At 63.9% G+C, this 42107-nt stretch carries 40 protein-coding genes, 2 tRNA genes and 1 pseudogene (1 of these 43 only partly in view); 9 read left to right on the top strand and 34 right to left on the bottom strand.

Features of this window, described 5'->3' with window-relative positions; all coding sequences use genetic code 11:
• From BLV04_RS18265 to phnD, 13 genes are all read right to left on the bottom strand, one after another.
• On the bottom strand, window positions 1-72 hold the 5' portion of the coding sequence (locus tag BLV04_RS18265) for a cyclic nucleotide-binding domain-containing protein (protein WP_093035602.1). 1860 nt of this gene lie to the left of the window's left edge; only the first 72 of its 1932 coding nucleotides appear in the window; it begins with the start codon at window positions 70-72; its stop codon lies beyond the left edge, outside the window.
• 113 nt (window positions 73-185) lie between these two features.
• On the bottom strand, window positions 186-848 hold the full coding sequence (locus BLV04_RS18270; protein WP_245731942.1) for a hypothetical protein: 663 nt from the start codon (window positions 846-848) through the stop codon (window positions 186-188).
• Window positions 849-982: 134 nt separating this feature from the next.
• Window positions 983-2050 carry a phosphate ABC transporter substrate-binding protein PstS gene (pstS, locus tag BLV04_RS18275; protein ID WP_093035605.1) on the bottom strand — a complete coding sequence of 356 codons (1068 nt, stop codon included), beginning with the start codon at window positions 2048-2050 and terminating at the stop codon, window positions 983-985.
• Window positions 2051-2121: 71 nt separating this feature from the next.
• Window positions 2122-2949: a phosphate ABC transporter ATP-binding protein PstB gene (gene pstB, locus BLV04_RS18280; protein WP_093035608.1), complete on the bottom strand. Its 828-nt coding sequence runs from the start codon at window positions 2947-2949 to the stop codon at window positions 2122-2124.
• Window positions 2950-2969: 20 nt separating this feature from the next.
• Window positions 2970-3860, bottom strand: a complete 891-nt coding sequence (pstA, locus tag BLV04_RS18285) for a phosphate ABC transporter permease PstA (RefSeq protein WP_093035610.1) — start codon at window positions 3858-3860, stop codon at window positions 2970-2972.
• Complete coding sequence (pstC, locus tag BLV04_RS18290) at window positions 3857-4834, bottom strand: phosphate ABC transporter permease subunit PstC (protein ID WP_093035613.1); 978 nt, start codon at window positions 4832-4834, stop codon at window positions 3857-3859. Before pstC ends, pstA begins: the two co-directional genes overlap by 4 nt.
• A 225-nt stretch (window positions 4835-5059) precedes the next feature.
• Window positions 5060-6115 (bottom strand): phosphate ABC transporter substrate-binding protein PstS, encoded by a 1056-nt coding sequence (gene pstS / locus BLV04_RS18295; RefSeq protein WP_093035616.1) that lies wholly within the window; start codon window positions 6113-6115, stop codon window positions 5060-5062.
• 183 nt (window positions 6116-6298) lie between these two features.
• Entirely contained in the window at window positions 6299-7219 is a 921-nt protein-coding gene (ppk2, locus tag BLV04_RS18300; RefSeq protein ID WP_093035619.1) for a polyphosphate kinase 2, read from the bottom strand.
• Window positions 7220-7559: 340 nt separating this feature from the next.
• Window positions 7560-8993 (bottom strand): penicillin acylase family protein, encoded by a 1434-nt coding sequence (locus BLV04_RS18305; protein WP_175534690.1) that lies wholly within the window; start codon window positions 8991-8993, stop codon window positions 7560-7562.
• A gap of 144 nt (window positions 8994-9137) precedes the next feature.
• Window positions 9138-9953 (bottom strand): phosphonate ABC transporter, permease protein PhnE, encoded by an 816-nt coding sequence (gene phnE / locus BLV04_RS18310; RefSeq protein ID WP_093035625.1) that lies wholly within the window; start codon window positions 9951-9953, stop codon window positions 9138-9140.
• Entirely contained in the window at window positions 9953-10777 is an 825-nt protein-coding gene (gene phnE, locus BLV04_RS18315; protein WP_093035628.1) for a phosphonate ABC transporter, permease protein PhnE, read from the bottom strand. Before phnE (BLV04_RS18315) ends, phnE (BLV04_RS18310) begins: the two co-directional genes overlap by 1 nt.
• Before the next feature lie 11 nt (window positions 10778-10788).
• The gene (gene phnC, locus BLV04_RS18320) at window positions 10789-11613 is read right to left on the bottom strand and encodes a phosphonate ABC transporter ATP-binding protein (protein ID WP_093035631.1); all 825 of its coding nucleotides are present in this window, start codon (window positions 11611-11613) and stop codon (window positions 10789-10791) included.
• Between the two features lie 55 nt (window positions 11614-11668).
• Window positions 11669-12628: a phosphate/phosphite/phosphonate ABC transporter substrate-binding protein gene (gene phnD, locus BLV04_RS18325; RefSeq protein ID WP_093035728.1), complete on the bottom strand. Its 960-nt coding sequence runs from the start codon at window positions 12626-12628 to the stop codon at window positions 11669-11671.
• A gap of 197 nt (window positions 12629-12825) precedes the next feature.
• Between phnD and BLV04_RS25925 the strand changes: the two genes are divergently transcribed.
• Window positions 12826-12957, top strand: a complete 132-nt coding sequence (locus BLV04_RS25925; RefSeq protein ID WP_281241869.1) for a hypothetical protein — start codon at window positions 12826-12828, stop codon at window positions 12955-12957.
• A gap of 461 nt (window positions 12958-13418) precedes the next feature.
• Complete coding sequence (locus BLV04_RS18335) at window positions 13419-13853, top strand: CBS domain-containing protein (protein WP_093035637.1); 435 nt, start codon at window positions 13419-13421, stop codon at window positions 13851-13853.
• A 222-nt stretch (window positions 13854-14075) separates the two neighbouring features.
• Here BLV04_RS18335 and BLV04_RS24505 read toward each other — a convergent pair whose 3' ends face one another.
• Window positions 14076-14390: a hypothetical protein gene (locus tag BLV04_RS24505; protein ID WP_139191962.1), complete on the bottom strand. Its 315-nt coding sequence runs from the start codon at window positions 14388-14390 to the stop codon at window positions 14076-14078.
• A 109-nt stretch (window positions 14391-14499) separates the two neighbouring features.
• On the opposite strand from BLV04_RS24505, the gene BLV04_RS18345 reads away from it, so the two are divergent.
• Window positions 14500-15201, top strand: a complete 702-nt coding sequence (locus tag BLV04_RS18345) for a site-specific integrase (protein WP_093035644.1) — start codon at window positions 14500-14502, stop codon at window positions 15199-15201.
• Between the two features lie 19 nt (window positions 15202-15220).
• On the opposite strand, the gene BLV04_RS18350 is transcribed toward BLV04_RS18345, so the two are convergent.
• The 5 genes from BLV04_RS18350 to soxX form a co-directional block, all read right to left on the bottom strand.
• Window positions 15221-15305: transfer RNA gene (locus tag BLV04_RS18350), tRNA-Leu, on the bottom strand.
• Window positions 15306-15429: 124 nt separating this feature from the next.
• The gene (locus BLV04_RS18355; RefSeq protein ID WP_093035647.1) at window positions 15430-16104 is read right to left on the bottom strand and encodes a rhodanese-like domain-containing protein; all 675 of its coding nucleotides are present in this window, start codon (window positions 16102-16104) and stop codon (window positions 15430-15432) included.
• A gap of 70 nt (window positions 16105-16174) precedes the next feature.
• Window positions 16175-16726, bottom strand: coding sequence for a hypothetical protein (locus BLV04_RS18360; protein ID WP_093035650.1), 552 nt, complete (start codon window positions 16724-16726; stop codon window positions 16175-16177).
• 81 nt (window positions 16727-16807) lie between these two features.
• Window positions 16808-17647, bottom strand: a complete 840-nt coding sequence (soxA, locus tag BLV04_RS18365; protein ID WP_093035653.1) for a sulfur oxidation c-type cytochrome SoxA — start codon at window positions 17645-17647, stop codon at window positions 16808-16810.
• Window positions 17648-17673: 26 nt separating this feature from the next.
• Window positions 17674-18054 (bottom strand): sulfur oxidation c-type cytochrome SoxX, encoded by a 381-nt coding sequence (gene soxX, locus BLV04_RS18370; protein WP_093035656.1) that lies wholly within the window; start codon window positions 18052-18054, stop codon window positions 17674-17676.
• A 337-nt stretch (window positions 18055-18391) separates the two neighbouring features.
• Here soxX and soxB point away from each other — a divergent pair, with 337 nt between their 5' ends.
• The 3 genes from soxB to BLV04_RS18385 all read left to right on the top strand — a co-directional run bounded on the left by soxB (window position 18392) and on the right by BLV04_RS18385 (window position 22593).
• Window positions 18392-20170: a thiosulfohydrolase SoxB gene (gene soxB, locus BLV04_RS18375; RefSeq protein ID WP_093035659.1), complete on the top strand. Its 1779-nt coding sequence runs from the start codon at window positions 18392-18394 to the stop codon at window positions 20168-20170.
• A 393-nt stretch (window positions 20171-20563) separates the two neighbouring features.
• Entirely contained in the window at window positions 20564-20875 is a 312-nt protein-coding gene (locus tag BLV04_RS18380) for a DUF485 domain-containing protein (RefSeq protein WP_093035662.1), read from the top strand.
• Window positions 20872-22593 carry a cation acetate symporter gene (locus BLV04_RS18385; RefSeq protein ID WP_093035665.1) on the top strand — a complete coding sequence of 574 codons (1722 nt, stop codon included), beginning with the start codon at window positions 20872-20874 and terminating at the stop codon, window positions 22591-22593. Before BLV04_RS18380 ends, BLV04_RS18385 begins: the two co-directional genes overlap by 4 nt.
• 389 nt (window positions 22594-22982) lie before the next feature.
• Here BLV04_RS18385 and BLV04_RS25030 read toward each other — a convergent pair whose 3' ends face one another.
• Complete coding sequence (locus BLV04_RS25030; protein WP_175534691.1) at window positions 22983-23546, bottom strand: glycosyltransferase family 4 protein; 564 nt, start codon at window positions 23544-23546, stop codon at window positions 22983-22985.
• Window positions 23547-23600: 54 nt separating this feature from the next.
• Between BLV04_RS25030 and BLV04_RS25035 the strand changes: the two genes are divergently transcribed.
• The 3 genes from BLV04_RS25035 to BLV04_RS18400 all read left to right on the top strand — a co-directional run bounded on the left by BLV04_RS25035 (window position 23601) and on the right by BLV04_RS18400 (window position 26991).
• Window positions 23601-24179 (top strand): hypothetical protein, encoded by a 579-nt coding sequence (locus tag BLV04_RS25035; RefSeq protein WP_175534692.1) that lies wholly within the window; start codon window positions 23601-23603, stop codon window positions 24177-24179.
• A gap of 214 nt (window positions 24180-24393) precedes the next feature.
• Window positions 24394-26040, top strand: a complete 1647-nt coding sequence (locus BLV04_RS18395) for a hypothetical protein (protein ID WP_093035671.1) — start codon at window positions 24394-24396, stop codon at window positions 26038-26040.
• A 3-nt stretch (window positions 26041-26043) separates the two neighbouring features.
• The gene (locus BLV04_RS18400; protein ID WP_093035674.1) at window positions 26044-26991 is read left to right on the top strand and encodes a glycosyltransferase family 2 protein; all 948 of its coding nucleotides are present in this window, start codon (window positions 26044-26046) and stop codon (window positions 26989-26991) included.
• Window positions 26992-27321: 330 nt separating this feature from the next.
• Here the strand turns inward: BLV04_RS18400 and BLV04_RS18405 are convergent.
• The 14 genes and pseudogenes from BLV04_RS18405 to BLV04_RS18465 form a co-directional block, all read right to left on the bottom strand.
• A tRNA-Sec gene (locus BLV04_RS18405) sits at window positions 27322-27417 on the bottom strand.
• Between the two features lie 17 nt (window positions 27418-27434).
• Entirely contained in the window at window positions 27435-29348 is a 1914-nt protein-coding gene (selB, locus tag BLV04_RS18410) for a selenocysteine-specific translation elongation factor (RefSeq protein WP_093035677.1), read from the bottom strand.
• A complete protein-coding gene (gene selA / locus BLV04_RS18415) occupies window positions 29345-30865 on the bottom strand; it encodes an L-seryl-tRNA(Sec) selenium transferase (RefSeq protein WP_093035680.1) in 1521 nt (506 codons plus the stop codon). The genes selB and selA overlap by 4 nt, the downstream gene beginning before the upstream one ends.
• The gene (fdhE, locus tag BLV04_RS18420) at window positions 30862-31776 is read right to left on the bottom strand and encodes a formate dehydrogenase accessory protein FdhE (RefSeq protein ID WP_093035683.1); all 915 of its coding nucleotides are present in this window, start codon (window positions 31774-31776) and stop codon (window positions 30862-30864) included. Before fdhE ends, selA begins: the two co-directional genes overlap by 4 nt.
• A 160-nt stretch (window positions 31777-31936) precedes the next feature.
• Window positions 31937-33007, bottom strand: a complete 1071-nt coding sequence (gene rsgA / locus BLV04_RS18425; protein WP_093035686.1) for a ribosome small subunit-dependent GTPase A — start codon at window positions 33005-33007, stop codon at window positions 31937-31939.
• A gap of 216 nt (window positions 33008-33223) precedes the next feature.
• Window positions 33224-33757 (bottom strand): REP-associated tyrosine transposase, encoded by a 534-nt coding sequence (locus BLV04_RS18430; RefSeq protein WP_093035689.1) that lies wholly within the window; start codon window positions 33755-33757, stop codon window positions 33224-33226.
• A gap of 217 nt (window positions 33758-33974) precedes the next feature.
• The gene (locus tag BLV04_RS18435) at window positions 33975-34775 is read right to left on the bottom strand and encodes a hypothetical protein (protein ID WP_093035692.1); all 801 of its coding nucleotides are present in this window, start codon (window positions 34773-34775) and stop codon (window positions 33975-33977) included.
• 234 nt (window positions 34776-35009) lie between these two features.
• Window positions 35010-35630, bottom strand: coding sequence for a formate dehydrogenase subunit gamma (locus BLV04_RS18440; RefSeq protein ID WP_093035695.1), 621 nt, complete (start codon window positions 35628-35630; stop codon window positions 35010-35012).
• Entirely contained in the window at window positions 35627-36520 is an 894-nt protein-coding gene (gene fdxH, locus BLV04_RS18445) for a formate dehydrogenase subunit beta (RefSeq protein ID WP_093035698.1), read from the bottom strand. Before fdxH ends, BLV04_RS18440 begins: the two co-directional genes overlap by 4 nt.
• A 9-nt stretch (window positions 36521-36529) precedes the next feature.
• A complete protein-coding gene (locus BLV04_RS26185) occupies window positions 36530-38089 on the bottom strand; it encodes a molybdopterin dinucleotide binding domain-containing protein (protein WP_217633729.1) in 1560 nt (519 codons plus the stop codon).
• Window positions 38090-38104: 15 nt separating this feature from the next.
• Window positions 38105-38977, bottom strand: a complete 873-nt coding sequence (locus tag BLV04_RS26190; RefSeq protein ID WP_217633730.1) for a molybdopterin-dependent oxidoreductase — start codon at window positions 38975-38977, stop codon at window positions 38105-38107.
• A 48-nt stretch (window positions 38978-39025) separates the two neighbouring features.
• Complete coding sequence (locus BLV04_RS26195) at window positions 39026-39613, bottom strand: molybdopterin-dependent oxidoreductase (RefSeq protein ID WP_093035701.1); 588 nt, start codon at window positions 39611-39613, stop codon at window positions 39026-39028.
• A 225-nt stretch (window positions 39614-39838) separates the two neighbouring features.
• The gene (selD, locus tag BLV04_RS18460) at window positions 39839-40906 is read right to left on the bottom strand and encodes a selenide, water dikinase SelD (protein ID WP_371828653.1); all 1068 of its coding nucleotides are present in this window, start codon (window positions 40904-40906) and stop codon (window positions 39839-39841) included.
• A 194-nt stretch (window positions 40907-41100) separates the two neighbouring features.
• Window positions 41101-42107, bottom strand: a pseudogene (locus tag BLV04_RS18465) (hypothetical protein); the annotation flags it as partial.

The raw sequence follows: 42107 nt of genomic DNA on the forward strand, positions 1-42107 counted from the left end.
GGCACCCAACGGAAGCGAGCAGGCGCTGATGATGCCCATCCAAAAGGCAGTCCAAGCGATGGAGTCGAGCATGGTCCTCGGCCTCGGATAAGCGCTTTTCGACGCCGGCAGGTTGTTCCCGGCGCAGCGACCTGTGCGGGTTGCGGCCGTTCCCGGGGGCCGAGCGCGACCTCCGGCCGGGGTCGTTAGGCGGCAGGGACAAGATGGTCGGGTGCGCCGTTGCCTTTCAGGAGGCGTGCGAGGCGCTTTTTGAGCTTCGGCATCGTGAACAGCATGCCGAGGCTGTGTTTGCGTGCGTCCTTGACCAGCGTGGAGGGGTCGAAATAGGCCTTTGCGTTCTCGACGGACAGCACGAAGGGCGGTTGGCCTTCACGCGCCAGGACATAGCTCATGATCAGGGAGCCGGTGCGGTGGTTGCCTTCGATAAAGAGCTGTGGACGACTCAGGATGTAGACGTAGACACCGGCCGCGCGAAACCAGACCTTGTCCTCCCGGTGATGCGCAAGCCATTCCATCAAGCCGCCGATGCCGGCACCCTCCTGCTCGTAGAAGTGCTGCTCGGTCGAGGCGATGTGGTTGGAAAACTCTCGGCGCTTTTCGACATCCTGACCACACAGCACGCAGGTATTGAGCTCCAGTAGCCATTGCGACTGTCCGACCTTGAAGGGGTCAAGCCCGCTCGCCAAGGCGTCGTCGACCATTCGGTAGCCAGCCATCATGTTCCGGAGCACCAGGTCCGTCAACGGATCCCTGGGTGTGCTCAGGGTCAGGTTGATCCGGTCGAAATCGGCCTGTACGGCGCGCAGAGACGCCTCGATCGCGGTCAGGTTCAGACGCAAGGGTTCCATGGCGCGATCTCCGGAGTGGGAACGGCCGGCCGCGCCGGCGCTGGAGCCGGGGGTTGCGCGAGACGGCTGATGTGCGGCGCGGGGCGCGCGCCTCGGGTCGTCGACGGATCCATCCCTGGATCGACCTGCTCCGCCTAGCGGATCGTTTCGAGGGCGCGCGTCGCTGCAGCGACGATGTTGGGCGGAAGCGGAATGTAGCCCAGCGCCTCGGCGACCGGCTGTCCATCGTTCAGGGCCCAAGTCAGGGCCGCCTTGAGCGCCGTCGCCTTCTCCGATTCCGGGTACTCCCCATAGAGCAACAGCCAAGACAGACTCACGATGGGGTAGGCATCCGGTGCCTCGGGATCCGGAACGAAGAGTCGCAGATCCTCGGGCATGTCGGCCGTCGCTGCCGCTTCGAGTGTGCGCCGACCGCTCGCGGCATCCGGCTGGACGAAGTTGCCGGCTTGATTCTGCAAGGTCGCCATCGGCAGTCCCAAGCGCTTTGCAAAGAAGTATTCGACGTAGCCGATCGAGCCGTGGCTGATCTTGATCTTGTGCGCGACCCCTTCGTTGCCGGTCCCTGTCATGGCGCCGCCCGGCCAATCGAGTAGGGTTCCGACTCCGGGGCCCTCGTTGCGCCAAGCCGGCTTGATGGTGCCGAGATGATTGGTGAAGACGAAGGTGGTGCCGGAGCTGTCGCGGCGTACCACCGTCTGGATCAGCTTCGAGGGAATCTCGAGGTGCGGATTGGCCGCGACGATCCGGGGGTCATCCCACTTCCAAATCTTGCCCTTGAAGATGTCGACGTAGACGTCTCGGGGTAGACGCAGCTCCCCGTCGATCCCAGGCAGGTTGTAGGCGAGCACCACCATGCCGGCGGTGACCGGGATCAGCGTGGCGCCGCGGTCCACTTGGGCGATCTGCTCGTCCGTCATCGCCGAGTCGCTGGCGCCGAAGTCGACCGTCTCGGCGATGAAGCGTTCGACGCCCTCGCCGCTGCCCACGCCTTCGTAGCTGAAGCGCGCCGCGGATTGCTCCGTGTTGTAACGACGAAGCCACTCTTGGTAGAGCGGCTCGGGGAAGGTCGCACCCGCCCCCGTGATCTGTAGCCCGGTCGGGGACTCCGTCGTCGTGTCGGTCGATTCTCCACCGCACGCCGCCAACAGCATGGAGATCAAGACCGCCGAAGCAGCGCGCGCGACCCCAATAAACCTCGTCATGGCCCGTCCTCGTGAACTGAAGGTGATGTGCCGGTCGCGGCGCCCGCACGGGCTGGGCCCCGGCGGCCGGATCAGCTGAACTCGCCCGAGACGTATTGCTTGGTGAGCTCCTCTTGGGGGTCCTGGAAGATTTGGCGGGTCTCGCCCATCTCCACCAGATAGCCGGTCCGGCCACCCCCGGAGATGTCCACGCCGAAGAAGGCCGTGGTATCGGCCACGCGGGTTGCCTGCTGCATGTTGTGCGTCACCAGGGCGACCGTGTAACGTTCCTTGAGCTCGAGCATGAGCTGCTCGACCTGGCGGGTCGCGATGGGGTCGAGAGCGGAGCAGGGCTCGTCCATCAAGAGGACATCCGGCTCCGTGGCGATCGCCCGGGCGATGCACAGGCGCTGCTGTTGACCGCCGGACAGGGACAGGCCGCTCTTGTTGAGCTTGTCCTTGACCTCTTTCCAGAGTGCGGCGCGCTCCAGGGCCTTCTGCACACGTTCCTCCACGTCGCCTTTGTAGCGGTTCAGGCGCAGCCCGAAGGCGACGTTGTCGTAGATGCTCATCGAGAAGGGATTCGGCTGCTGGAAGACCATGCCGATGTATCGACGGACCACCACCGGGTCGACCGTTTTGCCGTAGACGTCCTGCCCGTGATACTTGACGTGTCCCTCGAACCGGAAGCTCGGGATGAGATCGTTCATCCGATTCAGGCTGCGCAGCACCGTACTCTTGCCGCAGCCGGACGGGCCGATAAAGCCGGTGATCTTGCCCTTCTCGATCGGGACATGGCTGTTGCGCACGGCGAGAAAATCGCCGTAGAAGACCTTCTGCAGTTGGCAGTCGATCACCGCGTCGCCGATCGGGGAGAAGGCCGCCGCCCTAGGCGCCATTGCTTCTGCCGTTGCGCTCATCACTGATACCTCGGAATGGGTTACACCTTGGACTGCCCGATGAGGCGCGCCAGGATATTGAAGACAAGGACGATGAGAACCAGCACCAAGGAGGCGGCCCAGGCCAACTCGATCTGGTTGTCGAAGGGCATGGAGGAGAAGTTGTAGATGAGGATGGACAACGAGGCGGTCGGCTCCATCAGCTCCGACATGAAGTAGTTGCTGAAGAGTGCGGTGAAGAGCAGCGGCGCGGACTCGCCCGCCGCGCCGGCCACCGCCAACATGACGCCGGTCAGGATGCCGGGCAGGCCGGTCGGCAGCACCACCTTCCAGATCACCTGACTGCGGGTGCAGCCCATGCCGTAGGCGGCATCCGTCATCTTTTTGGGCACCTGCTTCATGGACTCCTCGGCGGCCAGTACCACCGTCGGCAGCATGAGCACCGCCAAGGCGACGCCGCCGGCAACCGCCGAGTAGCCGAAGTTGATGACCAGCACGGCGTAGGTGAAGACACCCGCCAGGATCGAGGGGAAGCCGGTGAGGGTCTTGGCCACGAAGCGCGAGGTCCCGGCCAACGGGCTGTGGGGGTCGAGGATCGCCAGGTAGATGGCCGCGAGTAGACCGATCGGGACACTGATGGCGGTTGCGATGGCGACCATCACCAACGTGCCGATGATGGCGTTGGCAAAGCCGCCGCCCATCTCGAAGCCGGCCGGCGGCAGCGCGGTCAGGGCCTCGATGTCCAAACGGGCGCCGCCTTCGGCCACCAACATGATGATGACCGAGAAGAGCGGGATGCTGCCGAGGATGGCGATCCCCCAGGTCAAGCCCGTCAGGACTCCGCTGGTGAGTGCCCGCAGCTCGAAGGGTCGGCGCTCCAGGCTCAGGCGCTGCGACTCTTGTGGCCGCGATGTCAGGTCGATGTCGCTCATGTCTTGCCCTCGAACTTGCGGACCGTGTATTGCTGGATGCCCAACCCGACGATGTTGACGATCAGCGTGATCAAGAGGAGCACCACGGCGGCATACATGAGCGCCTGGACCTCGATCTGGCCGGCCTCCGGGAAGCTCGAGGCCAGGAGCGAGGCCAGGGTGTTGGCCGGTGCGAACAACGACAGATTGATCTGGTTGCTGTTGCCGATGAGCATCGCCAGCGCCATGGTCTCGCCGAGCGCGCGTCCGAAGCCCAGCACCAGTGCAGCCAAGATCCCGGAGGAGGCGGTCGGCAGCATCACCTTGAGGATGGCTTCCCAGCGTGTCGTGCCCATCCCGTAGGCGGCTTCCTTGACCTTGTAGGGGATGCGCCGGAAGGCATCGACCGTGATGGCGGCGACCGTCGGCAGGATCATGATGGCAAGCACCAAGGCCGCGGGCGCCATGCCCGGACCGCTCAGCTCGGTGCCGAAGATCGGGATAAAGCCGAGCTCGCTATGCAGCCATTCGGCCACGGGGCGCAGCATCGGGATGACGACATAGATGCCCCAGAGGCCGTAGACCACGGATGGGATCGCGGCGAGCAGCTCGACGATGGTCCGGAAGACCGCGGCGAGCCGGGCATGGATGAAGTCTTGCGTGAGAAAGATGGCGATGGCGACCCCGAAGGTCCCGCCGAGGATCAAGGCCAGGAAGGAGCTGTAGAGGGTTCCCCAGATCTCGGGCAGGACGCCGAATTCCTGTGTGCCGACGTTCCAGGTCGTGCCCGAGACGAAGCTCAGGCCATGCTGAGCCATGGCCGGCAATGCCAGTCCGCCGATCTCCCAGAGGATGTAGAGGATCAGGACGACAATCAGGGCCGCGCAGGAGAGCGCGATGATGCGAAAGATCGAATCGGCAAGATAGTCGCCTCCGGAGGGGGGTCCGGAGACACTGCTTGCCGAGTCGGCATGCTGGAATGGATTCACGGCCATGGGTTTGACTCTGCCTGGATGTGCGTCGATCGGAAGGAAGGACCGGCGGTCTGCTCAGCCTTGCCGGGCGGATCGGATGCGGTGGCTCCATCCGTCCGGATCGCCTGTGACGGCGAACCGGACGGAGGATCCGCACGGGCGCTCATGCCGGTTCACCCCATGTCGACCGGCGCGCCCCATCCCCCCGAAATGCTCCGAAGCCCCGGGTCCAGTCGTGCTGACGGACTACTGGATCAGCGCAGAGACCTCACGGACCTTCTCGACCACATTCGCGGGCAGCGGGATGTAGCCCATCGAATCGGCACTCTTCTGACCCTCGGTCAGGACGTACTCGACCAGGTCACGCGCCACCTTGGCCTTCTCGGCGTCCTGGGTCTCCGGGAAGAGCAGCCAGGTGTAGCTGACGATGGGGTAGGCGTCATCGCCCGCCGGGTCCATGATCCAGGCGCGCAGATCCGGGACGTTCGAGCCCGGTAGATTGCCGGCGGGGAACTCGGCGGTCGCCAATGCGGCCGCGCCTGTCTCGGCGCCGGCTGCCACGAAGGTGCCGGATTGGTTCTCGAGCACCGCCGACGGGGCCTTGGTCAACTTCGCGAAACCGTACTCGATATAGCCGATCGAGCCCGGGGTCTGCTTGACGGTGGCCGTGACGCCGTCGTTCTTGGGCGCCTTCACGAACTTGGTGCTCTTCGGCCATTGCGGGGACTTTTCCTGGCCGATGCTCGTCTTGAACGACTCGCTGATCTCGGCCAGATGGCCGGTGAAGACGTAGGTCGTGCCGGACGAGTCGGAACGGACCACCACCGTGATCTCTTGATCCGGCAGCTCGACGCCCGGGTTGGCTGCGGCGATCTGCGGATCGTTCCACTTGGTGATCTCGCCCGAGAAGATGGCCGGATAGACGTCGCGCGGCAGCTTGAGCTCGTCGACGCCCTTGAGGTTGTAGGTCAGGACGATCTCGCCCGCGGTTACGGGGAGCAACACGACGCCGTTCTTGACCTGCGCGATCTCCTCGTCGCTCATGGCGGCGTCGCTGCCCGCGAAGTCCACGACCTGGTTGACGAAGTCCTGAATCCCGGCGCCGCTGCCCTTGGATTGGTAGTCGACCCGCACGCCTTTGTTCGCGGCGCTGAAGTCCTTGAACCACTTGGCGTAGATTGGCGCGGGGAAGCTCGCGCCGGAGCCCATGAGCTTGACGTCTGCGAACGCAGCGGGCGAGAAGGCGACTGCCGACAGGCAACCGGCCGCGATTGCGGTTTTCAAGAGCGACGAGAGTGACATGAGGGCGGTTCTCCAGGAGCGATCGGGATCGGAGGTGGCGGTTTATCCGTCTTAATTCTCTCGGAGATTGCTGCCGAACGCGTGACCGTGGCATGAATGTTTGATGACAAGCCGTTCGTGTCGGTTCATGCGTTCGGCGATGCCGGTGTTGCCGCGGACGGGGAGACGAGCGTTGCGACCGACTCAATAGTGATTCGGAACGAAGAGCTGCTCCGGCAGGGGCTCGCGATCGTAATCCGGATTGAAGACGCGGTCGGGGAGCGAGATCTGCTCGTGCGGCACCTCCTCGTAGGGTATCTGGCCGAGCAGATGTCGAATGCAGTTCAGACGCGCGCGTTTCTTGTCGTTGCCCTCGACGACGAACCAGGGCGCCTCGGGTATATTGGTACGTGCAAAGGTTTCCTCCTTGGCCTTCGTATAGTCTTCCCAACGGACCCGGGACTGGAGATCCATCGGGCTGAGCTTCCATTGCTTGAGCGGATCATGGATCCGCATCAGAAAGCGAAGCTGCTGCTCCTCGTCGGTGATCGAGAACCAATACTTGATCAAGCGGATGCCCGAGCGCACCAGCATCCGCTCGAACTCGGGCACGTCCTGAAAAAACTGCTCCACTTGCTCCGCGCTGGCGAAGCCCATGACGCGCTCGACGCCGGAGCGGTTGTACCAAGAGCGATCGAACAGCACGATCTCCCCGCCGGACGGCAGATGCGGGACGTAGCGCTGGAAGTACCACTGGGTCTTCTCCTGCTCGGTCGGCTTCTGCAGGGCGACCACCCGGACAACGCGCGGATTGAGCCGCTGCGTGATCCGTTTGATGACACCGCCCTTGCCTGCGGAATCTCGGCCCTCGAAGATCACGACGACCTTTTCGCCGGTGTGCTCGACCCAGTTGTGGAGCTTGATGAGCTCGGCCTGCAGCTCCAGAAGAGAGCGAAAATAGGTGGCTCGATCAAGGGCATCTGGGTGCTTACGCTTGTAGATCCTACGGATCTCATCTGAGAGTGCCGGCTCGGAAATTTCAAGCTCGTAGTCTTCGTCGAGCGTGTCCGCGAGCTCGGCCGCCAACCAGTCCATGGCTTCGGGATTACTTTCGTTGATGGGCATGTTGTCTCTTCGTATGTGGCAAGGGTTGATGGGGTTGGTCGATCGGAATCAGTCCGCGGTCGCTTTGCTCGAACCACTAGCTCGACGGCCGTACGTCACCGATCCAACCCGGTAAGAGCGCGCGGGGCGAGCTTCCCTGGAAGCGGACTCCAACGGTTTGCGACGCGGAAGTGCGACAAGTAAATCAGATGGATATGACCCCGTGATGAAGCCGCCGACGGCTCATCGGCAATGCGCGGTCAGGCGCGCGGCTCCGCTTGGTCGATGCCGGCCGGTAGAGGGATCGGCAAGCGCGAGGAGCCTGAGCACAGTAGCAGTTGACCAGCAGCACGGGGCAGTATTAGAGCCTCGCGGCAGGTTTCAACGTGAGTCGGTGGCGCGTTGGCCCCGGCAGGAATGGGCTTGGCGCACCGGAAACCCAGTCTTCATGGCCGCGTCGGTAGAACGGCGACATCGGATGACCGCTTTGGCCGGTAGGCATGTGCATCAGACCGTTGGCCTCGTCGCCGGGTGAAACGGAGAACCGTTGCGAGGCACCGAAATCCGGACTCTGCGCGAGCGGCAGGTTCGCATCGCCCGGCAGTGCCTCGCGCGGCATGTCCAGCCATCCGGACAGCCACGGAACGGCCCCACTGATCGGGTGGTCGATGTGCGCGGTATTCAACTCACCCCAGGTCCGTTCAGACAGAGCACCCTCGAATCGCGTTTCGAGACTGCCGATGTTTTCGCGTACCGCGGCGAGCATCAGCGCGTCCCAGCTCTCGAAATTCGCGGGCAACAGATGCCGTGGCTTCTCCGTGAGAACGGACCACAAAGGCGCCTCGAACTGGTGACTGATCAGCAGATCCGCGTCTTCGCCGTGGACATCCCGCACCGGAGTCGTCAGCGCGGCAAACACGTTCTGTCGCACCTGCATCCGGAATGCACGCACCAGCCGATAGCCGACGGAATCGGCCGACGCCGCCGGAATCCAGTTCTCCACCAGTGACCGATACTCCTCCATCTCGCGTCCGCCGGAGGCAAGCACCTCGAGCAGCAATGTTCTCCAACGGCCGAGCTCGACGTGCCGGATCGCATAGTCACCGGCGTCCGGCATTGGAACGGTCTCGATCGCTCCGCCGACAAGCGGGGCATCCCAGCTCGTGCCGTTAGGATAGAGCCAGGCATAGACGTTGGCCGGCAGCACCGATTTCGCAAGCCCGCGTTGTACGTCGCCCCGCGCCCTGTCGTCATTGAGCTGCATAAACATGGCGTAGACGACGAGCATCGTGTCCTCCGTCCTCCAGGGCTTCGGTTGTTCACGCAACAACAGGTATTCGAATGGACGGACCGACAGACTCCCAAGACCCGCATTCACGCCGGAGGCATAGGCGTCGAGGATGGCCCGCTCGGTCGCCGTCAGTGTCTGCATGACGGCCTGTGCGCGAGCGCGGAATCGATGAAAGCGGTGATGCTTGTCGAGCGGCAAAGCCGCCGCGCCGAAAATCTCCGAGAGCTCCCCGGCAGCCTTGCGGCGAATCATGTCCATCTGGAAGAAACGATCCTGCCCGTGCGCGAAGCCCGTCGCAAAAGCCAGGTCGCGTCGCGTCGATCCACGAATCGTCGGGATGCCCTGCTCATCGCGTTCGATGCGTGCCGCGTGATCCAGACCCGCAACCACAAGCTCGCCGTCGAGCATCGGCAGACTGCCGCGAATCATCCACCAGGCAGCGAAGGCTGCCACCAGAGCGACTGAACCGACGCCGAACAGAATGCGAAGGATCCAGATCTTCATGCTCATCGGAGTCGGTAACCTTACGGAAAGTCATCGCATTGGTGTAGCCGGAAATTCCGACGGAGAGGACATCCAAACCCACCGCGAGTCCAGCGTGGCAGATACATGAGGTTAGTGAGGGCTGGGAGGGGAGCCGGGCACCGCTCAGATCAAAGCCGCACGCACGCGCGCGGAGACCCACTCGCTGAGGATGACGGTCGTTAGGATGACGATGAAGATAAGGGTGACCTGCGGCCAGGCGAGACCGTCGACCGACGCCTTGAGCTGCAACCCGATCCCGCCGGCGCCGACCAGACCCAAGACGGTCGACTCGCGGATATTGATGTCCCAGCGGAAGAGCGTGATCCCGGCAAACGCCGGCATGATCTGGGGCACGATCCCGTAGTCCAGCACTTGGGCGGGACCGGCCCCGGTCGCCCGGACGGCCTCCACCTGGCGAAGGTCGATCTCCTCGATCGCTTCGTAGAGCAGCTTGCCGATGAAGCCGATCGAGCGCAGCGCAATGGCGATGATCCCGGCCAGCAAGCCCGGGCCCAGGATGGCCACCAGCAGGAGCGCCCAAATGAGCGCGTTGACCGAGCGCGAGGCGACGATGATGAAGATGGCGATCGGGCGCACGAGCAGAGGACTCGGGGTCGTATTGCGCGCAGCGAGGAAGGCGACCGGGACGGCGAGGACGATCGCAAGCAGGGTCCCCAGCGTGGCGATATTGATGGTGTCCCACAGCGGCACCCAGAGCTGGTCCATATAGGACCAGCGCGGCGGCACCATCCGGCCGAAGAGATCCGCGGCCTGCTCCGGGGCGTCCCACACGAAGGCCCAGATCTGGTTGCGGGTCATTGCCTCCCAGGCCAGGACGAACAGCAGGACCAGCAGCAGCCAGCCGAACCATAGCGCAATGGACTGCGGCGTCGTGCGCTTGCGCCAGATCGGGCCATGGGGCGCCTGCCGGATCGCCATCACTGTACCCGCCCGCGCACCCAACCCGAGACATACTCGGTCACCAGCACGATGACGATGATGAGGATGAGGATGGCCGCGGCCGAGTCGTACTCATAGCGATCGAGCGCCGTATTCAGGGTCGCGCCGACCCCGCCGGCGCCGACGATCCCGATCACCGCCGATTCACGAAAATTGATGTCGAGCCGGTAGAGCGAGAGTCCGATCAGACGCGGCGTCACCTGCGAGCGGATGCCGTAGTCGAGCACCTGCCACCAGCCGGCGCCCGTCGCGCGGATCGCCTCCACCTGTGCGGCGTCGATATCCTCGATGTCTTCGGCCAGGAGCTTGGCGAGAAATCCGATCGTCGCGAAGGCCAGCGTCAGAAAGCCCGCCAGCGGCCCGAACCCGACCATGGCGACAAAGAGGATGGCGACAATGATCTCCTGGAGCGAGCGCGAAAGCGCGATTAAGGCACGGCAGGCGAGATAGACGGGGGACGGTGCAATGTTGCGCGCCGCACCGATCCCGACCGGGATGGAGATCAAGACCCCGACCACCGTCGCGGTCAGGGTCATGGCGAGGCTCTCGATCAACCCCGCGCGGATGTCGTCCCAGCGCGAGATGAAGTCCGGCTCGACGAAGCCGCCGAGGAAACGCAGACCGCGCTCCCAGCCCTCGCTCAAGCGGCCCCAATTGACCTCGACGGCACCGATGCCGACGACCAGATAGACGAGGACACCGGCGTAGATCGCCCAGCGCAGTCGACCATCGGAAATGAGCGGTGGACGCCGCCAGTGCCTCGGGTAGCGCGTGGCGCCCTCGCTCACCGGATCAGGCCTCACGGCCGGTGGGCTCACAAGGCGCCGACCAGCTCGTCGGTATCCGGCACGCCCGGGCGCGGGGACGGCCCGGTATCGGACAGATCGCTCGACGCCGCCCAATCCTCTTCGCCGTAGATCTCGGTCAGGACCGCCGGTGTCAGTCCATCCGGGCCGCCGTCGTAGACGATCGCCCCGGCGCGCAGACCGACGATGCGCATCATGAACTCGCGAGCCAGCAACACGTCGTGGATATTCACGATCGCCGCCAGACCCCGCTCCGCGCACACCTCGCGCAGCAACCGCATGATCTGCCGCGAGGTCTTGGGATCCAGACTCGCGGTCGGTTCGTCCACCAGGAGGATCTCCGGCTCTTGGGCCAACGCGCGAGCGATCCCGACGCGCTGGCGCTGACCGCCCGAGAGCGCATCGGCACGCTTGTCCGCATGCTCCATCAGACCGACGCGATCCAAGAGCCGAAAGGCATTCTCGATATCCGCAGGCGGAAACCGGCGGATCAGACTGCTCCAGAAGGACACGTATCCGAGCCGCCCCGAGAGCAGGTTCTCCATTACCGTCAGCCGCTCGACCAGAGCATATTCCTGGAAGATCATCCCCATACGACGGCGCGCATGCCTGAGCCCGCGGCGGCCGAGCCGCGTCAACTCGAGATCATCCAACCAGATCCGACCCGAGGTCGGCTCGACCAGGCGATTCACGCAACGGATCAGCGTCGACTTCCCCGCCCCGGACGGTCCGATCAACCCGACCACCTGCCCAGCCGGGATCGCCAGCGAGATCTCCGACAAGGCCAGATCGCCGGTGCGATAGCGCTTGGTCAGGGATTCGAGCCGGAGCATGGGGTCATCGGAGGAAATCGGGAGACGATAGGGGCATCGCCGCCGGCCGACACCTCTACCGACAGTCGTAGCTCACCCCCATCGCGGTATCGACCTGCCGAACCACCTCCCAATGGGTCTTGTAATCGATCGGGATGAACTGCGCCTCGCCCGACTTCTCGAACTCCGCAGCTAGGGCCGAGCCCTCCCAGGGGAAGCTGAAGAAGGCATCCCGGATCGACTCGGCCAGCTCGGGCTTGAGGTTGTAGACCAGGCCATAACCCGTGGTCGGGAAGGTCTGAGACTTGTACAGGCTTACGATCTGCTCCGGCTGGACGACATCGCGGGCCAGCATCCGCTGCAGCACCGAGTTGGCGATCGCCGCGGCCGGATAGTCTTTGTTGGCGACACCGATGATGGAGTTGTCGTGCTTGCCGGAGAAGACCGGCTCGAAGTCCTTCTCGGCCTCCAGGCCGTATTCGGCCTTCAGCATCGCCGAGGGCGCCTTGTAGCCCGAGTTGGAGGTCGGCGCGGTGAAGGCGAGCTTCTTGCCCTTGATGTCCTCGACCTTTTCGATGCCGCTGCCGGGGTAGGTGATGATCTCCATCTCGTAGCCGTAGCTGCCGTCGGCCGCGGCCATCATGGCGAAAGGCACGAAGCCGGCGCAGTTGACCGCGAGCGGGTTGGATCCGGTATTGAATCCGGCGACATGGAGCCGACCGGCCCGCATCGCCTCGATCTGCGCCGCGTTCGACTGCACCGGGAAGAACTGAACCTGCTTGCCGGTCTTCTCCTCCATGTGCTTCAGAAAGCCCTCCCAGACCTTTGCATAAACGGCCGGATCCTCGACCGGCGTGTAGGCGAAGATGAGCACATCCGGGTCGAGCCAGTCCTTGGGATCCGCAGGCGGATCGGCGGTGAGGTCACCGTCCGCGTCCGTATAGCGCGGATCCATGGCGCCCGCAGGCACGGCCAACATCGCGGCCAGCATGGCCGCACCACCCAAGAACCCACGGCGCGATCTCTCGAAACCCATCACGGCACCCTCTTTCCCGATCACGGAAAATCGTGATTGTAGAGAACGGATGTGACCGTTCTTTGACGGTGCGGGCGATCGCTCGGACGACCGACAAGCGGCGAGTGTCGTGCCGCGGCGGGCGGTCACGCGTAGGTGATCGGGCGGATCGTCTCCGGGAGAACCCGCTTCAAAGCCTCGGACTCGTGATCCGTGTCATGGTCGGCTTGACGGCGGCCACGATCGGTCTCGCCCTTTACACGGATCGGGTCGGAAAGGCGCATGGCTCGCCCGGTCGGCAGGCCGACGCCCGTTATGCGTGGCTCGATGCCGGGGCCAACGCGGCATAGCGCTGGGCATCGGCCTTCAATGGGCCGGCTTGCCTTATATGGATAGTGTCGCCGCCGTCGTTGTGGTCGCCTTCATGGTATGGAGCAGGGCCGAGTTGATCCGCGACGGTCTGCGCGTTCTGCTCGACACCTTGCTGGAGGAGAAGGTCCTGCAAACCATGCGTGATATGGCTCAGGCCCAGCCGGAGGGCGGTGCCTGGCTGCGGTCAAGGGGCGCAACTCGGGCAGTTATCGGTTCTTGGCGCCGAGCGTCGTCCCGGATATTACCTCCCGAGCCTCAGACAACTTGTTAACGTTCGATGACCACCTATACTCCAGCATGACGCTCGGTTAGAGGCACGTGTGCCGGTCGGTAGGTCGGGTCTGCGTCAACCGCACGTCGCCAACCGGAAAGGTCGGCAGGCCGCATCGCTCCGGGCCGACAAACAGCAACAAAACAACAAAAGATCAGGAGATCGATCATGCGTTATCTGAATGTCGGAGAACTCGTAAAGGCTCAGGAGACGATCAGCCTCGGTCCCCAGTCTTCGGTGCAGGAAGCCGCCGAGCTGATGGCTGCGCATCGCGTCGGCGCGATCCCCGTTGTCGACGCGGGGAAACTGGTCGGACTCTTCACCGAACGCGATCTGCTCAACCGCGTGGTAGCCAAGGGTCTTCAGCCCGTCGACGTCGCGCTGTCGGCCGTGATGACCGGGCAGCCGATTACCGTCGAGCCGAGGACGTCGCTGGTCGAGGGTCTCAGCATCATGTCCGAGAATGGGTTTCGCCATTTGCCCGTGCTGGCCGAGGATCGCGTCCTGGGGATACTCTCCTGTCGGGATATTCCGCCGGACTACTGGATCATGCGGGATAATTGGATGGCCGCGCGAGAGAAACCGAGTCTCGCCATACGGTGAATCTCGCGACCATTCGACGAGCGCCCTTGTGGCGGAGACACCGAATCGTGCTGCATATCGCCCTGGACTCGATCGGCGCCATCGAGATGGCGCGGGCGTTCTAATGCAAGGAGAGCAGGTGGTGGTGCTTCCGGACAACCTCTACAGCCCGACGGAGGCCCTTGATCATCGTTTGGTCTACCTACGGGATAGTCGGGCAGCATCCGGTAACTTCTCAAAAACTCAGGGCATCGCCGAAGCGGCCAGCGCCCGCTCGCGGATGATGTCGGGCAACAGCAGAACCGTCCCGAGCTGTTTAATGCGGTCGCCGAGATAGTCCCAAAACGAGATTCCCAGCTTGCGGCAGGTCTTCTTCAAGCTGGCGAAGCCGACGCACTCCTTGCGAAATGGAAGCTCGAAACTCACCGCCAGCGACAATGGGGCGAATAACCCAAGCGCAGCTTCGAAGAGTTGATGGTCGTCTATCTGAACGCAACGGCCAGGCACAAGCGCAGCGCCGAGACGGACAAGTATCGCGTGATCGCGTTGCGCGGGCACTTCAGCGGCAGAATCATGCAGGAGCTCGGACCGGCGACCGGCGGATGTGCGCGGGTATGTGGAGCGCAGACGGGGGCAGGGAGTCAGCGACACGACGATCAATCGGGACTTGGCACTACTCTCGGCGGCGATCGGGTACGCCAACGTCGAGCTTGAGTGGATGCTGCCGAATCCCGTGGCGGGTCGCAAGCTGGCCGAACCGGAGGGGCGGGTGCGCTGGATTACCCGCGAGGAGTCGGATGCCTTGATCGCGGCTGCAGGGAGAGCCCCGCGAGCCCCGTTCATGGCGGATCTCATCACGGTTGCTCTTTATACGGGATGTCGGCGAGGGGAATTGCTCGGTCTCGATTGGGCCCGCGTGGATCTCAAGCAGAATCTGATCCACCTTGAAGGACGCCATACCAAGTCGGGTAAGCGACGCAGCGTCCCGCTGTGCGAAACCGCACGCACGGCGATTCTGCGCCGTGCTCGGTTTCGCGCCGAGCATTGCCCCGACAGTCAGTGGGTGTTTTCGTATCGTGACGGCCATCAGGCGAAGGATATTCGCGGTGCTTTCTACTCCGCATGCCGGGCGGCAAACCTTGCCGATTTTACCTTCCATGACCTACGCCACACTTGCGTAGCTTGGCTGGTGACCGGTGGTGCACCGCTCGCCGAGATCCGGGATCTGTTGGGCCAAAGCACGATCATGATGACCGAACGTTACGCCCACCTCGCCCCGGAAAATCTGAGGACGACCGTCGGCAGGCTCGATATGTCACGTTTTAGTCACGCTCCGGACGAGGCTACCGAATTGGCGCGGATCGGATGACCCAAGCCTTTGAAAGTATTGGTGCGCGAGGGGGGGCTCGAACCCCCACGGATTGCTCCGCTGGAACCTAAATCCAGTGCGTCTACCAGTTCCGCCACCCGCGCGCGCCGCTATTCTACTGCGGATCCGACAAGAGGGTTAACTTTGGACAAAACGACGAAAGGCGCCCGAAGGCGCCTTTTCGCGTAATGGTGCCGTCTCCCCCCGAGGGCAGAACGGCGCTTCCGTTCAGGGTTTGACGGTCGTCAGGCCGACGCTGACCCAGTCCTGCATTCCGCCGCGATACCACTTGAGCTTATGCACCGGGTAGCCGAGATCGACGAGTGTCTTGATGTTCTCTGTGGATTGACCACACCAGATGCCGTTGCAGAAGAGGACGAGGGTCTTGGCGTCGGTGAAGTCCCAGGCGTTCTTCTCGGCGTCGAAGCGGCCGTCGAACTCGTCTCCAAGGATCTGCCGGAAGGCGTCGGCCTGCTCGGGTGTCTCGAAGGTTCCGGCGGCATCCGAGCTGATCTTGTTCCAGGGGATATTGATCGCGCCCGGGATGGTCCCGCGCATGACCCAGTCGGGCGTGCGCGAGTCGACGACGAGGATGCTGTCGTCGCCCTTGGACTTGCGGTTGAGGTAGTCAAGCACCTCGAGCTCGCCGATCGTGCCGACGCCGGGGAGGGCGACGATCGGTTGCACGCAGAAGGGCGGGCAGCCGCGATCGGTCTTTTGGAACATTGCGGGAAGGATCGCATCACGGTCGTGGCCGCGTTGAATGGTCACCGTCTGGCCGTTGTGGATGACATCCATGCTCTCGATGGTCGCCGAGATCCGGTTGTCGGCAGCGAGCAGGGTGCCGGGCAGGGTGCTCGCGAGGACGATCAAAAGCGTTGCAGTGGTGGTCTGTTTCAGCATTGTGGTCTCCTTAATCCGATTGAGAAGGGCGGCCGGTACGGGGCGCGGCTCATGCGACCCGGTTATTCCGTCACTGCTGTTTCTTGACGTATGAGGGGAAGGTTGCCCCCTTCTCGCGCATGGCTTGCTCGTAGCCCATCTCACCCTGACGCCGTGCCTTCTCGGCCAGAGCGATTGCACTGGCGAAATCACCGGAATTGGCCAGGTCCTGCGCCTCCTTGATGAGTTTCCCGGTATCGCGCCACTCGCCCCGGACCGAGCTTGCCTTCTTGCGCGCGGCCTCGGCTGCTGCGATGGCCTCTTCGGCTTGCTTCGCCGCGCCGGCATCGACGGTGCCGCCTTGCGCCTGCTCGACGGCGAAGGTGTCTTGCTTCATCGCCTTGAGGGACAGCTCGCGGGCCTTGGTGAATTGGCGATCGGGCATGATCGCCTCCGCCTCTTTGATCATCGAAGCGGTTTCCTCGGATGCGACGCCGGCTGTCTGCGCAGCTGCGTGGGCCGCCTTGGCCTCTTCGATCGCCTGCTCGGCTTCGGATCTGTGGGTCGCCCATGCGCTGGTCATGGGCAGGGCGACCAACAGGCCGCCGATGAATATCGTTCTGATTACACTGCGAATCGACATCGTGTTGGACTCCTCTCGTGCGCTCTCCAAGAGGGCGCGCCGCGTGTGCGCGCCCGGTGCCTCTGGCGGCGTTGGCGTGCGTTACTTGCGTGCGCCGGGCCCATTAAGCTCCAGGCCGTTGTTCAGGTAGGTCATGAAGAACTCGAGGTTGCGATACTCCTCGCCCTGAAGCGGGAAGGGTGCCGCGCGCACCTGCTCGTTGCAGCCTTTATAGCGGCGATGCAGCGTGCCCATCTCGCCCCATTTGGAGCGATAGACCGGCCAGTGCGTGGTGTGACCGAAGGCGGGGCTCAGCACCTCCGTACGCAGGGTTGTTCCGGAGTTGCCGAAGTGGCAATGACTGCACGAGAAGTTGAACTGACCGCGCCGTGCGAAGTAGAACTCCTTGCCCGCTTCGAAGGCCGCGACCGCGCGGGGATCATCCGCGGGAATCTCCACGTTCGTTACCTGGCCGCGTGATTCGAAGGCCATATAGGCGGTGATGTCCGCCATTGGACCCTTTGCGTAATCGAGCGGCTTCTCGCCGTTGGCCTCGAGGCACTCGTTGATGGCGAGCGGCAGGGTGATGACCATCCCGCGGTCTTTGTCCCAGTAGGGATACTTGCCGACGATCGCCGGGCCATCCGGGAAGCAGTCCGCATAGGTCTTGCCGTTGGCGAACGGCGTGTTCCACATTTCCTCGCCGGCAGTGAGTGCGTTCTCGTAGGGCGGGAATTCCTCGATCGCCTCCCAGTTTTCGCGTCCGACCGGGTCCACCGCATAGACGCCGTTGGCGAAATCCTGAAAGGGTACGGTCGGGAAGCGCTCGGTAAAATAGGCTTGGAAGGTCGCCTTGTCTTCCTCGGGTGTCGAGGCGAGCGCCGGGATGGAGAGCGAGCAGGCGAGACCGACAGTGGTTAACGACAGCAATAACTTAGACATTATTTGTTTGCCTCCGAAGGTCGCTCTTAGAGTGTCCAGATATACTCGACGACGTCCACGAATTCCTTGTTGGTCAGGATCTCATGCTTGCCGAACGGCGGCATGGCGGCCTCGGGCGCCTTGACAGTCGCGTCCCAGATCTGGCGGGCGAGGGCTTCCTTGCTCGGATAGCGGGTCTGCATGGCGATCAAGGCCGGGCCGATGGCTCCGGGGCTCTCGGCGCCGACGATCATGTGACAGGCAACACAGTTGCCCTTGCCGTTGTCTTCGGCAAGGGCCTTGCCGGCCGCGGCATCTCCGTTGAGGTCCAGTTCAGGCATATCGACCGCCGCGGCGACGACGGCAAGTGTGGATAATCCAAGGCCAAGAGCGATCGCGCTCGCTCGGATCGGGCGTAGGGACAGCATGCGTGTAGCCTCCTGAGGTCTCTGCTGTAACGACATGGTCTCGGAGTTGCTCCGGACCCTGATTTCTTGTCTGATCTCCGCGTCGTCGCGCGGTCTTCCCGTGGTCGTTCGTTGACGCCGCGATGTTCTGTCGGAGGAATCCTAACACGTCGAATTGAAAATGTCCGACTCCCAAGGTGCGACGCGGAACGACTTGTACGGAAGCGACAATCTGACCCGCGGTGGGCTCGGCGATGGCGTTCGCGACCCATGACCGGGCATACTAGTCGGGATTCACCACGCCGTCGGCCCCAGTGGCAGGGGGCGCACTTGCAGCCAAACGGAGGACTAAGAACCAATGTCACTATCAAGACGTGAATTCATGCGACTCATGGGAATTGCCGGTGCTGCCGGGATGTTCCCCTCGTCGGTTTTCGCAGCAAAGCGGATGCCGGCCGATCTCTACGAGGTGCCGAAGTTCGGCAACGTTACCCTCCTGCATATCACCGACACACACGCGCAGTTGAACCCGGTCTATTTCCGCGAGCCGAACGTCAACATCGGCATCGGGCCGGCCCTCGGACAGGCACCGCACGTCGTGGGCGAGGCGTTTCTGAAGCACTTCGGCGTGGATCCTGGCGGCATCGAGGCACACGCATTCACCTTCCTCGATTTCGACGCCGGTGCCGAGAAATACGGCGCGGTCGGGGGCTTCGCACATCTCAAGACGCTGGTGGATCGAGTCCGCACCGAGCGCGGCGACGGCAACAGCCTGCTGCTGGACGGCGGCGATACCTGGCAGGGCTCCGGGACAGCCTATTGGACCCGCGGGATGGACATGGTCGGTGCCTGCAATCTGCTCGGCGTCGACGTCATGACCGGCCACTGGGAATTCACCTACCTCGACGAGGAGGTCATCAAGAACGTCGGCGAATTCAAAGGCGAGTTCGTCGCTCAAAACGTCAAAGTGCGCGAAGAGGCGCTGTTCGACTACCGTTTCGCCGACTTCCCCGGTTTCGACGAGGATCTCGGGCGCGCATTCAAGCCCTACACCATCAAGGAGGTCGGCGGCGTGAAGGTCGCGGTCGTCGGGCAGGCATTTCCTTACACGCCGATCGCCAACCCGCAGCGCTTCATGCCGGACTGGACCTTCGGTATCGACGATGGCTCGATGCAGGAGGTCGTCGACCGGGTGCGCGAAGAGGAGAAACCGGACCTCGTCGTCGTGCTGTCTCACAACGGCATGGACGTGGATCTGAAGATGGCCTCGCGCGTGACCGGCATCGACGTCATCTTCGGCGGTCATACGCACGACGGGATGCCGGCGCCGACCATCGTCGAGAACGCGTCCGGCAAGACACTCGTTACCAACGCCGGTTCCAACGGTAAGTTCCTCGGCGTGATGGACATGGAGGTGAAGGACGGCAAGCTGCAGGATTTCCGCTATCGCCTGCTGCCGGTTTTCTCCAACCTGCTAGAGCCGAACGCGGCGATGGTCGAGTACATCACGGGCGTGCGGGCACCCTACAAGGCCCAACTGGAAGAAGAGCTGGCGACCGCCGAGGAAATCCTGTTCCGCCGCGGCAACTTCAACGGCACCTTCGATCAGGTCATCTGCGACGCGCTGCGCAAGGTCAACGACGCACAGATCAGCCTCTCGCCGGGCTTCCGATGGGGGACGACCGTGCTGCCGGGCCAGAAGATCACCATGGACAACGTCATGGATCAGACCTGCATCACCTACCCGGAGACCTACCGGCGCGAGATGACCGGAGCGGACATCAAGCTGATCCTCGAGGACGTCTGCGACAACCTCTTCAACCCGGATCCCTATGTCCAGCAGGGCGGGGACATGGTGCGGGTCGGCGGTCTTGACTACGTCTGTGATCCGACCGCATCGATGGGCGAGCGCATCCTGGACATGGCGCTCGACGACGGTACCAAGATCGAGGCCGACAAGACCTACGTGGTTGCCGGTTGGGCGACGGTCGGCAGCCAATCGCCGGGCGAGCCGATCTGGGAGACGGTCGCGACCTATCTGCGCGACATCAAGACGGTCAAGATCGAGAAGCTCAACACGCCGAAGCTCAAGAACGTGGCGGGTAATCCGGGGATTGCCGATTATCCGTTCATGTAGCGGCAGAGCCGGATCGCTCTTGCGGGCGTCCGGCTCGGCTCGCGTCTCGGAACGACCCGAGACGCGGGCCGCGTCCATCCGGTCGAAGCCCCTGCGAGGTATCCGAGACACGCCCAAAGCCTTTATGTGGTTTTTACAATTCTTTGTATAGATAGAAAGGCTGAGGCAGTCGTTGACGCGACCGACACCAGCCCAACACAATCGCGCGCTCCCCGGGACCTGGGGACCGCTTGATCGAAACCCTCCATCGGGACACCGCGCCGCTGTCGGCCCAGACCTCTTGGGTGCCGTAGGTCCGGACCTCGCGCGCCGTTTTTGCCGATGCCTGTCGTTGGCGTCGGATCCGGCGGGCACCTGATGACTTCAAAAACAACCGCCTCCAAAGGTACCCCTATGAAACAGACGACGGTCGATGCCATCAAGGATCATCCGCGCTATCAGGAGCTTGTGTGTTCCCGCAAGTGTTTCGCCTGGAACCTCACGGTCATCATGTTGGCCATTTACTACGGCTTTATCCTCGTAATCGCCTTCGCGCCCAAGCTTCTGGGCACCCCGATCTCGCCCGGTGCCGTGACCACGGTCGGCATCCCGGTCGGCATCATCATTATCCTCAGTGCCTTCATTCTGACCGGGATCTATGTCTCCAAGGCCAACGGCAAATTCGATGAGCTGACCAAGGCCATCCGCGAGGATCTTCAAGCATGAAACGCTTCGCGACTTGGGGCGTCCTCTTCGCCCTGCTGACTCCCTTCATGATCGTTGCCGCGCCGGCCCTCTCAGGTGCCGTCGAGCAGCAGTCGATGAACATGACTGCCATCTACATGTTTATCGCGTTCGTCGCGGGAACACTCGGCATCACCTACTGGGCGGCCAAGCGGACCCGATCCGCCAGCGACTTCTACACCGCGGGCGGCGGCATCACCGGTTTCCAGAACGGTCTGGCCATCGCCGGCGACTACATGTCGGCCGCGTCCTTCCTGGGTATTTCGGGTCTGGTCTTCGCCTCCGGCTACGATGGTTTGATCTACTCCATCGGCTTCCTGGTCGGTTGGCCGATCATCATGTTCCTGATCGCCGAGCAGATCCGCAACCTGGGTAAGTTCACCTTCGCGGACGTGAGCTCCTACCGGTTCGGACAGACGCAGGTTCGCACCATGGCCGCGGTGTCCTCGCTGGTCGTCGTCGCCTTCTACCTGATTGCGCAGATGGTCGGCGCCGGCAAGCTGATTCAGCTCCTGTTCGGCCTGGATTACTGGATCGCCGTGGTCATCGTCGGCGTCCTGATGATGGTCTACGTCATCTTCGGCGGCATGACCGCGACCACCTGGGTGCAGATCATCAAGGCAGTGCTGTTGCTCTGCGGCGCAACCTTCATGGCGGTCGCGGCGCTGAACCACTTCAACTTCTCTCCCGAGGAGATGTTCCGTCAGGCGGTCGAGATCAGTCCGAAGGGAGACGCCATCATGGCGCCAGGCTCGCTGGTGACGGATCCGATCAACGCCATTTCGCTGGGTCTGGCTCTGATGTTCGGAACCGCCGGTCTGCCGCACATCCTGATGCGCTTCTTCACAGTTCCGGATGCCAAGGAGGCGCGTAAATCGGTCTTCTACGCCACCGGGTTCATCGGGTACTTCTACATCCTGACCTTCATCATCGGCTTTGCGGCCATCGTGCTATTGGCCCAGCACCCCGAGTTCTTTAAGCCCGAAGCCCTGGCGGCGGACGGCACGGTCATCAAGGCTCAACTGGTCAGCGGCATCAACGGCGGGACCAACATGGTCGCCATCCATCTGGCCGAAGCGGTCGGCGGCAATCTCTTCCTCGGCTTCATCTCGGCCGTGGCCTTCGCCACCATCCTGGCCGTCGTCTCGGGTCTGACCCTGGCCGGCGCCTCCGCCATCTCGCATGACCTCTACGCCAGCGTGATCGCACGCGGTCGCAGCAACGAGACGACGGAGATCCGTGTCTCCAAGTTCGCCACCTTCGGCTTGGGCCTGGTTGCCATCGGACTGGGCATCGCCTTCGAGAGTCAGAACGTCGCCTTCATGGTCGGTCTGGCATTCGCAATCGCGGCGAGTGCGAACTTCCCGGTTCTGGTCGCGTCGATCTTTTGGAGCAAGATGACCACCCGCGGCGCATTGATCGGCGGTTTCGCCGGCCTCATCAGCGCGGTGGTGTTGACCATCATGTCCAAGGCGGTATGGGGTGACGTGCTCGGTAATGTCGGCGCCGACGGCAAACCCGTCGGCCTGATCTTCCTGAACAACCCGGCGATCATCTCTATCCCGATCTCCTTCGTCTGCATCTGGCTGTTCTCGATCCTCGACAGCTCGGATCGCGCGAAGATCGACCGTGCTGCCTTCGATGCCCAGCGGATTCGCTGCGAAACCGGCATCGGTGCAGAGGGTGCTTCGGGTCACTGACGTCCGACGCCATCCCAATCCCCCGTTCTGCGGGGGATTGGGATCTCTCGGCGCATGGAATCTCTAGCGGAGACGCGGAGTGCATGAAGAACAGATCCCTGTTCCTTCGTGTACTCCGCGTCTCCGCTTTGGCGTTCCGCGCTGGAACGGGGGCACCGACCTAACCGGTTGGTTGACGCGCTTCCGGGGAGACATCCTTGGCTCATTGGTCGAAGCTGCGTCCGACTAGGCTGCCCTGAACCGCGACCGGCCGATGTCGACACCCAACACGCCATAAGCCATGCCGCCGCAACCACTGCGGTTGATGCGGGTTATTTTTGCCGGGCACCTCGTGTCCGTGGGTGCGGGCGTACGCTGATCGTGACCAACGGAACCGCACCCGCGCGACCTCAAGGCATGCGACGGCGGATCCGGGGCCGGCCCCGGAACGCGGTCTCGAGCAGCCAGTCGCTTTTTCCGCCATTTTCGACCGGCTCCCGGTCCAGTACGCACCGAAGCGCTGCGCGCTGTTTCCGACTCCACTCGAGCGCGAATCGATGGGCACCGTCCGCCAAGGCCGCATATCCAGACGGGTCGCGTAGGATCGCGACCACGGCAGAGGCAAACTCTGTCGGGTCGTCCGCGACGACCAGGCCGGCGCCCGGCTGAAGCCCGGCGGCCCCCAGGGTTGTGGTGACGACAGGCTTACCGTACGCCAGGGCTTCGATGTTCTTGATCTTGAGGCCGGTCCCCGCGCGAACCGGATTGACCACGATGTCGATCGTTGCGTAGAGGGACGCGAGCGACTCCACCCGGCCGAGGTTGATGACGCCGTCAGCCCGCTGATCGTCCCCTTCGCCGATCGGACCGGCGAGGATCAGCTCGGCGTCGGCGATCTCCGCCCGAACGCGTGGCAGAACGAGTTCCCTGAGCACGGCGACCGCGTCCGTGTTGCTCTTGCAGACGGAGCCCATGAACAATAGGCGAGCACCCGGTGGGCGCGCCGCCGGTGGCTCGGCGGAGATCAGATGACCGACGGTGACGACATCGCGCTTGGTTATCTGTCTGAAGTGCTCGCCTTCCTGATCCTGAATCGCAAGTATCAAGTCTGCACGATCGAGTCCCTTACGTTCCTCGCGAGGGGTTATCGAGTAAGAGCCGTAGGTCTCGAAGTGGTCGAGGAAACCGCGATGGCGGTTGCTGAAGAGATCGTGCGTATCGATGACCTTGAGGACATGACGGGGGAAGCAGCGCAGCGCCTTCGAGAAGAAGACATACTCGACGACGACGACATCAGGCCGGAGCGACCGCGCAATCATCCGGATCCGCCCATCGAGTCTGTTGTCGTACCAATCGTCCACACCGCGGCGGAATGCTGCTTCTCGATCGAGCAGCCTCAGGAGCCTCCGACGGACACGGCACATCAGCGGTCGAGATTGTCGGTAGGGGAGTGCAAGGAAACGGTCCGGTCCCCAGAAGTCGGCCATCGCCCCGGGATCCCCCGTCTCCCGCTGTACGTGAGCAAAAAACAAATCATGGCCGAGGATGCGTATGCACTGACCGAGTGCGGCAATTCGAGATCGGTTTCCGGCCGTTGGGGGGTGTGAGGGTATCGGCGAGATCATCAAGACCCGCTTCGCGGTCGGGACGGCCGATATCATTTTGAATCCTGTGGCTTCAAGCACTCGCATCCTCGAATCGAGCAATGCGGGAATCTCCGACATTGGGCAGGCAGGCCTGGCGAGGCGGCCCCGTCCGACGTTGACCTAATCAGTTCGGCCTATACTTCCAGCTCGTCGCAGCCGAACAGGACCATTAACCATGGCTCAATCGTCAGCATCCAGTGCAGCACGTCGGCCCCGCCTGCTCATCATCGGCCTCGACGGATTGGAGATCCGCTATGCCGAACGACTCATGGACCGTGGCGAATTGCCGGCGCTCGAAGCCCTGCGGGCAAGGAGCGCATGCTTTCGGTTGGATCACGGACCGGCTCAGCGTACCGGACTGGCCTGGGAGCACTTCGCGTCGGGCCTCTCGCCCGCGGCGGCGAGCCGCTGGTCCGCGGTCGAGTTGGACCCGGGAACCTACAAGGTCTGGCAGGAAGGCGCACGGTTCAAACCGTTTTTAGACCAGATCGGCGCCCGTGTCACGGTCTTCGACGCACCCTACGTGGATCTGCGCCGGACCACCGAGATGCGCGGCCTGGTCGGCTGGGGCGCCCACGATCCCGGTACCGAGCCGTACGGGCGGCCCGCTGAGCTCGCGCAGTCGTTTCAGGACAGGTTCGGCCCCTATCCGGCCGCCGAATGGACCTACGCCACGCCCGCCTACTGTGCGGCGACCTGCGAATCGATGGGCCAGTCCCTCGCCGCGGCGGTGGATCGGAGGTTGGAGGCAGCCCTGTGGATGCTGCAGGCCGTCCCGGACACGGACGTCTTCTTCGTGGTTACCGGGGAATTGCACTCCGCCATCGAGGGTCTCTGGCACGGGGTCGATCCGAATCACCCATTGCATGCCCACCCATCGGCCCCCGCAGCCGCAAATGCCCTGCTGGAGGTGCACCGGGCAGTCGACCGATTCGTCGCCCGGCTGGCCGAGGCGTGTCCCGGCTGGGACGTGCTGGCGTTCGCGATGGGCGGCATGGGGACGAACACCTCCGATCTGCAGAGCATGGCTTTGCTTCCGGAGCTGCTCTTCCGGGATGCATTCGGTCGGTCTCTGCTGCAGGTCTCGTCGGACTGGGCCCAAGCGCCGGATGCGATCCTGCACCTCGACCCACAGGAAGGCTGGAACAATGCCCGCAGCTGGTTTCCCCCTCCGGAGTTGCGCCCGGCTCGTCCAGCACGCTTCGGTCGCGGGCTTCGACGCCTGGTGCGCCGCGTACTCCCGCCGAAGACCGGCTCTGGCAGCCCTCTCGGTCCCTTCCGGAGCCCGCTGAATTGGCAGCCCACCACACGCTATGCCGCCTTGTGGTCGCAGATGAATGCCTTCGCGTTGCCGTCTTTCTACGACGGGCGCATTCGTGTGAATCTCCGGGGCAGAGAGCGGGAGGGTCGAGTCAATCCAACCGAATACGCCGATACACTCGAACGCTTGGAGAACTTACTCGGCGAATGCCGCGACCCGCGCACCGGCACGAGCGCAGTCGCTCACTTCGAGCGCCCGAGCGCCGAGGATCCATTCGCGTTGGACAACAGCGATGCCGACTTAACCGTCGTCTGGCGCTCGCCCGCCACTGCCCTGATTCATCCGAGATACGGAATGATTGGACCGCTGCCCTATCGTCGTACCGGCGGGCATACCGGCCCGCATGGCGTCGCCTATCTCGCCACGTCGTCGATCGCGGCGGGGGACTACGGCGAGCGTTCCTCCTTCGACATCGCCCCGACGGTCGTCGATCTCATCGGTGCACGCAGCGCCTCGGAACTGTCGGGCCGCAGCTTGCTCCGCGATGTAGGAACCGCCTGAGCCATGTCCACAGAGAGGTTGCGTATCAGCGCGGTGGTCTGTACTCGCAATCGGGTCGATTTTCTCGTTGAAGCCTTGCGCAGCTTGAGGGGCCAGACACTGGATCCGGAATGGTTCGAGATCCTGGTGGTCGACAACCACTCGCATGACGGAACAGCGGATCTGGTGTGGGGCCTTGCAGAGAAGCAACCCAACCTGCGCTATCTGTTCGAGCCCGAGCTCGGCCTCAGTCACGCCCGCAATCTGGGTTGGCGAACCGCGCGAGCGCCGTTCGTCGCCTACCTGGACGACGACGCCGTCGCGGCCCCTGACTGGCTGGAAAAGATCCTCCTGGCCTTCGACCAAGTCCTCCCGACCCCCGGCTGTGTCTGCGGTCGCGTTGTACCGATTTGGGGCAAGGATCGGCCGGTTTGGTTGAACGATACGCTCGGCCGTTATTACTCGATCCTCGAGCGGTCGGACCCGCCCGGATGGCTGACCGACAACGCCTTCTGCGGTGCCAATATGGCCTTCCCCAGCGCTCTGCTGGCAAGGCTCGGCGGCTTCGACACCGAGTTGGGCCGGCGAGGTGCGAACCTCCTCTCGAACGAAGAGTTGCTGATGAGCAAGCGTCTTCGTGCGAGCGGGCTTGCGATTTACTACGATCCGACCATAGGGGTGCGACACCATATCCCGGCCGCCCGATTGACCCGCGGTTGGATCATCCGCCGTGTTTACTGGCAGGGCGTCTCCAACGCCATCGTCTGGCGACGGCTCGAGGCGGCCGATACGACACGTCGCCTGAAGGCGGGGGTCCGGTCGCTGCAGAGCATTCTCTCGCTCGCCGGTCGACTGACCCGCACCTTGGTGAGCCGAGACGCAAACCACGTCTTCGACACCGCGCTCCGGCTCGTCGGCCGAGGCGGCTATCTGGTCGGACTGCTCGCTCCCGGACGCGCGCGGGCGCGCTGACGTTCGCGCAGTCAAGTCCTTACGATTGGTGCGATTCCGGCTCGTCTTGGCCGACGACTGCGAGCCGATTTCTCGCCGACGGACCAACCCCGGCGGCCATCTTCGAGCGCGCCGAGCAGCTTGAGCAGGCCGGCGATTGCCCCTCCGCCTGTGCCCTCTACAGCGAAGCCGCCAACGCCGATCCCAGCTTCGCGGCCCGCCTCGCGCGCCGCTACGACCCGCTCAGCCATCGCCCCGGAACCTGCATCGCCGCCCCCGGACTCGACCAAGGTGTCCGGCGGCGAGGCATGGATTGGAGAGGGCCAGATCGCTCGGCGCTTCTTCAAAGGATGGCGGAAAGGCATGGGAGTCGAACCCACCCGGGAGTGTCTGACACCCCCAACCGGGTTTGAAGCCCGGCCGCCCCACCGGAGGCGATGCCCTTCCAAAATCGTGGCGAACGGCTACTGGATCGGCTCCCCGGGATGGGCGAGGGGGCTGTCGGTGCGTAGCCGATGGGTGTCGCGCACCCGCCGGGTGAGACCGATCCGGTCGAAGTATTCAAGGATCTGGATTCCGCGCTTGCGTCCGAGCCCCGTGCGATCGCGGAAGTCCGCGGCACGGATCTCGCCTGTCTCAGCGTCGAGCACGCGCACGATCGCGGCCAGTCGCTCCAGCGCCTCCGGGACGAAGAAGAGATCCCGCACCACCTGAAACAGCAACCCCTGTCCGCCCATCTTGCGCAGCAAGAGCCGCACGTCCGCTTCGGCCAAATCCAGCCGCTTGGCAAGGTCACGCACCCAGGGCGGATCCAGCGGTGTCTCCCGAAGCAGCGGCAGGATCCGCTCGGCACTGGCCTGCTCGCGCGGCGTCAGCGTCAGCACGTGCTCCGGGCGATGGAGCCAGGCGCCGGTGCGTGTCAGCGCGCCTTGCGCGATCAGGTCCGCGACCAGGGCGGTGAAGATCGGCGGGGGTAGCCTCGGCATCCATAAGCGGCGCGCCCGTCCGGCGTCCGGTCCCAGCTCTTCCGGCGATCGCGCGTGATACTCCGCGAGTCCCTCGAGCAGGGTTTGCGCCAGGGCCTGCCAGGCGGATTGTGCCACAGCATGGGTCCGGCTGCCGATCGAGATACGACGACAATCGGGTGGCAGGTGCTCCGGCAGCTCGGGCGTATTCCAGGCGGCTTGCAGCCGGTCGAGATCGAGACCCCAAGCGGATTGAACCAGCAATCGCTTCAGCCGTTCAGATGGTATCTCGCATTCCAGGGTTGTCAGCTCGCCGAGCCGTTCCGGGGTGCGGCGCTTGCGGGCCGGCGCGAAGAGGTCGAGGACACGCCCGCCACCGAGCGTCTGGCGTGCCTCGGCGTCGCGCACGATGAAGCGATCGCCGTGGAGTGCGCCGATGGGACGATCCAGCACGACTTGGGCGAAGGCACTGTCGCCGGGGGCGAGCGTCTCCCCCTGCAGAAGCACCAGATGCGCCATCACATGTGCCGCCCCCAGGTGCAGGTGAACCGGTGACCAGTGGCGCAGGGGGTGGGGCGCATGCGGGGTGAGTGTCAGGCGCGCATCGAAGCGTTCGATCGGGATGGCGAGCCGCGGCGACACGATCCAGTCGCCGCGCGCGACCGCGTCCTTCTCGACACCGGCCAGATTGAGCGCGCACCTCTGTCCGACCCACCCCGTGTCGGCCGGGCGATTCTGCGCGTGCAGGCCCCGCAGACGCACACGCCGCCCGCTCGGTGCAAGCGCCAGCTCCTCGCCGACGCGGACCGAGCCCGCGAAGACCGTCCCGGTGACCACGGTGCCGGTGCCGTGCAAGGTAAAGCTGCGGTCGACCGCCAACCGAAAGTCGCCCTGCGCACGACGCGGCGGGAGGCGCAGCGCCGCCGCGTGCAAATGCGCGCGTAGTGCATCGATCCCCGTGCCCGTGACGGACGACACCGTGAAGATGAGCGCGCCGGCGAGGCGCGTGGTCGCCAGCAGGGCGGCGATCTCGGCCGCGACCGCGTCGACACGCGCCGGCTCGCACCGGTCGATCTTGGTCAGCGCGACCGCACCTCGGGCGATGCCGAGCAGGTCGATGATCTCCAAGTGCTCGCGGGTCTGCGGCATCACCCCGTCATCGGCCGCGACCACCAGCAGCAGGGAGTCGATCCCGGCCGCACCGGCGAGCATGGTGTGGATCAGCCGCTCGTGCCCCGGCACGTCGATAAAGCCGAGCACCTCGCCATCGGGCAGCGGCTGGTAGGCGTAGCCCAGCTCGATGGTGATCCCGCGCGCCTTCTCCTCCTTGAGCCGGTCGGTATCCACGCCCGTGAGTGCCTGGACCAGGGCGGTCTTGCCGTGATCGATGTGTCCGGCGGTTCCGATGATCATGTGTTGGAGCGCGTTCGGTCCGGCGTGTGTGGTTCGTGCATGGGTTCAACCTGGCCGCGGCCCGGGGGTGTCGTCGTCGACGCCGTTGTAGCCTTTGGCTCCGAGAGACCGAGTGACTCGAGTTGGCCCGCGAAATGGCCTTCCGCCTCCGGGGCCAGACAGCGTAGATCCAGCCGCAGCGATCCATCGGCGATGCGACCGATGACCGGGGTCGGCAGGCCGCGCAGTGCCGCCTCCAGCCGATTGAGGCCGCCGCCTCGCTTGGTCGTCGGCGTCATCACCAGGGCATGGCTCGGGAGCCGGTCAACGGGCAGCGAGCCGCTGCCGATCTGCGACAGTGCCGACGCGGCGGTGACCTGGATCGGCCAGGCGGCGAGCGCGTGCTGGAGGGCCGGGAGCAGTCGGTGCGCCTGGGCGCGGATCTCCATCTCCGAGCGTGTCAGCAACCGCAAAGTCGTCAACCGCTCGGTCAGACGATCGGGGTCGCGATAGAGCCTCAGCACGGCCTCGAGCGCCGCCAGCGTGAGCTTGCCGACCCGCAGGGCGCGCTTCAGCGGGTTCTTCTTGATCCGCCGGATGAGGTCGGCGCGGCCGACCAGGATGCCGGCCTGCGGACCGCCGAGCAGCTTGTCGCCGCTGAAGGTCACGAGATCGGCGCCCGCTTCGAGCGATGCCGCGGGTGTCGGCTCGGGCGGCAGACCGTAGCGCGCCAGGTCGACCAGGGTACCGCTGCCCAGGTCTACCACGAAGGGCCGCTCGTGACGATGCGCCAGCGCGATCAGCTCGGCTTCGGGCACCGCCTTGGTGAAGCCGTGGATGGCGTAGTTGCTGGTATGCACCTTCATCAGCAGCGCGGTGCGCGGCCCGATCGCCGCCTCGAAGTCGTGCGGATGGGTGCGGTTGGTCGTGCCGACCTCGCGCAATTTGGCCCCGGCGCGGCTCATGATGTCCGGTATCCTGAAGGCGCCTCCGATCTCGACCAGCTCGCCGCGCGAGACCAACACCTCCTTGCGCGACGCCAGCGTATTGAGCAGCAGGAAGACCGCCGCCGCATTGTTGTTGACCACCGTCGCGGCCTCGGCCCCGGTCAGCTCCCGCAGCAGACCTTCGACGATGTCGTCGCGATCACCGCGCCCGCCCGTCTCCAGGTCGTACTCCAGCGCACAGGGATGACGGGCGGCCTCGACCAGCGCCGCGATCGCCTCCTCCGGGAGTGTCGCTCGACCCAAATTCGTATGGAGCACGGTCCCGGTGAGGTTGTAGACGGACCTGAGTCGGGAGGCGCCTCGCTCGGCGAGCAGGCTCGCCAAGTGCTCGACCAGGGCGGTCTCGGTCAGCGTGGACGGATCGAGCTCGCCCGCGCCGATCCGGCCCCGAAGACTGGCGAGCAGATCCCGCACCGCCGCGGTCGTCGCTTGTCGTCCGTGCTCCGCCAGAGGCTCGGCGGTGGCGGGCCAGCTCAGGAAACGATCGACCGAGGGGAGTAGGGCGAGTGGATTGGAGGGCGCTGCCGTCATGAGGGCGCTTGCAGCAGCATCAGATTGACCCCGCTGCGCGCATAGCCCTCGTCGCTCATCAGCCAGTCCAGCGCGAGCGAGGCGAGATCATCGGCTGTCGGCTCCAGATCCGGGGTTTGGTTCTGGTAGAGGATCTTTAGATAGCTGCGGCAGTCGGGACAGGATTCGGCGCGAATCGCGGAGTCTGGATTCTCGACCGCGTGGTAGCCGATCTGGCGGGTGTTGTTGCAGGTGCTGCATTTAGCCCGCTCTAAATACCACTGCGAGCTGCACAGCGAGCAGACCAGATAGCGCAAGGCATCCGTGGCACCGCCGGTGCGGACCACCGAGGCGACAGGGTGCGAGCCGCAGACGGGGCAGAGATCGGGAAAACCGGGGCGTGCGATCCGCGACGGCTCCAGGTCGCGGGCGAGCCGACTCCAGTAGACCTGCAGGGCGGCGGCGATAATCGCCGAGGCGGCGATGTCGATGCCGGCGAGATCAAGCGCCAGCAGGGCGTCGGCTTGCTCCTCGATCCAGGCATCGTCGCTGGCGACAATCCGCTCTAGCACGGCCTGTGCCTGGACCGGCGCTACCGGACCGAGTCGGCCAGGCAGGTCGCGGACCAGCTCGCGCCAGCGTGAGTCGCGCGCCAAGCCCCGCGGCGCGAGCGGCGGGGAGTCATCGGTGGCCGAACGATCGAGATGCGTCGCGTCCGGCGGCGAATCGGTCGGCGCTTCGAACGCCGCTTGCTGCCAGTCGGCGATGGCGGCGACGAAGGTGAGATAGTCCCCGAGGCTGTGCCCCGGCGCGACTCGGCGCAATCGCTCCGCGCGGGTCTTGTAGGTGTCCGCGTCCGGCAGCAACAGACGCGGGATCGCGGCGGAGAAGGACTCGATCTCGCCGGGTTGGAGGATCTTGGGGGAAGACATCGTGCTCCTTATTCCTGAGATGTGCTCGATCCGAGCCAGAATACCGCTCGCCTGCTACTTGGCCGGGCGAGCCTTTGCGTCGTCGATGGCGTCGCCGGTGTCGTCGGCCATCGGAATAGCCCGGTAGGATGGGTTCGCAAGCTCACCGCATCCTACAGCCTCAGCGATCCTTTAAGTCCGTTTTTGCCGACTTGATGTATCGACCGAATTCCCGATCCTTCTTTCTCCTTTCCGCATGGGACATTTGGTAGAAGTCGGACTCTTCCCTGAGCTTCAGGTAATTCTCAACATGCTCCCGGCTGATTTCGCCGGAATGCACCGCCCCGAGCACCGCACAACCCGGCTCGCCGGTATGGCCGCAGTCGCGATACCGGCAACTGGATGCGAGGGCCGTGATCTCGGCATAACCGGCCCCGATGCCGTCATCCGCGCCGACAATGCCGAATTCACGCATCCCCGGATTGTCGATGACCAGCGCGCCGCCTTCGAGACGAATCAGCTCGCGGCGCACGGTCGTATGCCGCCCTTCGCCCGTTGCGCTGACGGTTCCGGTCTCCAATCTGTCTCGGTCGACCAAGTGATTGATCAGCGTACTCTTGCCCACCCCGGAGGACCCGACAAAGCAATAGGTCTTTCCCGGCGCCAACAATTGCTTCAGATCCTCCAGACCCTCCCGCGTGACGTTGCTCAGTGTCAGGATCGGTGCCATGACACCGATCGAATCGATCTCGGCCAACTGCGCGGCCAATACCGCAGGATCCACCAGGTCCGTCTTGGTCAGCAGGATACAGGGATCGGCGCCGCCCTCCATCACCATCACGAGATAGCGTTCCAGCCGCTTGAGGTTGAAGTCGAAGTGGCAGGATTGGACGATCACCACGGAGTCCACATTCGCCGCGATCATCTGATCGTCGATGGCGTTTCCGGCCGACTTCCTGCGCAGCGAGGTCCGGCGCTCCAGGACCGCCTGAACCACCCCGAAATCGTCGCCCGGCTGCCTCTCCAGGCACACCCAGTCGCCCACACACGGCAACTCATGGGAGAGGTGATGGCGGTGCAGATAGCGACCGGCCAGCTTGGCCCGGAAAGGGCCGGTCTGATCCACGAGCAACAACTGATCACGATCGACAGCTGCAACGCGGGCGATCGTCTCCGTTGGCTTGCATTCCGTCCTTTGCTCGAACCAGTCGGTCCAGCCCAATCCATTCAGTTCACAGAGCCGATCTTTCATTATTCTCCGCCCACTTGAGTCGCACTATTTTCGCGGCGCATAACGTGCAAATTGACCGGATCCGCCAGCCCCTTTTCAGTTATCATTTTGAACCCGGCGGGATGCGGCACGGAACGAACAGCATCAATCGAAGGATACTACTGAACTGTAATTCCGCCCTCCTCGATCAGCCCGAGTAGGGTGGAACTCCGATAGGAGGTTCCACTCTACGTGGGGTCAATCCCGCTCGCCGACAGGCATTTCGTCGATCCGCACGTCTGCCCAGTCCACGGGGTACAGGTCAGCCGCAACCGCGCGGTGGAAGGTGGAATAGGGCCAATCTCGAACCCGACTGACATGCCCATGCTTGACTGGATTGAAATGGACATAGTCCAGGTGGCGGCTGAAGTCGAGATCGGAGCGAATCGCGTGCTCCCAGAAGCGCCGTTGCCAGATCCCCCGCTCACCGCGCGCGATGCGGGAGCGGCGGCGTCGCTCGGTGGCGGGTATGGCACGGACAAAACGGATCTTGATAGCCTTGATGCGATTGGAGAAATCCGCGTCACCCTCGGGCAAAGTGATGACGCAATGCATGTGGTCCGGCAACACCACCCACCCGTCGATCCGGAATGGACGCTCCTGGCGCGTACGGCGTACCGCCTCGCGCAGCGCATCGATGTGACGCACCAACAGATCCGAGCGCCGCTCCTGCAGATTGATGGTGAAGAAGTAGGTTCCGCCTGGAACCCAGAAGCGACGATAGCGTGACATCCTGTCATCCTTCGGGAGATATCGGGGCTGCTCGGGCGGAGTATCACGGCCCCAGCCCCGATCGACAACCCCCCACACTCCGCGTCGTCATCGTAGGGCGGATGCCCGATAGGGCGATCCGCCATTCAGACGCCGAACCGATCCACCAACATTTGGTAGCATCCAAAAAGCAGCACCGACTGCGGCGAGGTCAGTGACACCCAAATGGTGGAACCTCCTATCGGAGTTCCACCCTACGCGGGCTCCTGTCCTCATGTGGCAAGATGATGGCCTTTGACCTGGAGAGTGCCGACCGATCGCCGGTTTCCAATCTCGAGGTAAAGGGGCCAATCTTTTGGTCCAGGAAACTGAACCACATCCTTCCAAGGTCATCAATGAATTGCACAAACTCATCTGTCGCGCGATCGCTATAGGTGGGGTTCCAGATCAGCTTGGGCTCGTTCGAACCCGTTATTTCCAGATAGCGGTTGACAGTGACGTAGAGAAAGCAATCAATCGAGGAGTAGGAGTGGACAAGCGCGTCACAGGCCAGCGCGTGGACCAAAACTGGAGCCATGCCAGTGAATCCGTCGTTGACGAAAATCAGAGTTCCATAGGGTTTCTTAACTCTAAAAAACTCCTTCGTCTCGCGGATCTGTCTGTTCGCTTTTTTCAAGACCCGAAGCAGCGCTGGCCTTGCTAAGCGAACAAATTCTGTGCTGAACCAAGCTGGATACTGGCCGTCTCCACCGAAGAGTAGCGGGCGCCAGGTCGGATCCTCTTTTACCAACCGCGCCAATAGTGCCTCGAATCCGCACTGAGCCGCTTCAGTCCGGAGGAACTCAGTTTCAATCTCCTTCAACTCCAAGACCGCGCCGATATCCTCGAATAAGTAGTCGGCGTTATCGAAGTCCGGCGATTTCGACAGAAGCTCCGAGACGCGTTTGCCGCCAGCGGAAGTAATGAAATCGGTCCAGGTTGCCTCAACCGGCAGTGGATCATGCGGCCCTATGTCCCAGAATCCGGGTATCTCAGGCATAGCTCAGATTGGTCCAGTTGCGTCTAAACGACAGCCTCATAAAACCGCCAAACCATGAAATGGACTGACGTCGTTAAATGGTGTGTTCGTCGTAGGTCGCCATAGCTCACGCAGGGCAGAATGTGCAGCAATGTCTCCGCATGGAGGTCCACATCATACGGCGAAATACGCTGCGCAATCCCGCCCTACGTTTCTGTCACTCCCGTCGATTCTACACGCTAGCCGCCCAAAACCTCACCGCTTCGTCACCTCCTCGAACCACGTCCGATGATGCTGCTTGGCCCAAGCGCGGGTGACGGTGCCGTACCACATGGCGCGGACGGTGCCGGTGACCCAGATGGCGGCGTAGACGTGGACGAAGATGAGACAGATCATGACCACGGCGGTGGCCGAGTGCACGACGGCGGCCCACCGCACCCACTCGACCGGGAAGTCGAAGTAGGTCCGCCACAAGACGATCCCGGAGGGGATCAGCAGCAGCATGCAGAGCAGCAGCAGCCAGAACATCAGCTTCTGGCCGCCGTTGTACTTGCCTTGGGCCGGCATGCCTTCGTCGATGCCGTCCACCATCTCGCCGATACGTCCGATCCATTTCCAGTCGACCCGGCTCATCAGGTTGTGCTTGGCGAAGCGGATCACCATGAGGATGAAGGCCAGTCCCATCACCACGCCGAAGATGGGGTGCAGGATGCGCGTCCAGGTGCCGCCGCCGAAGAGCAGGGCGAAGGGATAGAAGGCGGGATGGAACAGCGCCAAGCCGGACATGCCGAGCAGGATGAAGCTGATGCCGACGATCCAGTGGTTGGCGCGCTGGCCCGCGGTGTAGCGGACCAGGTCTCGGGGGTCGCGTCTCATGCCTGCTCCTCCTCTTCTTTCTCGACCTCTTTCTCGATCTCTTTGGACACGGCGTTCGGCCCCTTGGTCACGTAGTGGAAGAGGCTGGCGAACCCGACGAAGGCCATGGTCGCGATCGCCAAGGGCTTGGCAATCCCTTTCCAAAGCTCGACCAGCGGGCTGACCGTCGGATCCTTCGGCAGTCCGTAAAGCTCCGGTCGGTCGGCATGCTGCAGGACGTACATGACATGCGTCCCGCCGACGCCTTGCGGGTCATAGAGTCCTGCCTGCGCGAAGCCTCGTTCATTGAGGTCGAGGATCCGCTCCTTGGCATGGTTGATCATGTCGCGCTTGCTGCCGAAGGTGATGGCCCCGGTTGGGCAGGTCTTCACACAGGCCGGCTCCAGCCCGACCGAGACCCGGTCGGAGCAGAGCGTGCACTTATAGGCCTTCTCGTCTTTTTTCGAGAGTCGCGGGATGTCGAAGGGACAGCCGGTGATGCAGTAGCCGCAGCCGATGCAGTTCTCCTGATGGAAGTCCACGATGCCGTTGCTGAACTGCACGATGGCTCCGGGCGACGGACAGGCCGCCAGACAGCCCGGGTCCGCACAGTGCATGCAGCCGTCCTTGCGGATCAGCCATTCCAGACGGTTGGCCTCGGGCTCCACCTCGTAGAAACGCATCAGGGTCCAGGTGGTGTCGTTGAGATCGTGCGGGTTCTCATAGCTCCCGATGTTGTGACCGATCTCGCCTTGCAGGTCGTTCCACTGCATGCAGGCGACCTGACATGCCTTGCAGCCGATGCATTTGGAGATGTCGATGAGCTTGGCCAGATCGGGCGTTTCACGCACCCCCGGTACGGGGGTGGTGGTGGCGGATCGGGCCTGGATATCGAGCGATTGCAGTGCCATGTCCGCCTCCTAGACGCGCGTCTGGATCTTTTCGACGTTGACCAGAAACGCCTTGAACTCGGGCGTCTGGGTGTTGGCATCCCCCACGAAAGGCGTCAGGGTGTTGGTGAGATAGCCGTTGCGGGCCACCCCCGTGAAGCCCCAATGGATCGGGATGCCGACGGTGTGGACCTTGCGGCCCTCCACGTCGAGCGACATCAAACGCTTGGTCACGACCGCCACCGCGACGATGTGGCCTCGGTTGGAGCGCACCCGCACATGATCGCCCGAGCGGATACCCTGCTCGGCGGCCAGCGCCTCGCCGATCTCGACGAACTGCTCCGGCTGGACGACGGCGTTGGAGCGGCAGTGCTTGGTCCAGTAATGGAAGTGCTCGGTGAGCCGGTAGGTCGTGGCGACATAGGGGAACTGGTCGGGCTTGCCGAAGCTGTCCCAGTCACCCTTGAATACCCGCGCCGCCGGATTGGCCCGCGCCAGCGGGTTGTCCGGATGCATGGGGTTGTTGGCGAGCGGCGACTCCATGGGCTCGTAATGCTCCGGGAAGGGACCATCCGCCATCTTGTCCACCGCGAAGAAGCGGGCGACGCCCTCCGGGTTCATGATGAAGGGACCCATCCCGTCCGCCGGAGGCGAGTCGGCCTTGAAGTCCGGGATGTCCGATCCGCTCCAGCGGCCGTTGAGCCCGTCCCAGGCGACCAGCATCCGGTCGGGATCGAAGGGCTTGCCCGCCGGATCGCAGGAGGCGCGGTTGTAGAGCACCCGTCGGTTGGCCGGCCAGGCCCAGGCCCAGTCGAGCGTCTGTCCGATCCCGTAGGGGTCGGCATTGTCGCGCCGGGCCATGAGGTTGCCCTTCTCGCTCCAGGCCCCGGCGAAGATCCAGCAGCCGCATGCGGTGGAGCCGTCTGCGCGCAGCTCGGCGAAGCCGTTGAGCTGCTCGCCCTTCTTGACCAGCACCTTGGTCGCATCCTTGGGGTCGGTGACATCCGCGAGCGCACGACCGCTGAACTCCCGCGCCAGCTCGTCAGGGGACGGCGAGTGCGGTTGTTTGTAGCGCCAGGTCAGGTTGAGGATGGGGTCCGGGAAGGCCCCGCCGTCCTTCGCGTACAGCTCGCGCAGCTTGAGGAAGATGCCGGCGATGATCTCCTGATCCGCCCGCGCCTCGGCGGGTGGGCTGGCGGCCTTCCAGTGCCATTGCAGCACGCGCGAGGAGCTGACCAGCGAGCCGTCCTCTTCGGCGAAGCAGGTCGAGGGCAGGCGGAAGACCTCGGTCGCGATCTGGGTCGGATCCACGTCGTTGTACTCGCCGTGGTCCTGCCAGAACTCCGAGGTGTCGGTGGCCAGTGGGTCGATGACGACCATGAACTTGAGCTTCGCCAGGGCTCCGGCCACCTTGACCTTGCAGGGCGCGGAGGCGAGCGGGTTGAAGCCCTGGCAGATGTAGCCGGTCATCTTGCCCGCGTGCATGTCGTCGAACACCTGGAGGATGTCGTGGGTCTTGTCGAGCTTGGGCAGCCAATCGTAGGCCCAGTTGTTCTCCGCGGTCGCGCCGTCGCCATACCAGGCCTTCATGGTGCTGACGAAGAACTAGGGATAGTTCTGCCAGTAGCTCAACTGACCCGGCCGCAGCGGCTTGGGCGAGCGTTTGTCCAGATAGGCCGCAAAATCCTGCTCCTTCTCGCCCGGCAGGGTCATGTAACCCGGCAGCAGGTTGGAGAGCAGCCCCAGGTCGGTCAGACCCTGGATGTTGGAGTGACCGCGCAGCGCGTTCATGCCGCCGCCGGGCTTGCCGATGTTGCCGAGCAGCAACTGCACCATGGCACCCGTGCGGATCATCTGCGAGCCCTGCGAGTGCTGGGTCCAGCCCAGGGCGTACATGATAGTCATGACCCGGTCGGACGCCGCCGTCTCGGCGATCATCTCGCACACCTTGAGGAAGGCGTCCTGCGGCGTGCCGCAGATGGTCGAGACCATCTCGGGCGTGTAGCGGGCGTAATGCGCCTTCAGCATCTGATAGACGCAGAGCGGATCCCGGAGCGTCGGATCGGTCAGCACGAAGCCATCCTCGCCGAGCTGATAGCCCCAGCTCGACTTGTCGTACTTGCGCGTCTCCGCGTCGTAGCCGGTGAAGATGCCGTCCTCGAAGCCGAAATCAGCCTTCACCAGGAAGCTGAAGTCGGTGTAGTTGCGCACGTACTCGTGATGGATCTTGTCGTGGCTCAACAGATAGTTGATCAGACCGCCCAGGAAGGCGATGTCGCTGCCGGCACGGATCGGGGCATAGTAGTCCGCCACCGCCGCGGAGCGGGTGAAGCGCGGATCGACCACGATCAGCCGGGCCTTGCGATGGGCCTTGGCCTCGGTAACCCATTTGAACCCGCAGGGGTGCGCCTCTGCGGCGTTGCCGCCCATGATGAGGACGAGGTCGGCGTTCTTGATGTCGACCCAATGATTGGTCATGGCGCCACGGCCGAACGTCGGGGCAAGACTTGCCACCGTCGGGCCGTGTCAGACACGTGCTTGGTTGTCGAACGCGAGCATCCCCAGACTGCGGGCGAATTTATGGGTCAGATAGCCGGTCTCGTTGCTGGAGGCGGAGGCGGCCAGCATGCCGGTCGTGAGCCAGCGGTTGACCGTCTGCCCCGCCTCGTTTTGCTCGACGAAGTTGGCGTCGCGATCCTCTTTCATCAGCCGGGCGATGCGCTCGAAGGCATCGTCCCAGGAGATCCGCTGCCATTCGCGTGAGCCGGGGGCGCGGTATTCCGGGTAGTGGATACGGCCCTCGCTGTGGATGAAGTCCAACAGGCCGGCACCTTTCGGGCAGAGTGTGCCGCGATTCACCGGATGATCGGGGTCGCCCTCGATATGGATCACCTCGGCCTGGACGTTCTTGGACCGATCGCCCAGGCTGTAGATGAGGATGCCGCAACCGACCGAGCAATAGGGGCAGGTGTTGCGGGTTTCGGTGGCGTGCGCCAGCTTGAAGGTGCGGACCTCGGCCAGCGCCTCGTTCGGGGAGAAGCCGAGCAGCGCCAAGCTGGTGGTACCCGCGCCGGCGGCGCAGACTTTGAAGAAGTGTCGTCTGGATAGGTTCATTGTTTTCCGATCGCTCCATTCTCGTTCATGGTGATCATGATCCGCGATAGCGTACTTGCCAATATAATTAATCCATTAAAGACTAATTTTTTGGCAATTCAATCAATGCCTTGGTCGATTGATATCGTTTGGATCAGAGTGCCAATCAATAGCGCAGAGCGATGAAAATGTCCATGCCCGATGGTTGACTCCATGGCCGGGCAATTTGGCCGCGTTTTGAGTCGTCTATCCGGGCTGGTGGGTCGTGTCGATATCAGCCGAGCAAACGATGGCATCTCGGGGGCCGGGGTCCAGCATCCGCCCGACCCGGCGGGCGGGTACCCCCTCGGCGGCGAAATCGGACAGGGCCGCGTCCACCCGCGCGGGCGGGAAGGCGATCAGCAGGCCGCCGGAGGTTTGAGGATCGGCGAGCAGCAGGGACTGCCATTCCGCGAGCGCCGGATCAAGCGTGACCCGTTGCAGGTACGCCTTCAGGTTGTTCCGGGCACCGCCCGGAAAGACCCCGGATTCGGCAAGCGGCAGGGCCTCCTCGAGAACCGGAATTGCCGACCAGTGCAGCTCGATGGTCAGGCGGGACCCGCGCGCCATTTCGAGCGCATGACCGAGCAGCCCGAATCCGGTGATATCCGTGGCAGCATGCGCGCCATGACGCAGCATGATCGTCGCCGCTTTGTCGTTGGCCTCCAGCATCAGTTCGGTGACCCTGACAATCCCCTCCGGCGAAAGCCCGGCGTTCTTAAGCGCGGTCGTGAGAACGCCGATGCCGAGCGGCTTGGTCAGCACCAGGATATCGCCGGAACGGGCGCCACCCTTGAGCACCAGACGATCCGGGTGCGCGACCCCGGTCACCGCCAGCCCGAACAGGGGCTCGGGGTTCTTGACCGTATGCCCGCCGACGACCGGTACCCCGCAGGCCGCCGCGCCGGCGATCAACCCCTTCAGGATCTCGGTCAGGATCCCGAGCGGCAGACGCGTATCTGGAAAGCCGGCCACGGAGACCGCCGACACCGGGCGTGCTCCCATGGCATAAATGTCCGACAGGCTATTGATCGCGGCGATTCGGCCGTAATCGAAGGGACTGTCCACCACCGGGGTGAAGACATCCACGGTCGTGACGATCGCCAGGTCGTCCGCGACGCGCACGACACCGCAATCGTCTGGATGCTCGAGTCCGACGATCACATCCGGATGCTGGGTCAGCGGCAGTTCGCGCAGAACCTGCGACAGCTCGGCGGGGCCGAGTTTCGCCGCTCAACCCGCGCAGGTGGCAAGCTGGGTCAGTCTGATGTCCATAGATATCCGAATAGGGTTGCTGGTAGTGGTCGCGCCTGGCGGCATCGATCACTGTTCGGCGTCTCTTGAATCGTTCAGGGATGCACCATCGAGTTGAGACATGCCAAGCAATGAAATAGAGGGGGCGGATGGTAATGCGGCAATCGCAATAAAGATACTCTGCCGAAGGCGCTCTCCAAGCGGCGCCCGGCTGCTTATCGACGACGCCCGAGACAAAGGTCGCTGCCGTTTCCGCTGCAGATCATCCGACCGCTCGAATCGTAAGCGGCGTAGGACACTTGGACGATGCCGCGACCACGGCACCCGTAAAAGAGATCGCCGCGCCAGGTGTTGCGGCCGATCTTGCGCAGGGCGCAGTTGCGGCATCCGGGGTTGGTGGAGGTCACGCGGGCGACGCGCTCGCTGGCCGGCGGATCGATGCTGACGATGTGTCGGACGCGGTCGCCATCCCAACCGGAGGTCGGGTCGATGGTGAGGCGCCCCGTGCAGTCGCCGCGCATGGCGAAGGAGCCGCTTCCTTGGGGTGGCGGGGGTGGGGTGGTCGGTTTGGTGCCGATCTTGATCTCGGGTGGCGGGGCCTTCGGGGGCGCTTGGACCACGACGGGTTTCGGTGGTGGCGGGCGACACGGGCCGATCCGCTCGCCGAGCGCTCGACTGACCGGTCGCAGCGACGCAACGGACTCGCGCTTGAGGTCGCGTTCCAGTGCGACGAGTCGCGTGCAGTCCGCGCCGGCCTCGGCGAGGCGTCGGGTGTAGCGGTCGATCCGATCGCAGTCGGCAATCGGCGCCTCGAGTGCCTTGCGCGCCTTGGCGAAGCGCGGGTCGCCTCGGTCGGCGAGACTTGCGGCCAGCTCGCGGGCCTTGGTGCAGTCGCCGCCGATGGCCGCGATCTGCTCCTCCAGCGCGTCGGCCTCGCTGCAGAGCGCCAGCTCGGGTGCCAGGCGGGTGCGGATGTCGAGGAAGCGGAGGTTGTTTCGGTAGACATCCAGCCCGTCGGCCAGTGCCTGAAGACGGTCACAGTCGCCGTTGGCCTCGGCGAAGCCTTGCTCCAGGCCATTCAGGTCCGCGCATTGGCGCATCGCAATGGCGAGCCTCCCGGCCAAGGTGGCGAGCGGCTCGCGCTCCCGGTCATGGCGCGACAAGGTCTCGTCGAGTCCGGCAAGGGCCAGACAATCGTCCTGCGAGCGGGCCAGCTCGCCTT

It is taken from the genome of Thiocapsa roseopersicina (assembly GCF_900106925.1).
Taxonomy (GTDB): Bacteria; Pseudomonadota; Gammaproteobacteria; order Chromatiales; family Chromatiaceae; genus Thiocapsa; species Thiocapsa roseopersicina.

Coding starts and splice junctions, on each gene's coding strand:
- BLV04_RS26190 (WP_217633730.1), bottom strand. CDS start 38,977: ATGACCAATCATTGGGTCGACATCAAGAACGCCGACCTCGTCCTCATC.
- pstA (WP_093035610.1), bottom strand. CDS start 3,860: ATGAGCGACATCGACCTGACATCGCGGCCACAAGAGTCGCAGCGCCTG.
- phnC (WP_093035631.1), bottom strand. CDS start 11,613: ATGCTCCGGCTCGAATCCCTGACCAAGCGCTATCGCACCGGCGATCTG.
- BLV04_RS18395 (WP_093035671.1), top strand. CDS start 24,394: ATGGCTCAATCGTCAGCATCCAGTGCAGCACGTCGGCCCCGCCTGCTC.
- BLV04_RS18440 (WP_093035695.1), bottom strand. CDS start 35,630: ATGAGACGCGACCCCCGAGACCTGGTCCGCTACACCGCGGGCCAGCGC.
- soxA (WP_093035653.1), bottom strand. CDS start 17,647: ATGTCTAAGTTATTGCTGTCGTTAACCACTGTCGGTCTCGCCTGCTCG.
- soxX (WP_093035656.1), bottom strand. CDS start 18,054: ATGCTGTCCCTACGCCCGATCCGAGCGAGCGCGATCGCTCTTGGCCTT.
- BLV04_RS18335 (WP_093035637.1), top strand. CDS start 13,419: ATGCGTTATCTGAATGTCGGAGAACTCGTAAAGGCTCAGGAGACGATC.
- BLV04_RS26185 (WP_217633729.1), bottom strand. CDS start 38,089: ATGAAGGCCTGGTATGGCGACGGCGCGACCGCGGAGAACAACTGGGCC.
- rsgA (WP_093035686.1), bottom strand. CDS start 33,007: ATGAAAGATCGGCTCTGTGAACTGAATGGATTGGGCTGGACCGACTGG.
- BLV04_RS26195 (WP_093035701.1), bottom strand. CDS start 39,613: ATGAACCTATCCAGACGACACTTCTTCAAAGTCTGCGCCGCCGGCGCG.
- BLV04_RS18360 (WP_093035650.1), bottom strand. CDS start 16,726: ATGTCGATTCGCAGTGTAATCAGAACGATATTCATCGGCGGCCTGTTG.
- selB (WP_093035677.1), bottom strand. CDS start 29,348: ATGATCATCGGAACCGCCGGACACATCGATCACGGCAAGACCGCCCTG.
- BLV04_RS18355 (WP_093035647.1), bottom strand. CDS start 16,104: ATGCTGAAACAGACCACCACTGCAACGCTTTTGATCGTCCTCGCGAGC.
- fdhE (WP_093035683.1), bottom strand. CDS start 31,776: ATGTCTTCCCCCAAGATCCTCCAACCCGGCGAGATCGAGTCCTTCTCC.
- BLV04_RS18270 (WP_245731942.1), bottom strand. CDS start 848: ATGGAACCCTTGCGTCTGAACCTGACCGCGATCGAGGCGTCTCTGCGC.
- BLV04_RS18435 (WP_093035692.1), bottom strand. CDS start 34,775: ATGCCTGAGATACCCGGATTCTGGGACATAGGGCCGCATGATCCACTG.
- phnE (WP_093035625.1), bottom strand. CDS start 9,953: ATGGCGATCCGGCAGGCGCCCCATGGCCCGATCTGGCGCAAGCGCACG.
- pstB (WP_093035608.1), bottom strand. CDS start 2,949: ATGAGCGCAACGGCAGAAGCAATGGCGCCTAGGGCGGCGGCCTTCTCC.
- pstC (WP_093035613.1), bottom strand. CDS start 4,834: ATGGCCGTGAATCCATTCCAGCATGCCGACTCGGCAAGCAGTGTCTCC.
- BLV04_RS25030 (WP_175534691.1), bottom strand. CDS start 23,546: ATGGGCTCCGTCTGCAAGAGCAACACGGACGCGGTCGCCGTGCTCAGG.
- fdxH (WP_093035698.1), bottom strand. CDS start 36,520: ATGGCACTGCAATCGCTCGATATCCAGGCCCGATCCGCCACCACCACC.
- BLV04_RS25925 (WP_281241869.1), top strand. CDS start 12,826: ATGGTCGGCTTGACGGCGGCCACGATCGGTCTCGCCCTTTACACGGAT.
- BLV04_RS25035 (WP_175534692.1), top strand. CDS start 23,601: ATGACCGACGGTGACGACATCGCGCTTGGTTATCTGTCTGAAGTGCTC.
- BLV04_RS18385 (WP_093035665.1), top strand. CDS start 20,872: ATGAAACGCTTCGCGACTTGGGGCGTCCTCTTCGCCCTGCTGACTCCC.
- pstS (WP_093035616.1), bottom strand. CDS start 6,115: ATGTCACTCTCGTCGCTCTTGAAAACCGCAATCGCGGCCGGTTGCCTG.
- pstS (WP_093035605.1), bottom strand. CDS start 2,050: ATGACGAGGTTTATTGGGGTCGCGCGCGCTGCTTCGGCGGTCTTGATC.
- BLV04_RS18305 (WP_175534690.1), bottom strand. CDS start 8,993: ATGAAGATCTGGATCCTTCGCATTCTGTTCGGCGTCGGTTCAGTCGCT.
- phnD (WP_093035728.1), bottom strand. CDS start 12,628: ATGGGTTTCGAGAGATCGCGCCGTGGGTTCTTGGGTGGTGCGGCCATG.
- selA (WP_093035680.1), bottom strand. CDS start 30,865: ATGACGGCAGCGCCCTCCAATCCACTCGCCCTACTCCCCTCGGTCGAT.
- soxB (WP_093035659.1), top strand. CDS start 18,392: ATGTCACTATCAAGACGTGAATTCATGCGACTCATGGGAATTGCCGGT.
- ppk2 (WP_093035619.1), bottom strand. CDS start 7,219: ATGCCCATCAACGAAAGTAATCCCGAAGCCATGGACTGGTTGGCGGCC.
- BLV04_RS18430 (WP_093035689.1), bottom strand. CDS start 33,757: ATGTCACGCTATCGTCGCTTCTGGGTTCCAGGCGGAACCTACTTCTTC.
- BLV04_RS18380 (WP_093035662.1), top strand. CDS start 20,564: ATGAAACAGACGACGGTCGATGCCATCAAGGATCATCCGCGCTATCAG.
- BLV04_RS18400 (WP_093035674.1), top strand. CDS start 26,044: ATGTCCACAGAGAGGTTGCGTATCAGCGCGGTGGTCTGTACTCGCAAT.